This is a genomic window from Limosilactobacillus caccae (assembly GCF_900156885.1).
In the GTDB taxonomy this organism is placed as follows: domain Bacteria; phylum Bacillota; class Bacilli; order Lactobacillales; family Lactobacillaceae; genus Limosilactobacillus; species Limosilactobacillus caccae.
This window is the reverse complement of sequence record NZ_FTOY01000009.1, coordinates 115,344-173,014: the sequence shown is the minus strand read 5'-3', so window position 1 is coordinate 173,014 and position 57,671 is coordinate 115,344. Positions and strand designations below refer to the sequence as shown.

65 protein-coding genes (2 of these 65 cut by a window edge) are annotated in these 57,671 nt (G+C 44.4%); 1 reads left to right on the top strand and 64 read right to left on the bottom strand.

Going from position 1 to position 57,671, the window contains the following annotated elements; all coding sequences use genetic code 11:
• The 57 genes from arsC to rpsL form a co-directional block, all read right to left on the bottom strand.
• Positions 1-223 carry the 5' portion of an arsenate reductase (thioredoxin) gene (arsC, locus tag CZ502_RS03085; RefSeq protein ID WP_076459633.1) on the bottom strand. 194 nt of this gene lie to the left of the window's left edge, so only the first 223 of its 417 coding nucleotides appear in the window; it begins with the start codon at positions 221-223; its stop codon lies off the left edge, out of view.
• A gap of 45 nt (positions 224-268) precedes the next feature.
• Complete coding sequence (locus CZ502_RS03080; protein WP_076459632.1) at positions 269-1,195, bottom strand: peptidoglycan recognition protein family protein; 927 nt, start codon at positions 1,193-1,195, stop codon at positions 269-271.
• A 50-nt stretch (positions 1,196-1,245) separates the two neighbouring features.
• On the bottom strand, positions 1,246-3,393 hold the full coding sequence (locus CZ502_RS03075) for a DEAD/DEAH box helicase family protein (protein ID WP_234982442.1): 2,148 nt from the start codon (positions 3,391-3,393) through the stop codon (positions 1,246-1,248).
• Positions 3,394-3,398: 5 nt separating this feature from the next.
• Entirely contained in the window at positions 3,399-4,022 is a 624-nt protein-coding gene (locus CZ502_RS10860) for a TOTE conflict system archaeo-eukaryotic primase domain-containing protein (RefSeq protein WP_234982441.1), read from the bottom strand.
• A 148-nt stretch (positions 4,023-4,170) separates the two neighbouring features.
• Positions 4,171-4,509 carry a type II toxin-antitoxin system PemK/MazF family toxin gene (locus tag CZ502_RS03070; RefSeq protein WP_234982440.1) on the bottom strand — a complete coding sequence of 113 codons (339 nt, stop codon included), beginning with the start codon at positions 4,507-4,509 and terminating at the stop codon, positions 4,171-4,173.
• Positions 4,506-4,772 (bottom strand): AbrB/MazE/SpoVT family DNA-binding domain-containing protein, encoded by a 267-nt coding sequence (locus CZ502_RS03065; protein WP_076459631.1) that lies wholly within the window; start codon positions 4,770-4,772, stop codon positions 4,506-4,508. The genes CZ502_RS03070 and CZ502_RS03065 overlap by 4 nt, the downstream gene beginning before the upstream one ends.
• Positions 4,773-5,074: 302 nt before the next feature.
• Complete coding sequence (locus CZ502_RS03060; protein ID WP_076459630.1) at positions 5,075-5,314, bottom strand: prevent-host-death family protein; 240 nt, start codon at positions 5,312-5,314, stop codon at positions 5,075-5,077.
• 453 nt (positions 5,315-5,767) lie between these two features.
• Positions 5,768-6,928, bottom strand: coding sequence for a hypothetical protein (locus tag CZ502_RS03055; RefSeq protein ID WP_076459629.1), 1,161 nt, complete (start codon positions 6,926-6,928; stop codon positions 5,768-5,770).
• A gap of 337 nt (positions 6,929-7,265) precedes the next feature.
• Positions 7,266-8,636 (bottom strand): 23S rRNA (uracil(1939)-C(5))-methyltransferase RlmD, encoded by a 1,371-nt coding sequence (rlmD, locus tag CZ502_RS03050; protein ID WP_076459628.1) that lies wholly within the window; start codon positions 8,634-8,636, stop codon positions 7,266-7,268.
• Positions 8,637-8,708: 72 nt separating this feature from the next.
• A complete protein-coding gene (locus tag CZ502_RS03045) occupies positions 8,709-9,722 on the bottom strand; it encodes a diacylglycerol kinase (protein ID WP_076459627.1) in 1,014 nt (337 codons plus the stop codon).
• Positions 9,723-9,737: 15 nt separating this feature from the next.
• Positions 9,738-11,162, bottom strand: coding sequence for an Asp-tRNA(Asn)/Glu-tRNA(Gln) amidotransferase subunit GatB (gene gatB, locus CZ502_RS03040; RefSeq protein ID WP_076459626.1), 1,425 nt, complete (start codon positions 11,160-11,162; stop codon positions 9,738-9,740).
• A gap of 1 nt (position 11,163) precedes the next feature.
• Positions 11,164-12,636, bottom strand: a complete 1,473-nt coding sequence (gene gatA / locus CZ502_RS03035; RefSeq protein ID WP_076459625.1) for an Asp-tRNA(Asn)/Glu-tRNA(Gln) amidotransferase subunit GatA — start codon at positions 12,634-12,636, stop codon at positions 11,164-11,166.
• Positions 12,636-12,953 carry an Asp-tRNA(Asn)/Glu-tRNA(Gln) amidotransferase subunit GatC gene (gatC, locus tag CZ502_RS03030; protein WP_076459624.1) on the bottom strand — a complete coding sequence of 106 codons (318 nt, stop codon included), beginning with the start codon at positions 12,951-12,953 and terminating at the stop codon, positions 12,636-12,638. Before gatC ends, gatA begins: the two co-directional genes overlap by 1 nt.
• Before the next feature lie 150 nt (positions 12,954-13,103).
• Entirely contained in the window at positions 13,104-14,213 is a 1,110-nt protein-coding gene (locus CZ502_RS03025; RefSeq protein ID WP_076459623.1) for a CamS family sex pheromone protein, read from the bottom strand.
• A gap of 3 nt (positions 14,214-14,216) precedes the next feature.
• Positions 14,217-16,259 (bottom strand): NAD-dependent DNA ligase LigA, encoded by a 2,043-nt coding sequence (ligA, locus tag CZ502_RS03020; RefSeq protein WP_076459622.1) that lies wholly within the window; start codon positions 16,257-16,259, stop codon positions 14,217-14,219.
• Between the two features lie 17 nt (positions 16,260-16,276).
• Entirely contained in the window at positions 16,277-18,550 is a 2,274-nt protein-coding gene (gene pcrA / locus CZ502_RS03015; RefSeq protein WP_076459621.1) for a DNA helicase PcrA, read from the bottom strand.
• 137 nt (positions 18,551-18,687) lie between these two features.
• Positions 18,688-19,821: an ATP-grasp domain-containing protein gene (locus CZ502_RS03010; protein ID WP_076459620.1), complete on the bottom strand. Its 1,134-nt coding sequence runs from the start codon at positions 19,819-19,821 to the stop codon at positions 18,688-18,690.
• An 18-nt stretch (positions 19,822-19,839) separates the two neighbouring features.
• Entirely contained in the window at positions 19,840-20,415 is a 576-nt protein-coding gene (locus CZ502_RS03005; protein WP_076459619.1) for a xanthine phosphoribosyltransferase, read from the bottom strand.
• A 22-nt stretch (positions 20,416-20,437) separates the two neighbouring features.
• Entirely contained in the window at positions 20,438-21,064 is a 627-nt protein-coding gene (locus tag CZ502_RS03000) for a glycoside hydrolase family 73 protein (RefSeq protein ID WP_076459618.1), read from the bottom strand.
• Between the two features lie 156 nt (positions 21,065-21,220).
• Entirely contained in the window at positions 21,221-21,622 is a 402-nt protein-coding gene (gene rpsI, locus CZ502_RS02995) for a 30S ribosomal protein S9 (RefSeq protein WP_076459617.1), read from the bottom strand.
• Positions 21,623-21,629: 7 nt separating this feature from the next.
• The gene (gene rplM / locus CZ502_RS02990) at positions 21,630-22,073 is read right to left on the bottom strand and encodes a 50S ribosomal protein L13 (RefSeq protein ID WP_076459616.1); all 444 of its coding nucleotides are present in this window, start codon (positions 22,071-22,073) and stop codon (positions 21,630-21,632) included.
• A 105-nt stretch (positions 22,074-22,178) separates the two neighbouring features.
• Complete coding sequence (gene truA, locus CZ502_RS02985) at positions 22,179-22,949, bottom strand: tRNA pseudouridine(38-40) synthase TruA (protein ID WP_076459615.1); 771 nt, start codon at positions 22,947-22,949, stop codon at positions 22,179-22,181.
• A 15-nt stretch (positions 22,950-22,964) separates the two neighbouring features.
• Positions 22,965-23,768, bottom strand: coding sequence for an energy-coupling factor transporter transmembrane component T family protein (locus CZ502_RS02980; protein WP_076459614.1), 804 nt, complete (start codon positions 23,766-23,768; stop codon positions 22,965-22,967).
• Positions 23,761-24,627, bottom strand: coding sequence for an energy-coupling factor transporter ATPase (locus CZ502_RS02975; RefSeq protein WP_076459613.1), 867 nt, complete (start codon positions 24,625-24,627; stop codon positions 23,761-23,763). The genes CZ502_RS02980 and CZ502_RS02975 overlap by 8 nt, the downstream gene beginning before the upstream one ends.
• Entirely contained in the window at positions 24,603-25,430 is an 828-nt protein-coding gene (locus CZ502_RS02970; RefSeq protein WP_076459612.1) for an energy-coupling factor transporter ATPase, read from the bottom strand. Before CZ502_RS02970 ends, CZ502_RS02975 begins: the two co-directional genes overlap by 25 nt.
• 211 nt (positions 25,431-25,641) lie before the next feature.
• The gene (rplQ, locus tag CZ502_RS02965) at positions 25,642-26,025 is read right to left on the bottom strand and encodes a 50S ribosomal protein L17 (RefSeq protein WP_076459611.1); all 384 of its coding nucleotides are present in this window, start codon (positions 26,023-26,025) and stop codon (positions 25,642-25,644) included.
• 34 nt (positions 26,026-26,059) lie between these two features.
• Positions 26,060-27,004, bottom strand: a complete 945-nt coding sequence (locus CZ502_RS02960) for a DNA-directed RNA polymerase subunit alpha (RefSeq protein ID WP_076459610.1) — start codon at positions 27,002-27,004, stop codon at positions 26,060-26,062.
• Between the two features lie 84 nt (positions 27,005-27,088).
• The gene (rpsK, locus tag CZ502_RS02955; protein ID WP_003664532.1) at positions 27,089-27,478 is read right to left on the bottom strand and encodes a 30S ribosomal protein S11; all 390 of its coding nucleotides are present in this window, start codon (positions 27,476-27,478) and stop codon (positions 27,089-27,091) included.
• A 35-nt stretch (positions 27,479-27,513) separates the two neighbouring features.
• Positions 27,514-27,879 (bottom strand): 30S ribosomal protein S13, encoded by a 366-nt coding sequence (gene rpsM / locus CZ502_RS02950; RefSeq protein ID WP_003668778.1) that lies wholly within the window; start codon positions 27,877-27,879, stop codon positions 27,514-27,516.
• Positions 27,880-27,909: 30 nt separating this feature from the next.
• Positions 27,910-28,029, bottom strand: coding sequence for a 50S ribosomal protein L36 (gene rpmJ, locus CZ502_RS02945; protein WP_003714521.1), 120 nt, complete (start codon positions 28,027-28,029; stop codon positions 27,910-27,912).
• Positions 28,030-28,064: 35 nt separating this feature from the next.
• Positions 28,065-28,283: a translation initiation factor IF-1 gene (infA, locus tag CZ502_RS02940; RefSeq protein WP_003664537.1), complete on the bottom strand. Its 219-nt coding sequence runs from the start codon at positions 28,281-28,283 to the stop codon at positions 28,065-28,067.
• Positions 28,284-28,416: 133 nt separating this feature from the next.
• Positions 28,417-29,070, bottom strand: a complete 654-nt coding sequence (locus tag CZ502_RS02935; RefSeq protein ID WP_303645091.1) for an adenylate kinase — start codon at positions 29,068-29,070, stop codon at positions 28,417-28,419.
• 5 nt (positions 29,071-29,075) lie between these two features.
• Positions 29,076-30,392, bottom strand: a complete 1,317-nt coding sequence (gene secY / locus CZ502_RS02930; RefSeq protein WP_076459608.1) for a preprotein translocase subunit SecY — start codon at positions 30,390-30,392, stop codon at positions 29,076-29,078.
• A gap of 1 nt (position 30,393) precedes the next feature.
• Positions 30,394-30,828: a 50S ribosomal protein L15 gene (gene rplO / locus CZ502_RS02925; protein WP_076459607.1), complete on the bottom strand. Its 435-nt coding sequence runs from the start codon at positions 30,826-30,828 to the stop codon at positions 30,394-30,396.
• Positions 30,829-30,860: 32 nt separating this feature from the next.
• Positions 30,861-31,043 (bottom strand): 50S ribosomal protein L30, encoded by a 183-nt coding sequence (rpmD, locus tag CZ502_RS02920; protein ID WP_003716670.1) that lies wholly within the window; start codon positions 31,041-31,043, stop codon positions 30,861-30,863.
• A gap of 15 nt (positions 31,044-31,058) precedes the next feature.
• Positions 31,059-31,568, bottom strand: a complete 510-nt coding sequence (rpsE, locus tag CZ502_RS02915; protein WP_076459606.1) for a 30S ribosomal protein S5 — start codon at positions 31,566-31,568, stop codon at positions 31,059-31,061.
• Positions 31,569-31,589: 21 nt separating this feature from the next.
• Positions 31,590-31,955, bottom strand: a complete 366-nt coding sequence (gene rplR / locus CZ502_RS02910) for a 50S ribosomal protein L18 (RefSeq protein ID WP_076459605.1) — start codon at positions 31,953-31,955, stop codon at positions 31,590-31,592.
• A gap of 53 nt (positions 31,956-32,008) precedes the next feature.
• Complete coding sequence (rplF, locus tag CZ502_RS02905) at positions 32,009-32,545, bottom strand: 50S ribosomal protein L6 (RefSeq protein WP_076459604.1); 537 nt, start codon at positions 32,543-32,545, stop codon at positions 32,009-32,011.
• A gap of 29 nt (positions 32,546-32,574) precedes the next feature.
• On the bottom strand, positions 32,575-32,973 hold the full coding sequence (rpsH, locus tag CZ502_RS02900) for a 30S ribosomal protein S8 (protein WP_076459603.1): 399 nt from the start codon (positions 32,971-32,973) through the stop codon (positions 32,575-32,577).
• A 32-nt stretch (positions 32,974-33,005) separates the two neighbouring features.
• Entirely contained in the window at positions 33,006-33,191 is a 186-nt protein-coding gene (locus CZ502_RS02895) for a type Z 30S ribosomal protein S14 (protein WP_003664547.1), read from the bottom strand.
• Between the two features lie 15 nt (positions 33,192-33,206).
• Positions 33,207-33,749, bottom strand: coding sequence for a 50S ribosomal protein L5 (gene rplE / locus CZ502_RS02890; RefSeq protein WP_076459602.1), 543 nt, complete (start codon positions 33,747-33,749; stop codon positions 33,207-33,209).
• A gap of 28 nt (positions 33,750-33,777) precedes the next feature.
• Positions 33,778-34,086: a 50S ribosomal protein L24 gene (rplX, locus tag CZ502_RS02885; RefSeq protein WP_076459601.1), complete on the bottom strand. Its 309-nt coding sequence runs from the start codon at positions 34,084-34,086 to the stop codon at positions 33,778-33,780.
• A gap of 33 nt (positions 34,087-34,119) precedes the next feature.
• Complete coding sequence (rplN, locus tag CZ502_RS02880; protein ID WP_076459600.1) at positions 34,120-34,488, bottom strand: 50S ribosomal protein L14; 369 nt, start codon at positions 34,486-34,488, stop codon at positions 34,120-34,122.
• Positions 34,489-34,556: 68 nt separating this feature from the next.
• Positions 34,557-34,823 (bottom strand): 30S ribosomal protein S17, encoded by a 267-nt coding sequence (rpsQ, locus tag CZ502_RS02875; protein WP_076459599.1) that lies wholly within the window; start codon positions 34,821-34,823, stop codon positions 34,557-34,559.
• Positions 34,824-34,847: 24 nt separating this feature from the next.
• The gene (gene rpmC, locus CZ502_RS02870; protein ID WP_057805829.1) at positions 34,848-35,054 is read right to left on the bottom strand and encodes a 50S ribosomal protein L29; all 207 of its coding nucleotides are present in this window, start codon (positions 35,052-35,054) and stop codon (positions 34,848-34,850) included.
• Complete coding sequence (rplP, locus tag CZ502_RS02865) at positions 35,044-35,478, bottom strand: 50S ribosomal protein L16 (protein WP_003664555.1); 435 nt, start codon at positions 35,476-35,478, stop codon at positions 35,044-35,046. The genes rpmC and rplP overlap by 11 nt, the downstream gene beginning before the upstream one ends.
• 3 nt (positions 35,479-35,481) lie before the next feature.
• A complete protein-coding gene (rpsC, locus tag CZ502_RS02860) occupies positions 35,482-36,147 on the bottom strand; it encodes a 30S ribosomal protein S3 (RefSeq protein WP_076459598.1) in 666 nt (221 codons plus the stop codon).
• 12 nt (positions 36,148-36,159) lie between these two features.
• Positions 36,160-36,507: a 50S ribosomal protein L22 gene (rplV, locus tag CZ502_RS02855; RefSeq protein WP_076459597.1), complete on the bottom strand. Its 348-nt coding sequence runs from the start codon at positions 36,505-36,507 to the stop codon at positions 36,160-36,162.
• 17 nt (positions 36,508-36,524) lie between these two features.
• A complete protein-coding gene (gene rpsS / locus CZ502_RS02850; RefSeq protein WP_003714506.1) occupies positions 36,525-36,803 on the bottom strand; it encodes a 30S ribosomal protein S19 in 279 nt (92 codons plus the stop codon).
• A gap of 39 nt (positions 36,804-36,842) precedes the next feature.
• Positions 36,843-37,688: a 50S ribosomal protein L2 gene (rplB, locus tag CZ502_RS02845; protein ID WP_076459596.1), complete on the bottom strand. Its 846-nt coding sequence runs from the start codon at positions 37,686-37,688 to the stop codon at positions 36,843-36,845.
• A gap of 25 nt (positions 37,689-37,713) precedes the next feature.
• Positions 37,714-38,010 carry a 50S ribosomal protein L23 gene (rplW, locus tag CZ502_RS02840; RefSeq protein WP_076459595.1) on the bottom strand — a complete coding sequence of 99 codons (297 nt, stop codon included), beginning with the start codon at positions 38,008-38,010 and terminating at the stop codon, positions 37,714-37,716.
• The gene (rplD, locus tag CZ502_RS02835) at positions 38,010-38,633 is read right to left on the bottom strand and encodes a 50S ribosomal protein L4 (protein ID WP_076459594.1); all 624 of its coding nucleotides are present in this window, start codon (positions 38,631-38,633) and stop codon (positions 38,010-38,012) included. Before rplD ends, rplW begins: the two co-directional genes overlap by 1 nt.
• A 22-nt stretch (positions 38,634-38,655) precedes the next feature.
• Complete coding sequence (rplC, locus tag CZ502_RS02830) at positions 38,656-39,318, bottom strand: 50S ribosomal protein L3 (RefSeq protein WP_076459593.1); 663 nt, start codon at positions 39,316-39,318, stop codon at positions 38,656-38,658.
• Positions 39,319-39,367: 49 nt separating this feature from the next.
• Positions 39,368-39,676, bottom strand: coding sequence for a 30S ribosomal protein S10 (rpsJ, locus tag CZ502_RS02825; protein WP_003664569.1), 309 nt, complete (start codon positions 39,674-39,676; stop codon positions 39,368-39,370).
• A gap of 337 nt (positions 39,677-40,013) precedes the next feature.
• Positions 40,014-42,101, bottom strand: coding sequence for an elongation factor G (fusA, locus tag CZ502_RS02820; protein WP_076459592.1), 2,088 nt, complete (start codon positions 42,099-42,101; stop codon positions 40,014-40,016).
• Between the two features lie 150 nt (positions 42,102-42,251).
• Positions 42,252-42,722, bottom strand: coding sequence for a 30S ribosomal protein S7 (rpsG, locus tag CZ502_RS02815; protein ID WP_003668788.1), 471 nt, complete (start codon positions 42,720-42,722; stop codon positions 42,252-42,254).
• Positions 42,723-42,742: 20 nt separating this feature from the next.
• Positions 42,743-43,162: a 30S ribosomal protein S12 gene (gene rpsL, locus CZ502_RS02810; protein WP_076459591.1), complete on the bottom strand. Its 420-nt coding sequence runs from the start codon at positions 43,160-43,162 to the stop codon at positions 42,743-42,745.
• A 263-nt stretch (positions 43,163-43,425) separates the two neighbouring features.
• On the opposite strand from rpsL, the gene CZ502_RS02805 reads away from it, so the two are divergent.
• Positions 43,426-44,094: a prepilin peptidase gene (locus CZ502_RS02805; protein WP_076459590.1), complete on the top strand. Its 669-nt coding sequence runs from the start codon at positions 43,426-43,428 to the stop codon at positions 44,092-44,094.
• 33 nt (positions 44,095-44,127) lie between these two features.
• On the opposite strand, the gene CZ502_RS02800 is transcribed toward CZ502_RS02805, so the two are convergent.
• From CZ502_RS02800 to adhP, 7 genes are all read right to left on the bottom strand, one after another.
• Positions 44,128-45,303 (bottom strand): DUF998 domain-containing protein, encoded by a 1,176-nt coding sequence (locus CZ502_RS02800; protein ID WP_076459589.1) that lies wholly within the window; start codon positions 45,301-45,303, stop codon positions 44,128-44,130.
• A 70-nt stretch (positions 45,304-45,373) separates the two neighbouring features.
• Positions 45,374-49,009, bottom strand: a complete 3,636-nt coding sequence (gene rpoC / locus CZ502_RS02795) for a DNA-directed RNA polymerase subunit beta' (protein WP_076459588.1) — start codon at positions 49,007-49,009, stop codon at positions 45,374-45,376.
• 41 nt (positions 49,010-49,050) lie between these two features.
• Entirely contained in the window at positions 49,051-52,665 is a 3,615-nt protein-coding gene (gene rpoB / locus CZ502_RS02790) for a DNA-directed RNA polymerase subunit beta (RefSeq protein WP_076459587.1), read from the bottom strand.
• A gap of 216 nt (positions 52,666-52,881) precedes the next feature.
• On the bottom strand, positions 52,882-53,484 hold the full coding sequence (locus tag CZ502_RS02780; RefSeq protein ID WP_076459585.1) for a TetR/AcrR family transcriptional regulator: 603 nt from the start codon (positions 53,482-53,484) through the stop codon (positions 52,882-52,884).
• 291 nt (positions 53,485-53,775) lie between these two features.
• Positions 53,776-56,265, bottom strand: a complete 2,490-nt coding sequence (locus tag CZ502_RS02775) for an ATP-dependent Clp protease ATP-binding subunit (protein WP_076459584.1) — start codon at positions 56,263-56,265, stop codon at positions 53,776-53,778.
• Positions 56,266-56,279: 14 nt separating this feature from the next.
• The gene (locus tag CZ502_RS02770) at positions 56,280-56,747 is read right to left on the bottom strand and encodes a CtsR family transcriptional regulator (protein WP_076459696.1); all 468 of its coding nucleotides are present in this window, start codon (positions 56,745-56,747) and stop codon (positions 56,280-56,282) included.
• 148 nt (positions 56,748-56,895) lie between these two features.
• Positions 56,896-57,671 carry the 3' portion of an alcohol dehydrogenase AdhP gene (adhP, locus tag CZ502_RS02765; protein ID WP_076459583.1) on the bottom strand. Its footprint extends 250 nt past the window's final position, so the window shows 776 of its 1,026 coding nt (coding positions 251-1,026); the start codon falls outside the window, past its right edge; it ends in the stop codon at positions 56,896-56,898.

The following is a 57,671-nucleotide window of genomic DNA, read 5'->3' as shown; positions in this document are numbered from 1 at the left end:
AGTCGGCCGTCGCAAAGTAATCAGGATCGATTAGTTTTGACTGCTGGTGGCTAATGTCAACGCCGTCTTCAGCCATCACCTTGACCGCGCGGGGGTTCAGTCCATGCTGCTCAACCCCTGCACTCTGAATCTCAGCTTTATCATGAAAAAATTTCTTTGCATACCCTTCCGCCATCTGACTACGGCATGAATTACCGGTACAGAGGAAGTAGACTCTTTTCATTGCATATGCTCCTTTGCTGTTTGCTAATCCTAAGCACGATGACTATTACATATGATTATAATAGACCTGCACCAGTTGGATAAAGTCATTTACATCGTAAGTTGTGCCAAAATACTTGTTGGCTGTCTTGTTCCAATAAGCTGTCGGGTCCTGGTGGTCGGTCCCACCCAGGTAACGGGTAACCATGTCATGTGTCCAGACCGTTCCAGTGCCATCCTTGGCCCCCTTGATCACTGGCAAGTTATTCTTTTTCAAAATATAAGCGGTATAGTAGGCAGCATTAGCGACCTGCTTGGCAAAAGCGCCCGCAGAATACTCGTGTGGCATCTCAAACTGAACATAATAGGGGTTCGCTTTTGGGCCGGCACCGTCTGCCATGTACTTAGTGTCCGCAATGTTACGGATCTCCTGGGCATCGATAAAAGTGTGGACGAAGACCTGGTCAGTCTTGTAGTTTTGGGCCATGTAACGCGCTTCGCCACTAAGGGTAGAATATTCAGTCCCCGTGTCATGGATAACCACGCCCTGCGGCATTCCTGTCGAGCTAGCGTATCCCCGCTTGATAAATTTATCATTAATTTGCTGGCTGATCTTCACATGGGGATAGCCAAGTTGCGCAACATATTTATTGACATCATTGTCTAGTGAAATCTGTAGATCCTTTGCGAGCACATAGTAAGTTTTTCCATTGACCTGTACCCGGGCAAAGGTTTGCTGTTGCTTATTAGCTTTAACCAGGTAATACCGATCGACTTTCACCACCGAATTAGCATCAACCTTTGTTCCCCCTAATGATGATAGCGACTTATACAGTTTTGTTGCGGGGGCAATTGTTGCCGTTTCGTTTACCGGATAAGACTGGTTCACCTGGCGGGCAGAACGGTGCATCAGGTAAAAGAGCCCCGCAATGATTAGAAGTAAGAGAATGATTAAGATAATTAGTTTATTTGGTTGGTTCTTATTTTTTCGCATACTTCCATTGTAGTAAATAATTGTGAAAAATGATGGAAGTTAGGGTACGATTAGGGGGTGTTGGGGGAGTACTTTTCTTTTGTTGCCTTAACGAGTGCTTGATTTACTAATCGAATAGCTGACATACCCTGATACACTTTACTGCCAAAATTAATATCTCCATACCATATAATTTGATCATCAAATACCGAAATATTATTTCCTATTTTCTCCTTATTTATTTGTAATTTAATCTTTGAATTCAGTAAATTACTATATTCCTTATTTCTCTTATCAGCATTAATTATTAAGTGGATTTGCTTCCCTAGGTTAGCTAGTTCATTCATCTTCTTTACTTGGCGCAACGTCAAGTGTCTAAGACAAAGGTAGATTGTCGCTGCCTTTGCTAAATCATGCTCCCAAACTAACAAATAATTTTTATCAGTATAGTAAGCTGAAGAGTATGTATTCCACTTTGCTGAACGAACAAACTGATATCCTTGCTGAACATAAACTTTCATTCTTTTTTGATACATCTTTGCAAATACATCATCAGAAATATCAACATAGTCATATACCCGCAATTCATCTTTATTAGCAAGGTTTCTTTCTAACCTTCCCAGGTATTGCTTGGTATTTCCACGCCACGAAAATGGGAGAACTAAAAATAACGTATCTAAGCTTGCAAGGTCAAATCCTTCTCCTACATACTTACTAGTTGAAAGAATTACATACGCTTTACTTTCATCTTTTATACTAAGCTTCGTTTTGCTTTGTCCCGTAATAAAATACACCGGCGCACTCAATCCATCCAATTGCTTTTTTAAAATTTTCAAATGTTCAATTCGTTCGCTTAGTAATAATATATGTCTTTCTTCTTTTAATGCTTGCTTTACATCCGAAACTATCTGTTTATTCCTATCATTACTTTCTACCAATTTTTTAATCTTTTTCGTGTAGCTATTATTCTCCAAATCATTTTGAATCTCTAATGCTCCATTATACCGAGGATAAATATATCGTGGAATTAAATAGTCTGCTTCATTTTCCTCCCCTTGGTAATAAATGTTTCCACAACGATAATACATAAATTTTTCTAAACCATCTTTACGCTCTGGAGTTGCTGTCAATCCGACGATATAACTTACATTTGCTTCAACAAGTACTTTTTCAAAGGTTGTTGCAGATATATGATGGCATTCATCAACAATGATCTGCTCATAATCTTGGTATAATGTCCAACGTTCTTTTGCTGACATCTGAATAAGTTTACGGATATTAATTATATCAACAAGCCTGGAAGGATGGTTTCGTGATCCTGAAATTATCTCAACTTTCTTTTTTCGAACTTTTCGCCCCTTTTTAGTCATTTCAGTGTATGGCTTATCTTGAATATCTAAAAAGCTAAGTCCTGCCTGTTGCCACTGCTGAGCAATATTGGTCGTTGGAACAATAACTAAAGTCTTCGCCTCACGTTCTGCGATTAATGCGCAACCAACAACAGTCTTACCAAAGCCGGTGTGTGCACAGACCATTCCTAATTGGTGTTCCTTCATTCGGGCAATCGCAGTTTTTTGCTCAGAATGTAAGCTCCCTTTAAAGCTAACGGTTAGCGGTAAAGGTGACGTAAATTTTTCAATTAATTGGCAATTGCAATTTTCCTTTAGCATTGGAAGAACACCGCGCGGCAAGCAAATATAGCTTCCTTCAATTCTAGCAGCCGTTAAAACCGATGGAGTGTCCCAAACTGGCATTCTCATTCGTTGCTTTTTAATAAATTCAGGATTACTAAAAGTAGCCAGGCCCAATAATGAAAGCTGTTCTTTGCGCGTTAAGTTTTGCCGCTCGATAAATATTTCACCGGTAATGAAACCATAAATTTTCCGTGGAAAAGCCTTAAAATCATGTAAAGATAAAACGTTATTCTTACCGTTTATTAGCTTCATATCGTTACTGATAATATCTATAAACTTGTTTACTTCACTTTCGGCATATCTCTTTGTATTCGCTAAACAATTAAATAGCTTTTCTGAAGGCAAAGGTTGCAAATTATCATCCGTAAATATAGACTTTTGTTCCTTAACATCACTCCACTTTAGCGGTAAAGCAATGAGGTTGCCAAAGCCTTTCTTAGGTAGCGAGTCCTGGTTAGGGATCATTCGATCAAAACACGATAAATCAATTTCATCACTGCTAATCATTGCTTCAAGGAGAATCAACCTCCCTAAAAACGTACTGTGCTAGCTTTAATTGGTTGACTAAAGAATAACCACAGGTGGTAGCTACTACCAGATGATGAAATTTCAGGAAGACAATCAATTTTATACTTACTACATGTTGCCAAAACTGCTTTCGTGGTTTCATAAGGATCAATTAATGATGCATGTTTATCAAAGTCAAATACTAATAAGTTGGTAGTATCATCATCTAACAAAGGGTAAATACCATAACGATGATACTTATCTGATGACAGGATTTGATCGCGGATTACTTCTTTAGTAAATGGCGCATAATCTTTTTTCAGGTTCTTTTGTGCTTCTTTATCATTTCGAAGCTTATAAAAACTCCACCAATTCTTTAGTGCTGGACTATATCCTTTACCATTACTCCATTTTTGTGCATAAACATCGGTCCGTCCAGAAAAGTATTTTGCATATAATTCTAATTTTTCTTTCGTAGTTCTCTTCTTTTGAACAAGATCGGCTAACTCTTGTTCTCCAATAATCCAGTCATCCCCTGACTGTGAGGTAACCAGGTAGTCCTTCTTTTTACTGCCATAATGCCAAAAGACTTGATTAATCATGATACTGTCGCCATTATTTAATTGGTAATCTTTTCCTAAGTCCATCTACTTGCTCCTTTGTTAACGCTTTCGAGGATAATATATCATCTGTTTATTAAAATAGAAAGATAAATGATAGAACTACGAGTAGAAAAACAACTCAATTTACTTGAAGCAGAACTAAAAAAGTTATCCATTGGCACTGGATAACTTTTTAATCTCTCTTTAGTTGTTGAATGAAGTTGAACAGTCCCAGACGGTCAGTGTCTGTTAACTTTCCAATTGGCTGACGGCTAAATACCCACGTTCTTGTTAAACGATAAAGTTTATGGGTATCAATATACGATTGCTTTTTTAAGCCTGCTTGTTGCCATTCTTTAATAGGATAATATAGCTTTTTAATTTGTGCTGATTTCTTTTGGTACTGGCTAGTTACTTTAAAAACCATTACTTGTTCTTGTTCAATCTTAATCACTAAGGCTGGCCGAAGTTTACTACTGATACCTTCATCAAAGGGAACATTAGCAATGTAAATGTCCATTGGTTTCATCATCCATTAACCATCCAATCGTGAAATTCTGGTGACTTTTTTGGATCATAGTGTCCTTGGCTATCCAGTTGAACATCTTCAACTGGAATTTGTTTTACCAAATCTGCCCAGTCTAATGCTGTTGGTAATTTTTTGATGGTAACTTCATCACCTTTCATTTCAAATGAAACTTCAGTTCCCTTTGTTAATCCCATCGCCTTACGAATTGCGGCTGGAATAACAATTTGACCCTTTTGCGACATTTTACCAGTTATTACATTATCCATAATGCTCCTCCTTCTTACGTAAGACTTCTTACTTTATTTTACCAAACTTTATTCATAACACCAAGATAAGAAAGTCATCATAATAATAGCTAGAAAGACTATTTTAAACATCTTCAAAAATTAAGCATCGGCTTCATTGCCTAGTCGGTGCTTTCCTTTGACCTATTTTGATTAGATAATGATCGATCATTCGACCCAACTGGAATTAACTTATGACGTTCAACATTCTAAATTACCAAGACGTCATCGTTTTAAATCAGCATTAAAAAAGGCAACACGTGGTCTAAATAGTAATCTTACCATTATTTAAATTGATCCCAATAGTCGTCGTCGGATTCAACAATTGGATCATCTAGCAAAACATCCCGTTGAATTAGTTGATCCCGTAAAATCGCATAACCAAGGGCCCCTTCCTTGGCCTGCAAAGCTTTTTCCATCCAATATAGTTTCTCTTGGGAAAGCACAGCTACTGAACAACTATTTGATAGAGCAATGTGGACTATTTCATCATCATTATTTACTTGGTCTAAATACTTTTTAATGTGAGTTTAAAAGTATTTTGTGGGGACATATCAGTCCCATCAATCAAAGCAATGCGTTTATGAGAAACATATTTGGAATTCTCACGCATAACCGATTGGATATGCTGGAATCACCCTTACGAGAATTTTACGGGCAACGGTTGTTTCCTCAAGATGAGGTGATTTCGATGAGCTATTCTTCAAAAAGGATTACAATCCGTGAGCGTTTACCAGGCACTCATGCTAGCGTTAGTATTTGAGACTTTCATTGTTGCATTACAAATATCTTCACATTCTGTGCATAATAAAAAACCGCCCAAAAACTTTGGCGAGTTACAGACGATCCCTTTATTAATATAAAATAGCTAAGCCACCGCCATTAAAGCGGCTCTTTTTTGTTTATAACCATAATTTGCCATTATAGTAGCAAATTATAAAGAGTTGAACTTATTCTGAAGTTAGTTTAGCCAGATACTAACAACTAATTAGGTCAATAGACGGTATCTTTTCAAAACCTTCATTACCTATTTGTAAAATGCTGTCAAAAAATACCATACTCAGTTGACTTAGCTTATTATTATAACTTCTACGATATGACTTCAATTTCCAATTCTCTGCCTTAGCTCTATCACCACGATTATTTAATGTTGTAATAACTGAATTAGCAGCATGTTTTTTTGTTACGTTCGATTTTTGATACCACGCTGCTGCATTATTTACAGACCCATATATTAAATTCCAGATTTGACCTATAGAATATTCTTCAATTAAGTGGTTTATTACTAATCTAGTCTTATCTTGAGGATTAAAATTAAATCTTGCTTCGTTCATTTGCTCAACCAAATATTCTAGGCATTCATATAAAGCAATTTGCCTCCACATACCTAAGCATTCCTCTTTATGGTGTTGGATTATATTAGTTCTGTCAGGATACTCTAAATACCCCATCCCTTCGGAACCCATTTCAACATTAACTAAATAATTTACTTTGAAATAATAATATTCATTTGGAAAATTATCTGCAGAGAAAGCATCTATGGGAGACATAGGATCAATTAAAATTATATTCTTTGATAGTAAATGTTCTAGTATTATCTCGTCAAATTCGTTAGTTGGTGATAACTTATTTTCAATTATTGTTTCTCCTGATATTTTATTAGCTTCTTCATTCAATCCCGCGTGAAGAAGCGCCGACAAAAATATCTTGGATGATGATGACAAATCTTCGTATTTAACTTTATCTATATCTGTAGGATACGTTAAAATAACTAATTCTCTTTTTTGTTCTTGTATTCTCCTTCTTTCTTCTCTGCATCCATCGCAATTGCAGTTGCTATTCAGCTTATGACCACAAGTAGGACATTGAGGTATTCTTGTTGAATATCCAGTCCTACTAGTCAGCTGCTTTACTAAGTTTGAATCATCATATGGACATTTTTCTTCTAAATAGACAAATGGAAATTCTTTAGCTAGATTTCTAACATTGCTACTTATAGAATACTTACTTCTAATTTTGGCAACACTTAAATCACTATTATAATAATCTTCCATAATATTCATTATCTGGGATCTGTCAAATGAGCTTAATTCCCCATTATAGTCATTCCAGTCAAAAGAGAATGATTTTATATTCATTATTTATCACCATCCTGATTCATTTGTTATTTGGTAACAATGCTGTTAAACACATTGTTAATGGTATCTAATGTCAAACAAGCTAAAAATCTTTTTACAACACTTACACCATAAAGACAATCATAAATGACATTGCAAATAAACAATCATTTAATTACATGCAATATATGATTATTTAGGCCGCAGAACAATATCACTCACTAAATAGATGATTCATAAGTGTAGAAATTTCGCTAATCAGGTCCTTGTACACTCTTCACAGTTCGTGTCTTACGAATCGCCCATCACTTTGTTGCTCGTTCTTTGGACACTATTGCATGGAGTTTTCACGCTCCTGTTAGTCGCGTTCCAGCACCGTCACACTCTCCACATGCGTCGTCTGTGGGAACTGATCCACCGGCTGGATTGGCTTGGTTACCTGGTAGCCCTGTTCCGCAAAACGCTGGATATCCCGTACTAACGTGGCTGGGTTGCAGCTGACGTAGATCACCTTTTCCGGTGCCATCTTGCCTGTTGCTTCAATTAAGGATTCCGCAAGGCCCTTCCGTGGTGGGTCGACAATTACTACGTCCGGCTTCAATCCCGCTGCCTGCCACTTGGCAAACTGGTCTTCTGCCTTCCCCACGACGAACTTGGCATTCTTGATTCCATTGCGCTTAGCATTATGCTTGGCATCCTCGATTGCGGCGGGGACGATTTCGACCCCGTAAACCTGCTTAGCGTGCTTGGCCGCCGCTAATGAGATCGTCCCGATTCCACAGTAAGCATCAATCACCGTTTGACTGCCATCGAGGCCGGCATTATCAATGGCGGTCTGGTAAAGCCGTTCTGTCTGCTGAGGATTGACCTGGTAGAAGGACAGTGGCGAAATTGCAAAGTCAATCCCGAGCAACTGGTCATGGATTTCGTCCTTCCCCCAGAGGGTCTTGTTCTTATCGCCGAGCAGGCGGTTAGTCTTCTTGTCATTGATATTTTGCACGATGCTCTTTACCTCGGGCACCCCATCGACAATCCCCGCAACAATTTGCTTTTCCATCGGCAAGCGCTTGGTATTCGTCACGAGGACGACCATTACTTCATGACTGTAGTAGCCCCGGCGCACCATCACCGTCCGGATAACGCCCTTCCCGGTCTGCTCATCGTACGGGGTCACATGAAAGCGCCGCAAGAGGTCACGGACAACGACGATTGCCTGGTCGATTGCCGGATCCTGGATGTAAAAGTCCTCAATTGGCACCAGGTTATGACTGCCCCGCTTGTAAAAACCGGTTTCTAACTGCCCCCGGATTAACTTTACTGGGACCTGGGCCTTATTCCGGTAGTGATAAGGCTTTTCCATCCCCATCGTCGGCAGGACCTTAATATCTTCACGGTGCGCCTTGGCGAGCAATTCTTCAATTTGGTGCTGCTTAAATTTTAACTGGGCATCGTACTTCAAGTGGCCGAGCGGCGCAATCCCAGTTTGAATGTACTTCTTATCCTTAACATCAACCCGGTCAGGACTCTTTGTCTGCCAAGCCATCACCCGGCCCCAGGCAAAGTGACTGGTGACCTTGGTGATCCGGACGGTAACCTTCTCCCCCGGCAACGCGTTGGGAACAAATACCGGAAAGTCGTCAACCTTAACGACCCCGTTGCCTTCGTAAGTCAAGTCGACAACCGTTGCTTGGTATTCCTCATTCTTATGCACTGGTACTTTAACTTTCATCAGTTAACCTCCAAATTAATAATCTTATTTATGTATAAAAGAGCTGCGGCAACCCTGCCACAGCTCTCATTATTAATTAGTGGCGTCCTTATTATCCTTAATGTCGTCAACTTTCTTAACGAAGTCTTTTTCAACTCGCTTAAAGTCCGCTGATTCCGTAATTGCATCATGCGGAATCGCATCAAGGTTGGCAACCACTTCAATATGTTGTCTTAAATCGTGGAACTTCATCGGTGCATCCCCACCGTATTCACCATCGAGGTTGATCATCATCCGATCCTCATCATTAAGCGGGGTCACATCAATATCCGTCGCCTTGGCGTAAATAATCCGCGGATCATCCAGGTGCTTCCCTTGCAGGGCCTTCGTCATCAAGCTAAGCATGTCTAACACGCTACTCTTCTTCACGATGATCATGGTGAACTTTCCATCATCAAGGGCTGCATCCGGAACAATCTGCTCAAAGCCGCCGACCGAGTTAGTTAAGGCAATCAAAATCATTGAGGCCGCGCCACGGTACTCGTTGTCATCGTACTTGATGGAAATATCAACCGGCTTGATCCGGGGCATTAACTCGGCCCCCTTAGCAAAGTAAGCCGCGTAGCCAAAGAGGGACTTCATCTGGGAAGGAACATCATAGGTCAATTCCGTTAACGTTCCCCCGGCAGCGATGTTCATAAAGTAGTTATCGCCGGCCTGGCCAATGTCAATCTTAAACTTCTTGCGCTTGTTTAAGATTAACTTGGCCGCCGCAATCGGATCATCGCGGGGAATCTTTAATGCCCGCGCATAGTCATTGGTTGTCCCGGCAGGAATGATCGCCAACGTTGGCCGGTGCTCTAAGCCGGCGATCCCGTTAACGACCTCATTTAAGGTCCCGTCACCACCGGCCGCCACGATCAAGTCAAAACCATCTTCGGCTGCCCGCTGTGCCTCATTTTTCGCTGAGTCAGGGGCAGGCGTCGTCGCAAATGCGCTGGTCTCGTAGCCGGCCTTTTCGTAAATCGCCAAAATGTCAACCAGGTCACTGCGGAGCGCTTCCCGGCCTGACGTTGGATTATAAATCACACGCGCACGTTTTCGCACGGTCACCCCTCCAAACTATTTCGTCTTTAAGGACTTCATCAACAACTGGGTAACCACTTGTGGGTTAGCCTTCCCGCGGGTTTGCTTCATGATCTGACCCATCAAGTAACCGACAGCCCGGTCTTTCCCGTTCTTAAAGTCTTCGATTGACTGGGCGTTGTTGGCTAAAACATCGTCAACGATCGGTTGCAATTGTGCAGGGTCAGATAATTGAACAAGACCGTGTTCCTTCGCGTAGGCGCTTGGTTCTTCACCATCTAAGATTCCCTTGAAGACCTTCTTAGCCATCTTAGAGGAAATCGTCCCGTCTTCGATCAACTTAACCATCCCGGCAAGGTTAGCTGGGGTCAACTTGGTATCTTGCAGGTCAATGTGTTGGTCGTTCAAGTAGGAGTTAACATCGTTCATCAAGTAGTTGGCAATCCGCTTAGCGTCGCCGCCATCCTTGACCGCTTCTTCAAAGAAGTCTGACATTTCCTTTGTCTGAGTAAGCACCATCGCGTCATAGTCACTCAAGCCAAGATCCTTAACGTAGTGTTCACGACGCTCACCAGGCATCTCTGGCATTTCGCTTTCGATTTCCTTGATCCAGTCATCGCTAACTTCTACTGGTGGCAGGTCTGGTTCAGGGAAGTAACGGTAATCGTCGGCCCCTTCTTTGCTCCGCATCGAAACGGTCATCCCCGTTGGTTCATCATAACGCCGCGTTTCTTGGGCAATGTGACCACCAGCCATTAAGACCTTTTGGTGCCGTTGTTCTTCAAAGGCCAGTGCCTTACGGACATAGTTGAAGGAGTTGATGTTCTTCATTTCCGTCTTCGTCCCGAACTTGTCAGAACCGATTGGGCGGATGGAGATGTTGGTATCAACCCGCATCGACCCTTCTTCCATCTTGACGTCAGAAATCCCAGTAAACTGAATCCGTTGACGCAATGCTTCAAGGTAGGCCACCGCTTCTTCTGGTGACGCGATGTCTGGCTTAGAAACGATTTCAATCAGGGGGGTTCCCTGCCGGTTCAAGTCAACATATGAGTACTTGCTGGTGTGGGTGTTCTTCCCCGCATCTTCTTCGATATGCATTTCCTTGATCCCGATCTTCTTCTTTTTCCCGTCAACTTCAATCTCAATCCAACCGTCATGAGCAATTGGCGTATCTGATTGGGTGATCTGGTAGGCCTTCGGGTTATCTGGGTAGAAGTAGTTCTTCCGGTCAAAGTGCATGTGGTGGGCAATTTGGGCGTGGAGGGCTAACCCGGCCATGATCCCATCACGAACAACGCCCTTGTTAAGGGTTGGCAATACACCAGGGTATCCCCAGTCGATGACGTTGGTATTAGCGTTAGGTTGGTCACCGTATTCAACGGGGGATGGACTGTAAATCTTTGAATTAGTCTTTAATTCAACGTGGACTTCGAGCCCAATAGTTGTTTGAAAGTTCATCTTAGTTTTGACCTCCTAACTGTGGTGTCTTCTTGTGGAAATCAGTCGTCTGTTCAAAGACATAGGCCGTGTTGTAAATTGTTTGTTCGTCAAAGGCCTTCCCAATGATCTGCAGGCCAACTGGCATCCCGTTCTTGGCAGAGAAGCCTGCTGGGACAGACATTGCTGGCAAGCCGGCCATGTTTACTGGCACGGTCAAGACGTCGTTCATGTACATTGTCTTTGGATCGTCAATTTCCGCACCGATCTTGAAGGCGGTCGTAGCACCGGTAGCCCCAAGAATTACGTCGTGGTCCTTAAAGACGTCCGCAAAGTCTTGCGCGATCAAGCGACGAACCTTGGCAGCCTTGTTAAAGTAAGCATCATAGAAACCAGCAGAAAGGGAGAAGGTCCCTAACATGATCCGCCGCTTAACTTCTTCGCCAAAGCCTTCGGAACGAGAACGAACGTAAACGTCTTCCAGGTTCTTTACGTCCTCAGCCCGGTAACCGTAACGAATTCCGTCGAACCGTTGCAAGTTTGATGAAGCTTCAGATGATGCCAGGATGTAGTAAGCAGCAACCCCGTACTTAGTATGTGGCAAACTTACTTCGTCAATGATTGCGCCAAGAGATTCTAAGTGGTCAAGCGCGTTCTTGATAACGTCGTGAACATCGTCGTTTAAGCCATCGAAGTATTCCTTTGGTACCGCAATCCGCAAGCCCTTCACATTGGTGTTTTCATTTAAGTTAGCAGCCCAGTCTGGTACTTCCTTCAATGAGGACGTCGTATCGTGTTCATCTGTGCCGGCAATCATGGCGGTTAGCAAAGCGTTATCCTTAACGTTTTGGGTCAACCAACCAACCTGGTCAAAACTTGAACCGAAGGCGATGATTCCCCAACGAGATACCCGTCCATAAGTAGGCTTCATGCCGACAACCCCGTTAAATGAAGCGGGCATCCGGATTGAACCACCAGTATCCGTCCCCAGCGCACCGAGAACGTCACCGGCAGCAACTGCCGCTGCAGAACCACCTGAGGATCCACCAGGAACGCGGGTAAGGTCCCATGGGTTGTGGGAAGTAAAGAAGGCGGAGTTTTCTGTCGATGAACCCATCGCAAATTCATCCAGGTTGGTCTTACCAACGTTGATGTAGCCGGCCTTATTCAACCGTTCAACAACGGTCGCATCGTAGACCGGGTTGAAGTTTTCTAACATCTTTGAAGCCGCAGTCGTCGTAAGCCCCTTGGTCAAGATGTTGTCCTTTACAGCCAATGGCACCCCGGCGGCTAAGGAATCAGCAGCAATCCCTTGTTGGTCGAGTTCGGCAGCCCGCTTCATGGCGGCTTCTTCGTTTAAGGTGATGAAGGCCTTGACATCGTCTTCAGTTGCCTTGATGTGGTCAAAGGTTTCCTTTGTCAACTCAGTGGCACTGATCTTCTTATTTACTAAGTCATCATGTAATTGACTTAAGCTTGTTTGGTAAAAGTCCATTATTCGCCATCCTCACTTTCGTCAATAATTGCCGGAACCTTGATGTAGCCACCATCAGTCTCTGGCGCGTTCTTAAGCAAGGCATCGACTTCTTCTTTAGAGCTCTTAACTGCCTTGTCTTCACGCATTACATTTACCCGATCGGTTGCTGATGTCATTGGCTCAACACCATCAGTATCAACCGCTTCGAGGTCTTCAAACATATCAATAATGCTTCCTAATTGAGTGGTAAACTTGCTAAGCTCATCTTCTGGGAATTCAAGCTTCGCAAGTTCAGCAACGTGTTGTACTTGTTGCTCAGTGATTTTACTGGCCATTCTCTCTACCTCTTTTCCAGTAATTTAAATCTACATATACATTTTACAATTTTAGCACAGAACGGGCACGATTTTCACCCATAACCGCCTAAACAACTAAGAGACTCCGGAAAATAAAAATTCCCGCAGTCTCTTAGTTAACCTTAAATATTAGTATGAATCAAAAATATGGGACTGGAAGTTGTCAGAACCAGAATTCCGGAAGACAACCGCCTGAATCTCGGAATCCGATTGAATCTTAATATCAATTGGAATCCCACTAGGTAAGTAGCGCTTAGCCGCCCGGGTAATGTACTGGGTAAAGCTCGTTATCTCAGACTGACTGTAGAATTGCGTCGTTACCGTAATGTGCATCCCCGATAAAGTACCATTTTGGTACTGGGCCTGGGCCGTAACCCCGCTCAGATTAGGGAAGAAACTCTGGATTTGGCTCTTAAAGTTAGAGAAGCTGTCGTTATCATTCTCTGATGGGCTATCCTTCGCTGATGCACTAGCCTTTGGCAAGACCTCATTCTTGTAGTCCAGCTTTGTCCAGTTGCCAACGGTATCACCGTTGTTCTTGCTGTAGGCAAAGAATGTCCCACCGACGAGACTGTCATCCGGTGCCTGCTTATATAGGGCAATCACAATCGGCACGTTCTTTAACGCCGGCTTCTTCCGTAGTCGCGTCAAGATCTTTTGGGCAGCGATTTCCCCTTGCCGCTGAACTTCGCTATCACTAATCTTCTTAGTAAAGCTTGGGCCACCGGTCTTCTTTTGATAATTGTACTCGGAGTTAATCCCAATCCCGATGGTAACCCCCTTTAACTTCATCGAGTTACCACTTTCCTGCATGTAATCCTGCTCTTCAATTTGCTGGATATACTCTGGGTTAGGGTTGCTCTTCTTCCCTTCTGCAGGGTTTAACCCGTGCGGATTATTTTTCGTCTTCCTGCCAAGCCAGCTCTCAACCGTGCTGGTATTGATATATTGCCCTTCTTGGAAAATATAATTCTTGGTTGAGAAAACTTTTTTAGAAACCTGGGTTAAGCCGCTTTCAAAACTCTTAAGGTTATAGCGGTTGTCATTTTGAGAAACATTGACGCCCCGGGCCTTGCTTGTCCGGTAACGGCCATCCTTAATTACCCCTTGGTAAGAGCCATTCCCCGACCCGGTCGTGGAATAGTTCTTCGAAGAGGATTTGCTCCCACATGATGCTAACAATACCGTGGTCATTAGGATTGCCGCACTGAGGGCGATTTTTTTAATCTTTAGCTTCACGATTTATTGTTCCTCCTTCATCGCCTGGCTAAATTGCTGTTCGTCCCACACCGTAATTCCCAAGTCCTGGGCCTTGGTGAGTTTGCTTCCAGCGTCTTCGCCGGCAATGACAATATCTGTTTTCTTTGAAACGCTCCCGGTCACTTTGGCACCATGGTTTTCAAGCCACTCCTTTGCTGCATTCCGGGTCATCGCAACTAGTTTCCCAGTTAACACTACCCGCCGGTTGTTCCATTCGCTAGCGGGGTTGACTGGTGTTTGCGTTCCTTGATAAGCAAAGTTTACCCCGGCATCACGGAGTTCGTCAATCAATTCCGTCACTTGTTGGTTGCTAAAGTAGGTGACAATACTTTCACCAATCGTTGGGCCGATGCCGTCAATTGCTGAAATCTCATCAGCTTCCGCGTGCATCAAGGTATCCAGGTCGCCAAAGTGTTCCATGACAATGCGGGCAGCCTTGGCACCCACGTGGCGAATGCCGAGGCCAAATAATAAGCGCTCGACAGAATTATTACGACTATTATCGATCGATGTCAATAGGTTCGCCGTCGATTTCTCACCAAATTTATCTAAAGTTAATAATTGGTCATGGGTTAGCTGGTATAAGCCGGCAACGTCGTGAATTAATTCCTTATCCCACAGCTGTTTAATGATTTTGGGGCCAAGGCCATCGATGTTCATCGCGTTTCGCGAAGCAAAGTGGGCCAAGCCTTCCTTGATCTGGGCTGGGCACATCGGGTTGATGCACCGCAACGCAACTTCATCATCAAGGTGCACCAGCGTTGATCCACAGACCGGACACGCGGTTGGAATTTCATATTTAACCGCCGTGGCCGGCCGCTTCTTTAAGTCGACCGTTGAAATCTCCGGAATAATATCCCCTGCCTTATGGAGGTAGACCGTATCACCAAGGCGGATGTCTTTTTCCTGCAGGTAATCTGGGTTGTGGAGGGATGCCCGACTAACGGTCGTCCCCGCTAGCTGAACGGGGTCCATAACCGCCGTTGGGGTAACATTCCCCGTCCGGCCCACCGTCCATTCAATCTCGCGGACAATCGTCGCCTGTTCTTCTGGCGGGAACTTGTAAGCAATCTCCCAGCGGGGAACCTTGACAGTATTACCAAGGGCGGTTTCCGTAGCAAGGTCATTTACCTTTTCAACAATCCCGTCAATCCCGTAGGTTAGCTTATCCCGCTGGCCAGTGTATTCAGCAATGTATTGCTCAATCTCTTCCCGGCTGTGGACCACCCGGTTGTGGGGGTTAACGTTAAAGCCGAGTTCCCGCATCCGGTCAAGCGCCGCTGCCTGGGTCTTAACACCGAGCTTCTCATACTCTGGCACGTAGTACATGAAGGTATCAAGCTCCCGCTGTGCGGTTACCTGCGGATCAAGCTGCCGTAAGCTCCCCGCCGCCGCATTACGTGGGTTAGCAAAGACCGGCAACCCCTCGGCCTCGCGCTTAGCATTTAGCTTGGCAAAGGCTTCCTTTGGCATGTAACACTCGCCCCGAAATTCTAACGATAGTGGTTCCGGCAAGGTCTGCGGCACCGACTTAATCGTCCGCACGTTGGCCGTCACGTCTTCACCAATCGTCCCGTTGCCCCGGGTTGAGCCCTGAACAAGCTTACCATTTTCGTATACCAGGGATAGTGAAAGACCGTCAATTTTTAACTCCAGGTTATATTCCGGTTCAACAGTCACATCACGATTATCCTGCTGCCGCTGGTTGAAGTCCATTAACTCATCAATGGAAAAGACATCCCCCATCGACAACATCGGAATCTCATGGCGGACCTTGGTCAATTGACTCTCGGCCGCGCCACCGACCCGCTGCGTTGGGGAATCAGCCGTCTTTAACGCGGGAAAACGGTCTTCTAAAGCAACTAACCGTTGGTAAGCACGGTCATAGACGTAATCCTCAACACTAGGATTATCTTGTTCATAATATTCCTGCCCCCACTTCGTCAGCTGGGTACGCAATGGTTCAATCTCTGCCCTAGCCTGTTCTAAGCTGAGCTTGTCTACTGGAGTTTGCTGTTCGCTCATTTTCTCCGCCTCGCTTTTTATTTAGTAACCTTGGTAATTGGGGCAAAACTGGCAAGGAGCCGCTTAACCCCCTGGCTAGGAAAGGCAATGTCTAATTCCATATCATTTCCGGTTCCGTTAACCTTAACGACTGTTCCTTGGCCCCACTTCTTGTGTTCAACCTTATCACCAGTCTTCCAGCCAACCTTATCGGCACCGGTACCGGTGTTAGTAACCGGCTTAACCCGTTTACCGGCATTGCGGTAAGAATGCTGTTTTTGTTCGCGGTAAGTCGTTGCCGTGGCAGACGTCTTGCCAAATGGCAACTTCTTCTCACTGATGGAATTACCTGAAGGGTCGTTTTCAAACTGTAACAGGTCGCTATCAATTTCTTCGACAAAGCGGGACGGCTGGTTACGTTGAATCCGCCCGTACAGCAAACGGGAGAAGGCATTGGTCAAGTACAGCTTCTTCTTCGCCCGGGTGATCCCCACATAGGCAAGCCGCCGCTCTTCTTCCAGCTCGTCGTCTTCCATTGCTGCCTGGGAAAGTGGGAAGATTCCTTCTTCCATCCCGACTAAAAAGACGACCGGGAATTCCAACCCCTTCGCAGCATGGAGCGTCATCAGGGTAACTGCCGGTGCTTGTTCATCAACATCGTCTTGGTCAGAAACAAGGGCCAAATCCGCTAAGAAATTGGTGATTTTCTGGCGGTTGTCACCATCGTCGTCCTTATGCTGGTCATCGTATTCCTTCGTTACCGACTTGAATTCGTCGAGGTTTTCCCGCCGCGCTTGTGCTTCAAGGCTCTTATCGTCCTGGAGCATCTTATTATAGCCACTTAATTCCAGGATCTGCTCAGTCAGGTCAGTCAGGTTAAGGTAGTCCGCCTGCTTAGTCAGCTTATCCATCAACTGACCAAACTCGTCAATCTTATTCCGTGTCCGGGCAGTGATTTCATTAGCAGTATCAACATTTTGAGCGGCCTGAAGGAGGGACCAGCCATTGTCGTTGGCAAAGTCGCGCAGGTGTTCAACACTGGTCATCCCGATCCCCCGTTTTGGCGTATTAACAACCCGCTCAAAGCTCATTGAATCTGCCGGGTTAACGATTAACGTCAGGTAGGCAAGGATGTCCCGAATTTCACGTCGGTCGTAGAACTTGTGTCCACCGACCATGGTGTACGGAACACTACTCTTGAGAAAGGTTTCTTCGATCATCCGTGACTGGGCATTGGTCCGGTAAAGGACAGCAAAGTCATTGTAATGGTAACCATGCTTGTCGTGTTCTTCCTTGATTTTGGCAACGATGAACTGGGCTTCATCGTGTTCGTTTTGTGCCCGGTAGTAAGAAATCTTCTCCCCCTGGCCGTTTTCGGTCCAGAGGTTCTTCTTCTTCCGGTAAACGTTATTTGCAATCACTTCGTTCGCCGCATTAAGGATTGTCTGGGTTGACCGGTAATTTTGTTCCAGCATGACGGTCTTGGCCTGGGGATAGTCGTGCTCAAAGTTAAGGATATTATTCATGTTCGCGCCCCGCCAGCCGTAAATACTCTGGTCAGCATCCCCGACAACACAGAGGTTCTGGTACTTCTGTGCTAGCAGGTTGACCAAGCGATACTGGGCATCGTTGGTATCCTGGTACTCGTCAACGTGGATGTAGTGGAACTTATCCTGGTAAAACTCCAGGGTCTCTTGGTCGCTTTCTAAGAGCTCAATCGTCTTCATGATTAAGTCATCGAAGTCTAAAGCCTGGTTGGCCTCTAATTCGCGCTGGTAGAGCTCGTAAGCGCGGGCAACCATCTTTTCAAACATTCCCCCGGCTTCCTTCTGGTAGTCGTCAGGAGTCTGGAGGGCGTTTTTCGCATTAGAGATTGCACTGAGAATGCTGCGCGGGTCGAACTTTTTCGTGTCGATATTAAGCTCGGCACAGATCCGCTTCATCAGCGTTCGCTGTTCACTAGTATCAGCGATCGTAAAGGCGCGGTTGTAACCAATCTTTTCAATATCCCGCCGTAAGATACGCACACACAGAGCGTGGAAGGTGGATACCCAGATATCACGGGCACTCTCCCCAAGCAACTTTCCGACCCGCTCCTTCATTTCACGCGCCGCCTTGTTGGTAAAAGTAATCGCTAGAATATTCCACGGCAAGACGCCCTTTTCTTCGATGAGGTAGGCCACCCGGTGCGTCAATACCCGCGTCTTTCCGGAACCTGCCCCAGCCATAACCAGGAGTGGTCCTTCGGTAGTTAAAACTGCCTCAGTTTGCTTATCGTTCATTCCTTCTAATAATGCTTGACCGTTGTTCACGCTGTTCCATCCTCTCTAAAATTTCAATCGGCTAATATTATACCAAATTAAATAGCCAAATGGTGATTTAGCGAACATATGTTACCTAAAAATAATGAGACCAGAAAATAACTTCCTGATCTCACATTAATCACAGTTTATGCTTGGTCTTTCCAAACCTCGGTATCATCAACCTGGTTCTTTAAGGCCGCCAAGTTTTCACTTCCTGTTACCCAGGCAAAGCCGAGGATGGCCTGTTCATCATCCCCAATATCATTGAAGAAACGGAACTGCCAGTTGTTTTTCAGCAACCACTGCCGTTGGATTGCCCGTGACTGATAATTGCGGATCACCATCAGCAAACCGGCTTGCAATGGTTGGACCAGGTGCAACGGCATCCCAACGACACAACGTAATTGTTCCTCGTACTGGTTGACGTTGGCTGTCTTATCGTAAATATTAGCGATTGAGGTCAACCCCGGTTCGATGTTTTTAACGTACAAGGTCCCCGTCGATGTCACGTAAAAGTTGATGGAGAAGACCCCCTTGTATTCAAGGGAGGTTGCAACGCTCTTCACAATCCGTTGGATCTCTTTAAGCATATCCCCCTGGACACTTGCTGGGCTAGCGACCGAAATCAGTTGCCGGCTCTTGTTGTATTGCAGCTGGGCAAGAGGGAAAATTTCGGTATCCTGACCATCAGTTGCAGCCGTCATCGTGTATTCATGCGTGTGGTCAATCCACGACTCCAGCAAGTAGGTCCCTGTATCAATAAAGTCAGCAGCCCGGGTGATGTCGGACTGCCGCTCAATCAGCATCGAGTGTTCACCAATTCCCCGTTGAATTGGTTTTAACAATGCGGGGTAGCCAATTGAGTCAATCGACTGGTAGACATCGTCAAGGCTGACGACAGTCACATAGGGAGCGATATTAATATTAACTTGGTCTAAAAATGCCCGTTCCATCAACCGGTCCTGGACAATTTCCAAGGCGTTGATCCCCTGCGGAATAACGGCATACTGACTAAGAAAATGAAGCACTCGTGAGTCAACATTTGGCGTTTGGTAAATAATTGCGTCACAAGCCTCACCAAACTGGGTTAGCTTTGCCCGGTCATTGAAGGCCCCCACAATTGTAAAATCAGCCATCTTAGTTACTGACGGTTGCGAACGATCAACATAAACACCAACATTAAACCCTGCTTTTTTCGCTGTTGAAATGAGGGCAGCACCATTGCGATTTACACCAATAATTCCTAACGTGCTCCCTGGGTAAATAGCATTTCTGCTCATCTAATCACTCCCCTTATGTTAGTCCTCAACAAAGGTTACTTTGTTATCAGCTAAAGACTTAATTCGTGCTAATGATTCAACACGAATCCCCCGCTCTTTCAACTCCCCAGCACCAGGCTGGAAGCTCTTTTCAATGACAATTCCGGCACCAGCAACCTCAACTCCTGCCTGGTCAGCAATCTCCAGCATCCCTTCAACCGCTTGACCGTTCGCAAGGAAGTCGTCGATCATCAAGACCTTATCAGTTGGTGCGACGTACTTCTTTGAAATTGAAATCCGGTTAGTCGTCTTTTTGGTATACGAGTATACATCCGCCGTATACATATCGTTTTTTAGTGTCAAACTCTTGTGCTTCCGGGCAAAGATTACCGGAACCTTCATCGCTAACCCCGTCATTACTGCCGGTGCAATTCCTGATGACTCCACGGTCCACACCTTCGTAATTCCTTCGTTAGCAAATAACTTGGCAAACTCCTGACCGACATGCAACATCAATTCAGGGTCAACCTGGTGGTTCAAAAAGGCATCGACCTTAAGAACATTTCCTGGCAAAACGGTCCCGTACTGCTTAATTTTTTCTTCTAATTCCTTCATCACTTAGCGCTCCTTAGTTTGACTACTTATCATAATTATATAACTTATAGGTCTTAATTACATTGATTAGCTTATCCGCATAATCTGGGTCGGTCGCATAACCACAATCTTGCAGTGCTCGGGCCGCCTCTTCGTAATTTTTCGCATTGACAACCCGCTCGTAATTTTGGTGGTTAGTGTCGGTCCCATTAAGCATTAACCGGGTATGATCCTTGATCGAATCACTCCAACTGTCGTACACCCGGAAACGGCCCTTAATAACCACCCAGTGCCCATCAACGTGTTCCTTGGTCGTCATAAGCTTGGAATTACTACCAGTCCCCTTAATTCCAAATAGGTTATGGTATTCTGAAGCTAACTGACTCCGCCCCCACTGCGATTCAAGTATTGCTTGGGCAATCGTAATTGAGGCATACACGTGATAAGTATTTTGCATCGCCTGCGCTTCTGGAGCAACTTGCTGGATAAAGAGCTCCTTTGCTCGCCGCTCATTTTCAATCCGTTCTTGCTCGATCCGCTGTTGGTTCCAAATGCGGTAAAAGTGGTGGCCGGCATAGACCCCTAAAAAGATAACAATAACTGCTAAAATGCCAATAATCCAATTTCTGACAGTATGACGCTTTTGACTTCTCCGCTTCCGCTTTGCCACAGGCACATCCTCCTTTGTTCTACTAATTAACCATTTTAGCAAACTCCAACAGTTTTTGGTTAATTTATCGTTAGATTTTTTATTTCGCCAGCAAAATTTAAAAATAAAAAAAGTACCAGCAAAAACTGATACTTTTCTGGAAGCGATAATCGAATATTAACGCTTACTAAATTGAGCAGCCTTACGAGCTTTCTTAAGACCTGGCTTACGACGTTCCTTCATACGAGGGTCACGAGTTAAGAGGCCAGCCTTCTTCAAAGCGTCACGGAAGTCTGGATCAACGGCGAGAAGTGCACGGGCGATACCGTGACGAACTGCACCGGCTTGACCAGAGAATCCACCACCATTAACGTTAGCTAAAACATCGTATTGACCGTCAGTCTTAGTAACGTTAAATGGTTGGTTAACGATGGCACGTAAGTTGGCAAATGGAATGTAGTCTTCAATTGCCTTGCCGTTCATTGTAACTTTACCTGAACCTGGTACTAAGCGAACACGTGCGGTTGCATCCTTACGCCGACCAGTACCACTGTATTGTACTTGTTGAGCCAATTCCATTCCCTCCTTAGATTAAGTTAGTAATGTCTAAAACTTCTGGGTTTTGTGCTGCATGCTTGTGGTCTGCTCCAGCGTAAACATGTAACTTCAAACCTTGCTTGCGACCAAGGGAGTTGTGTGGAAGCATACCCTTAATAGCTGTTTCCAATAACTTCTCTGGTTCCTTTGCACGGAAGTCACCGGCAGTCCGTTGCTTCAAACCACCAGGGTAGTTTGAGTGACGGTAGTACATCTTTTGTGATGCCTTCTTACCAGTTAACTTAACTTGCGCAGCGTTGATAACGATAACGTAGTCACCAGTATCAACGTGTGGAGTAAATGTAGGCTTGTTCTTACCACGCAAAATTGATGCGACAGCAGATGCAAGACGACCCATTGGGACATCCTTAGCATCTACAACGTACCACTTGCGATCAACTTCACCAGGTTTTGCGATGTATGTCGTTCTCACGATTAAGTCCTCCAATTTTGTTTTTCTTTTACATATAATAGTGTACCGAGTTATTAGATGGAAAAGAAATACCATTGGCTAGTATACCTTCTTCTTGCCTCGGCGTCAATCCTTTTCATCATTTGTTCCATAATCAACACTAACTAAATATAAGCCACTTGCTGGAGCCGTCATCCGCGCAAGGGTCCGGTCCTTTGCCGCAAGCACCCGCGAAACGTCGTCTACCGGCCGTTGCCCACTCCCAATTTCCAGCAAAAAGGCAACCATTATCCGAACCTGGTTGTACAAAAAACCATTCCCGGTAAAATCAAAGACAACCTCATTGCGAAGCTCATCCCGGTTAATCGAAATTTTTTCGACAGTCCGGACGTTGCTTTTTGCCTGACTTCCCGAAGCAACAAAACTTGTAAAGTCATGGGTCCCTTCGATGTCTTTTGCTGCCTGTCGCATTTTTGCCAAGTCAAGCGGATATTTGAAGTGGGAAGTATAGTTGCGCTTGAAGGGGTCGACAAACTCTCCCTGGTCAACCCGGTAGCGATAGGTCTTCCGATGGGCGCTATAACGAGCATGAAAGGAGTCATCAACTAACTCTGCCTTCTTGATTAAAATATCCAATGGCAGGATACTGTTTAACGCTTTTCGCATCGATTCATTGCTGAGATGGTAGGGAATATCAAAATGCGCCACCTGGTTTAATGCATGAACCCCGGCATCCGTCCTTCCAGATCCGATGACCGGAATCGCTGGGGTCGGGTGCTTAGCGATTTTATTCACTGCATTTTTGAGGGTTTGCTCAACCGTCCGCTTGTGGGGCTGAATTTGAAAACCGGAAAAATTAGTCCCATCGTAAGCAAATGTTATTTTATAACGATACACCAAAGTTCGTCCTTTCTAGAAAAAAATTCTGAGAATAAATAAAATCACAACGACTAAGCTGGACCAAACTGCCGCCCAGTTGTCAACCTGATGCCAGATTAGCTGCCGGTAGTGGGTACGGGGAGCATTCGGGTCATAGCCCCGTGCTTCCATCGCAGTTGCCAATTCCTCTGCCCGCTTAAATGAGTTTACAAATAAGGGGATCAGGATCGGCACAAGGTGGTGAACCCGGGTGATGATATTCCCCTGGTTAAAGTTCATCCCCCGTGCCCGCTGTGCCTTCATAATTTTCCCAGTCTCGTCCATTATCGTCGGCACAAAGCGAAGAGCAATCGACAACATCAAGGTAATCTGGTTAACCGGGACCTTGATTAAGGCTAATGGTTTCATCATCCATGATAGCCCATCAGCAATCTGAATCGTCTGGGTAGTAACCGTCAACACCGTCGAAGCGACAATGATTACCACAAAGCGATAAAGGATGATCAATGAATTAATCAGGCCGTCATGGGTGACCGACATGATCCCCCACCGCCAATAAACGGTCCCACCACTACTGAAAAAGATCTGAAAGACCACTGTAATTAAAATGATCCAAAATAGTGGTTTTAAGCCTTGCCAGTACAACTTTACGCTGACCTTACTTAACTTAATAGCTAGCAGTAATGAAAGCGCCAGCCACGCCCCGGTGATTAGGTTGTTAACGAAGAAAACAAGGACGACAAAGCCGATACACATCATTAACTTCATTCGTGGATCTAACCGGTGCAGAACCGAATTTGTTGGAATGTAACTACCAAATACAATCTTATTATTCATCCGTCTTACCCCTCATTGCCATTGCTAGCTGGTCAGCCAGGGCTGCCATCGTCAAGGGCTCATTGTCCTGCAAGTGAATGCCATCGTGCTTGAGCGAGTGCGCCACTGCGACTGGGATAGGCAGCGACAAGGAAAAGGCTGCTAACTGCTCACCATTATTGAATAATTTTTTCGGCGTCGTATTAGCAATAATTTTCCCGTGGTCCATTACCAGCACCCGACCAGCATGTTCAGCAACCTGTTCCATCTGGTGCGTTACCATGATGACCGTTGTCCCTTGCTGATTTACCTGGTCAACTAGTTTCAATAAGTCGTTGGTCGCCTGGTTATCGAGCCCGGCCGTTGGCTCATCAAGGATTAAAATTGCGGGCTTGGTTGCAAGTACCCCAGCGATCGCAACCCGCCGCATCTGCCCACCAGATAAGGCAAACGGTGAATGAGTCTTAAACTCTTGCGGTAGGTTGACTAGTTGCAATGCCTCATCAACACTTGCCGTAATCTTTTCTTCTGACCAGCCAAGATTCCGCGGCCCAAAGGCAATATCATCGGCAACAGTTTCCGCGAAGAGTTGCTGCTCCGGAAACTGAAAGACAAAGCCGACATGGTGATGAATCGAGCTTAACTGGGCCTGCTTAGTTGTCGGCGTGATCTCTACACCGGTAACATTAAGGCGACCGGCCGTTGGCTGTAGGAGGCCATCAATCAGCGAAACCAGGGTCGATTTCCCACTGCCTGTCTTCCCAATGACCGCGACAAACTCCCCCTGATTGATCGTTAAATTAGCGTCAATCAAAGCTTCTTTTTTAGTATTAGGATAATGGTAATGTAAGCCATCTATTGTAATTGCTGGGTCAGCCACTGCTTTATCTCCTCTAAGCTAAAATAATTATCAGGGACATTGATGCCCCGTTGCGCTAAAAGTTGCTTTAATTGTTGGCCAGCTGGTAAGCCGACACCAATTTTATCTAAAAGCGCCCCGTCCTTAAGTACTTCCTTAGTTGGGCCCTGCTTTGCTACCCGTGCTTCGTCAAGGATAATCGTCTCATCAGCAAGCTCTATCTCATTGATATCGTGAGTAATTGAAATGATTGAAATATTTTGCTTACTCCTTAATTCGGTTAGTAAGCTTAAAATTTCCTGCCGTGCTAAGGGGTCCAGCATACTGGTCGCCTCATCAAGGATGATCACCTGCGGCATTAACGATAGTACTCCTGCTAAGGCCACCCGCTGCTTCTGTCCACCGGAAAGGTTAACCGGTTCGGCATCCTGGTAGTCCAGCATGCCGACCATTTCTAGGGAGTGGTGAATTCGCTTCTTCATCTCTGCTGGTGGCACTCGCCGGTTTTCCAGTCCAAATGCGACGTCATCAGCAACCGTTGCGCCAACAAATTGGTTTTCTGGATTTTGAAAGACAAACCCAATCTGCTGGTGGATTAACCCCAGGGAGTTTTCATCCACATTAATGCCGTTAACCTCAATGGTTCCTTTATCAGGGATCAACAGGCCATCGATTAACCGTACCAAGGTACTCTTCCCACTCCCGTTATGGCCAATAATTGCTGTCCATGAAGCAGGCGCGATATCAATATTGATATCCTTTAGCACCGGTCTTTCCTGATTAGGATAGGTGAATGTTAAGTTGTTAACTCTTATGCCAGCCAATATGAACCCTCTCTTTTATTCTTAATATGTATATTTTAGCAAAGTATCAGGAATAATGTGGGAATTTAAAATAAAAAATCACTTACCACTGCAGCGCGTGAGGGTTTCTCACATTCGAGCTAGACTAGGGATATACCCACCATCGTAACGCTCTATACTATCAATGATAGTGATTCTTTATTACGTATTTAAATATGTTTGAACACTTAAATTAGTCCACTAATTCAAGAATAACCATTGGTGCGCCGTCACCACGACGAGGCATGGTCTTCAAGATGCGTGTGTAACCACCGTTACGATCTGCATACTTTGGTGCAAGTTCTTCAAAGAGGTTTTGAAGAGCAGATTGTACACGAATGTTGTCGCCATCTTCCTTAACATCAGCAACAACATTGCGCATAAAGGCAGCAGCCTTACGACGAGAAGCTAAGTCACCATGCTTAGCAAGAGTAATCATCTTGTCAGCAGTCTTGCGAACTTCTTTTGCGCGTGCTTCAGTGGTAGTAATCCGACCATTAACGATTAAATCAGTAGTTAAATCACGTAATAAAGCCTTACGTTGTGAACTTGTACGTCCTAATTTACGGTAACTCATAAAGTGGTTCCCTCCTTTGCAATTGGTATATCAATTAGTCGTCTTGGCGAAATGAAACACCAAGATCATTCAACTTAAGTTTAATTTCTTCTAACGACTTTTGTCCTAAGTTGCGAACTTTCATCATATCAGACACTGTTCTGTCTGTTAATTCCTTAACAGTGTTAATGCCAGCCCGCTTCAAACAGTTGTAAGAACGAACAGAAAGATCAAGCTCTTCGATAGTCATCTCAAGCATCTTTTCCTTGTGCGTTTCTTCCTTTTCAACCATTACTTGCGCATTTTGTGCTGTTTCTGTTAAGTCAACAAACATTGCCAAGTGTTCAGTTAAAATCTTCGCACCCAGACTAACTGCTTCAGTTGGTGTTAATGAACCATCAGTCCAAACATCCAGCGTCAACTTATCATAGTCATTACGCTGACCAACCCGGGCGTTTTCAACAGTGTAATTTACACGTTCGATTGGGGTATAGATGGAATCAATCGGCAAAACACCAATTGCAAGATCATCCATCCGGGCCTTATTATCGTTAGCAGAAAGGTAACCGCGACCCTTATCAGCAGTTAACTTGATGTGTAATTCTGCCCCATCAGCAACAGTTGCAATATGCAGATCAGGGTTTAAGATAGCTACTTCGTTGTCACCCTGGATATCACTTGCAGTTACATCTGCAGGTCCCTTAACATCTAATTCGAGGTCCTTTTGATCTTCAGAATCAATCTTTAAGGAAACCTTCTTTAGATTTAAGATAATCTGCGTAACATCCTCAGTTACACCTTCAACAGTGCTAAACTCATGTAAAACACCATCAATTTGCATACTAGTAATTGCCGCACCAGGTAATGAAGCAATTAGTACACGTCTTAACGAGTTACCGAGAGTGGTTCCGTAACCGCGCTCAAGTGGTTCTACGACAAACTTGCCGTAGTTATCTGTCTCTTCAACTTTGTGAATGTTTGGCTTTTCAAATTCGATCATTCTATCCTTGTACCCCTTTCAAAACGTGGTTCGTATTTGAGACGAAAAGGCAATTGATGGAAATGTTGTCTCCAGCAATGTCAATTAAACACGACGACGCTTTGGAGGACGAGAACCATTGTGAGGAACAGGTGTTACATCACGAATAGCAGTAACTTCCAAACCAGTTGCTTGAAGTGCACGGATAGCAGCTTCACGACCTGAACCTGGACCCTTAACTTCAACTTCAACAGTCTTCATACCATGTTCCATAGCTTGCTTAGCAGCAGCTTCAGATGCCATTTGAGCAGCAAATGGAGTGGACTTCCGACTTCCCTTAAAGCCTAAAACACCAGCTGATGACCATGCGACAGCGTTACCTTGAACGTCGGTAATCATGATCAAAGTGTTGTTAAATGTTGAGTGAATGTGCGCAACACCAGTTTCAACATTCTTTTTTGCACGACGCTTACGCGTACCCTTTTTGGTTGCCATATCTAGTACTAACCTCCTTTTTTATTAAAGTATAATTACTTCTTCTTGTTTGCGATCGCTACGGCTTTACCCTTCCGCGTACGAGCGTTGTTCTTGGTATGTTGACCACGAACAGGTAAACCACGACGGTGACGCATTCCACGGTATGAACCAATTTCTTGGAGCCGCTTGATGTTCATTGAAACTTCACGACGCAAGTCACCTTCCACTTGGATTTGGTCAACTTGTGCACGAATCTTTTCTTCTTGGTCCGGAGTTAAATCACGAACACGAATGTCTTCTGATACACCGGCATTTTCAAGAATCTTCTTAGCAGTAGAATCACCAATACCGAAAATATATGTTAAGCCGATTACGATTCGCTTGTCACGAGGTAAATCGACACCTGCAATACGAGCCATGGGCTACACCTCCATTCTTATTTATTTTTATTACTTACCTTGGCGTTGCTTGTGCTTAGGGTTAGCAGAGCAAATAACCATAACACGTCCGTGACGCTTAACGATCTTGCAGTGCTCGCACATCCGCTTTACAGATGGTCTTACTTTCATTGTATAAATCCTCCTAAAGAGTAATTGATCAATAACTACTTAAACCGGAAAGTAATCCGACCCTTTGTAAGGTCGTATGGTGACATCTCAACCTTAACACGGTCACCAGGTAAGATCTTAATGTAGTGCATCCGGATCTTACCGGAGACATGTGCTAAAATCTCCGCGCCATTTTCCAATTCAACTTTAAACATTGCGTTAGGTAAAGTTTCAGTAACCTTACCTTCGACTTCGATAACATCGGCTTTTGCCACGAAATAGTACCTCCTCGCCTAATCAAGAATTACGTAAAAATGGTGGAAAGTATAGTACTTCCCACTACTTCAGATAGATAAACCTTGCATAGTTTAGCATAAGATCAAAAACTTCGCAAGCTTTAAATACCATCTAGTTTAGGCTAGTCAATACTTTCTTGACATCGTCATAAACCTTGGCGATATCTTGTTCACCATTAATTTCGTGCAATACGCCTTGCTTTTGGTAATAGTCTACCAGTGGGGTGTTCAACTTAATATTAACATCTAGACGATTCTTAACCGTTTCAGGCTTGTCATCATCACGTTGATAAAATTCATGGTGACCACAAACATCACATGTGCCTTCCACCTTAGGGGCATTGTAAATCTTGTGATACGTTGCTCCACAGTTACGGCAAATAAAACGTCCACTTAAACGCTCTACCAATACGTCCGGTTTAACATGAATATTGATCACAGCATCAAGCTGCCGATCACTCTCAGCTAACATCTTATCCAAAGCAGCTGCTTGGTTAAGATTACGAGGGAAACCATCAAGCATAAAGCCATTCTTGGTATCATCTTGAGCTAACCGTTCTTTAACGATACCATTAGTAACTTCATCAGGAACAAGTTCACCTTTATCAATATATTTCTTAGCTTCTACTCCCATTGGCGTCTCATTTTTCATGGCCGCCCGGAAGATATCCCCAGTTGAAATGTGAGGAATTGCAAAGTCTTCAACGATCTTTTGAGCTTGAGTCCCTTTACCGGCACCTGGCAAACCCATTAATACAAGGTTCATACTCATTAGTCTTGTCCTCCTTTTGGTTCACGAATAAATCCAATATATTCACGCTTCATTGTTAGTCCATTTAATTGCCGAACAACGTCTAATGCAATTTGAACAATGATCAGCAAGCTAGTACCACCTAACCCAATTGATTGGCTTAAGTTCCAGACATTACTTGCAATTAACGGAATCAGAGAAATCAACCCTAAGAAGAGTGAACCAACAGTACTTAACCGCATTAACAATGAAGAAACATAGTCTTGTGTGCCCTTCCCAGGACGAACACCGGAAATATAGGAGCCTTGCTTTTGTAAATTCTCAGCAAGCTTTTCCGGGTTAACCTGAACGAAGGCATAGAAAAAGGTAAATACAACAATCAAAAATACATACAGTGCGATTCCTGGACCAGATTGCATGTTAAAGATGGTCGTCATGATTTGATACCAACTATCCCCACCATGGTTTTGTTGAAAGGCCATTAAAATCGTCTGCGGTGTTGAAATAAATGAACCCGCGAAGATAACAGGGATAACACCTGATACGTTAATCTTCAGGGGAAGATAACTACTTGCTGGTGAAGTGGTTGTCCGCCGCGTGTACTGGATTTGCAACCGCCGTTCGGCCTGTTGAACCCATGTAACAAACGCAACGATAATCAAAATTGCAATTACCACAACTGCAACAAAACCAATTCCAGTCCATAATGCTGAACCGGCTTCACCGGCGATTTGGTCGTCCCATAATTGACGAATACCACCTGGCATCTGCGCAACAATCCCGGCAAAGATTAACATGGAAACACCATTACCCAGACCACGCTCGGTAATCATATCCCCCATCCAGGTAGCAAACATTGTACCTGCTGTTAAAATCAACCCAATTGTTAAGTAGGTTTGAACACCAGGATGGTTAACCAAACGAATTGTACTTAATGCATTAAACCCGGCGGTAATACCGATTGACTGGATAAAGCCAAGAACAATCGTTAACCATCGGGTCGCTTGATTAAGTTTTCGCCGTCCTACTTCCCCTTGCTTACTCCATTCAACAAAACGCGGGACAATGTCCATTTGTAATAGTTGAACAACAATTTGGGCAGTAATATATGGAGAAACACCCATTGCAAACAATGAATAGTTCTCCAGTCCACCACCACTAAAGGTATTGAGGATCGATGCTAAACCGGTCGAGGAGATCTCCTGCAAAGCAGCAGCGTTAACTCCAGGAACGGTGATCGCTGCCCCAATCCGATAGACAATCAATACAAACAATGTAAAGAAAATCTTTTTACGGATATCTTTTACTTTGAATGCATTTTTGACGGCTGTGAACAAACTACATCACCTCAGTTTTACCACCGGCAGCTTCAATTGCAGAAACTGCAGAAGCAGAAAACTTATTAGCCTTAACAGTTAACTTCTTCTCGAGCTTACCGCTACCAAGAACCTTGATACCACTCTTCATGTTCTTTACTAAGCCGCTTTCAACCAATAATTGTGGAGTAACTTCAGTACCATCATCAAACTTGTTCAATGCAGTCAAGTTAACGATAGCGTATTCCTTACGGTTGATGTTAGTAAATCCACGCTTTGGAATTTGACGGTAAAGTGGCATTTGGCCCCCTTCAAATCCTAAACGGGTCTTTCCATGAGCCTTTTGACCCTTGGTACCACGTCCTGATGTAAAACCATGACCAGATGAAAGGCCACGACCCTTACGAAGACGCTTTGAACGAGAACCAGCAGCTGGCTTCATTTCGTTTAACTTCATTTGGTAGGCACCTCCTTATTATTTAATTTTAATTACTTAACTTCTTCGATTGAAACTAAGTGAGCAATCTTAAAAATTTGACCACGTGTTGCCGCGTTATCTGGAAGGATAACTGAGCTATTGATCTTACCTAAGCCCAATGCCTTAACAGTACGACGTTGAGTAGGTTGACGGTGGGCAACACTGTGAATTAAGGTAACTTTTACTTGAGCCATAATTTAGTGCCCTCCTTATTCTGCCAAGTGGTCTACTGAAACACCACGTAACTTAGCAACTTCTTCAGCGTTCTTCAACTTCTTCAAACCTTCGAATGTTGCACGAACAACATTAACAGGCGTGTTTGAACCAAGACGTTTTGAAGTAACATCGGCAATACCGGCAAGATCCATAACGTTACGTACCGCACCACCGGCAGCAACCCCAGAACCTTCAACAGCAGGCTTTAACATGATCTTTCCACCGCCGTATACACCAATAACTTCGTGTGGAATAGTAGTCCCAACGATTGGAACAGTGATCAGGTTCTTTTCAGCAGCAGCTTGTGCCTTCCGGATAGCTTCTGGAACTTCTTGAGCCTTACCAGTACCAAAGCCAACATGACCCTTACGGTCACCAACAATTACTAAAGCGGCAAAACGCATCCGACGTCCACCCTTTACAACCTTAGTAATCCGGTTGATGGCTACAACTTGATCGTCTAAATCCAACTTTGCTGGATCAATGAATTCTGATGATGCCATTGCAGGTTATTCCTCCTTTTTTTAGAATTTAAGTCCGTTTTCACGAGCAGCTTCAGCCAAAGCTTGAACACGTCCATGGTAAAGGTATCCACCACGGTCGAAAACAACATTAGTAATGTTCTTTTCACTAGCACGCTTAGCAATTAAAGCACCAACGCCACTAGCTTGTTCAGTCTTCGTCTTACCACTAACTTCACTGTCATTTGTGGAGGCACTTGCGAGCGTCACACCCTTTACGTCATCAATTAATTGAGCGTAAATGTTTTTGTTTGAACGGTAAACACTTAAGCGTGGGCGCTCCGCAGTACCAGAAATCTTGCCGCGAACGCGCATATGACGACGTTGACGGATCTTGTTCTTATCTGGTTTTGAAATCACAACAGTCACCTCTTATTATTTTTATAGTTATTGTTTTAAGAATGCTAAATAATCTTATTAGATTACTTACCAGTCTTACCTTCCTTACGGATAATGTGTTCGTTTTCGTAACGGATACCCTTACCCTTGTATGGTTCAGGTGAACGAACGGCACGAACTTCAGCAGCAAAATTACCAAGGTGTTCCTTGTTAATTGAGCTTAATTCGATTGTAGTGTTGTCTGGAACATTGATATCAACATCTTCAGGCTTGTCCATTTCAACTGGGTTTGAGTAACCAACAGTTAAGATCAACTTGTTGCCCTTGAATTGAGCACGGTAACCAACACCGACAAGCTTAAGAACCTTCTTGTAACCATTAACAACACCTTCAACCATGTTGTTAACATTAGCACGGGTAGTTCCGTGGATCATCTTTAACTTGTTAGAATCGTCATCGCGATCGAACTTTACAACATTACCATCAACAGTCATCTTGATCAATGGTGAGATTTCACGAGATAAAGTACCTTTAGGACCTTTAACAGTAACAACATTACCATCTTGAGAAATTTCTACACCACTTGGTAAATCAATTTCCTTGTAACCAATACGACTCATGCTTGCACCTCCTATCTAATTATTAATAATTACCAAACGTAGGCGATAACTTCGCCACCAATTTTCTTGGCGCGAGCAACCTTGTCAGTTACAACACCTTCAGATGTTGAAATAATAGCAATACCTAATCCATTAAGAACCTTTGGCACAGCGTCAGCCTTAACGTAAGTCCGTAAACCAGGCTTAGAAATCCGCTTCAAGCCGGAAATAACCCGTTGACCGTCTTTGCCGTACTTCAAGAACACACGGATGATGCCTTGCTTGTTATCATCAACATATTCAACATCGCGAATGAAACCTTCGTTCTTTAAGATTTCAGCGATGTCCTTCTTCATCTTTGATGCAGGTGCTTCAACTGATTCGTGTTGAGCCATATTAGCGTTACGAATACGAGTTAAGAAATCTGCAATTGGATCACTCATAGACATCGATGTTTTCCTCCTTTTGTCGGTTTATTTGTTTACCAGCTAGCCTTCTTCAAACCAGGAATTTGTCCCTTGTGGGCAAGTTCTCGTAAGCAAATCCGGCATAGGTGGAATTTACGGTAAACTGAGTGCGGACGTCCACAACGTGCACAACGCGTGTATTCACGACTTGAGAACTTAGCTGGACGGTTGCACTTAGCAATCATTGATTTTTTAGCCAATTTGTGGAACCTCCTTTATTTAGCAAACGGCATACCGAGTTGCGCAAGTAATTCATGTGATTCTTCATCAGTTTGAGCAGTTGTAACAATAACAACATCCAAACCACGAACCCGGTTAACTTTATCATAATCAATTTCAGGGAAAATTAATTGTTCATGGATACCAAGAGTGTAGTTACCACGACCATCAAAAGCCTTGTTGCTTACACCATGGAAGTCACGAACCCGTGGCAATGCCACGTTAACTAACTTATCCAAGAAATCATACATACGTTCACCACGTAAGGTTACCTTAGCACCAATTGACATACCTTCACGAAGACGGAAGCCGGCAATTGACTTCTTAGCCTTAGTAATCAAAGGCTTTTGACCAGAAATCAAACCAAGTTCTTCAACGGCTTCATCAAGATTCTTGGAGTTAGTAGTAGCATCACCAACACCCATGTTTAAGACGATCTTGTCAATCTTTGGTGCTTGCATAACAGAAGAGTAGTTGAACTTTTCAATTAATGCTGGACGAATTTCACTTTCGTATTTAGCTTTCAAACGGTTTTCCATTAGAAGTTATTCCTCCTTCCCTTAAAAATTAGTCAAGTGTCTTGCCTGACTTCTTGGCAACACGAACCTTCTTACCATCAACGAACTTGTAACCGACACGGGTTGGTTCATTTGTTGAAGGATCAATCAGCATTACGTTTGAAGCATCAATGGCTGCTTCAGTATCAATAACGCCACCATTAGGGTTTGAGTTGCTTGGCTTTTGGTGTTTCTTAACCATATTTACGCCTTCAACGATAACACGGTTCTTGGCAGCAAGGATACTCTTAACAGTACCTTCTTTGCCCTTGTCCTTACCCGCGATAACGCGAACTTTATCACCTGTTTTAATGAACATGTTGATTGTGCACCTCCTTATTTTCGGTTAATCTTACAGAACTTCTGGAGCTAATGAAACGATCTTCATGAAGTCGTCTCCACGAAGCTCACGAGCGATTGGGCCAAAAATACGGGTACCCTTAGGGCTCTTGTCGTTGTTAATCAAAACAGCGGCGTTTTCATCAAACTTAATGTATGAACCATCCTTACGGTGAATACCTTGCTTAGTCCGTACAACAACGGCCTTAACAACGTCACCCTTTTTGACAACGCCACCTGGTGTTGCCTGTTTTACAGTAGCAACAATGATGTCACCAATATTACCTGTCTTAACTCGGGAACCACCTAAGATCTTAATAACTAAGATTTCACGTGCACCGGAGTTATCAGCGACCTTCAACCGACTTTCTTGTTGAATCACGGTTAATGTCCTCCTTCCATCTACAAATAAGAATTAGAATACGAATATTTTTAAGAGTTATCTGCTAATTAAAGGGTAGCAGCCTTTTCGACAATCTTTACAAGACGGAAACGCTTCTTGGCTGACAATGGCCGTGTTTCCATAATTTGTACAATGTCGCCGGTCTTAGCCTCGTTGTTTTCATCGTGTGCGTAGAACTTCTTTGAGTACTTAACACGCTTACCGTAGATAGGAGCACTCTTGTAAGTATCAATTACAACAGTGATGGTCTTATCCATCTTGTCAGAAGCAACACGGCCTTGGTAAACCTTACGTGCATTACGTTCTTCACTCATGCGCTAATCCTCCTTTTCGTATTCTTATTTGTTTAATTGTTGTTGACGAAGAACTGTCTTAACCCGTGCAATATCCTTGCGTACTTGCTTAAGGCTTGCAGTATTTTCCAACTGGCCGGTTGCTAATTGGAAACGTAAGTTAAACAATTGTTCCTTCAGTTCCTTCTCACGGTCAAGTAGCTTATCAGTGGTTAATCCATTCAGTTCTTGTACATAATCTTTACTTTTCATTAGATTGTCCACCTACTTCCTCACGTTGTACGATCTTAGTGCGAACTGGCAACTTGTGACCGGCAAGACGTAAAGCTTCACGAGCGACTTCTTCAGAAACGCCCCCTACTTCAAACATTACCTTGCCGCGCTTAACTGGGGCAACCCATCCTTCAGGAGCACCTTTACCGTTACCCATCCGGACCCCAACACCTTTACTGGTGTATGAGAGTTGAGGGAAGATCTTGATCCAAACCTTCCCACCACGCTTCATGTAACGCGTCATCGCGATACGAGCAGCTTCGATTTGGCGGTTGCTAATCCAATGTGAATCAAGAGCTTGTAAACCAAATTCACCAAAAGTAACAGTCTTACCACCCTTGGCTTCACCGCGCATGTGGCCACGTTGAACCTTACGGTGCTTTACACGTTTTGGTACTAACATGTGTTACTTCCCTCCTTGTTCATCATCGTTTGAATTCTTCTTGGTAGGAAGAACTTCACCACGGTAGATCCAGGTCTTAACACCGAGAACACCGTAAGTAGTGTTAGCTTCGTCCCAAGAGTAGTCGATATCAGCACGGAGTGTGTGCAAAGGAACAGTACCATCAGAGTATGATTCAACCCGTGACATATCTGCACCATTCAAACGACCGGCAACTTGAGTCTTAATACCCTTGGCACCGGCACGCATAGCACGTTGCATAGCTCCACGCATAGCACGACGGAAAGCAATACGAGCTTCCAATTGACGTGCAATACTTTCACCAACAAGGTGAGCATCTAAGTCTGGCTTCTTGATTTCCACAATGTTAATGTGAACACGCTTGCCAGTTAACTTGTTTAATTCCTTACGAAGTGCTTCAACTTCTGAACCACCCTTACCAATAACCATTCCTGGCTTGGCAGTGTGAATTGATACGTTTACGCGGTTAGCGGCACGTTCAATTTCAACGGTTGATACAGAGGCATCAGCAAGTCGCTTTTCAATATACTTACGGATCCGAAGGTCTTCGTTAAGGTATTCAGCAAAGTTCTTATCTGCGTACCACTTTGCAGTCCAATCACGAATGACCCCAACACGAAAACCATTAGGATTGATCTTTTGACCCACTATTCATTCCTCCTATCGTTCTGTAACAACCACTGTAATGTGACTAGTCCGCTTGTTGATTGGTGAAGCAGAACCCTTTGCACGTGGACGGAACCGCTTAAGGGTTGGTCCTTCGTTAGCAAATGCTTCGCTTACAACCAATGAAGCACGGTCTAAGTCGAAATTGTTTTCAGCGTTTGCAACAGCAGATTTTAATACTTTTTCAACATCTGAAGCGGCACCACGAGGGGTGAACTTCAAAATAGCAAATGCTTCGGCAACGCTCTTACCACGAATTGCGTCTAAAACAAGACGAACCTTACGAGCTGAAACCCGCACCATCTTGGCAGTTGCCTTAGCTGACGTAATGCTTTCAGCCATGTGTTATTTCACCCTCCTTACTTACCTGTCTTCTTGTCATCAGTAGCGTGACCATGGAAAGTCCGTGTAGGAACGAATTCACCTAACTTGTGGCCAACCATATCTTCTTGTACATAAACTGGTACGTGCTTCCGACCATCGTAAACAGCAAATGTGTAACCAATAAAACTTGGGAAAATGGTAGAACGACGTGACCATGTCTTGATGACAGTCTTCTTTTCAGAACCTTCTTGCTCCTTAACCTTCTTCAGTAATGAAGCATCGGCGAAAGGTCCCTTCTTCAAACTACGACCCATTTGTGTACCTCCTCTCGGTAATTAGAACGTATATATATATTAACGAGTATGTGGACCGCGCTTCCGACCACGAACAATGAACTTGTTTGAACGAGCCTTGTGTGAACGGGTCTTCTTACCAACAGTCTTCTTACCCCATGGAGAAAGAGGAGATGGTAAACCAACTGGTTGCTTACCTTCACCACCACCATGTGGGTGATCGTTAGGGTTCATTACAGAACCACGAACATGTGGACGTTGACCAGCGTAACGTGAACGACCAGCCTTACCCTTGATAATCAATGCATGTTCGTCGTTACCTACAGTACCAACAGTAGCACGGCAAGTAGCAAGAACCATACGAACTTCACCAGAAGAAAGACGTACTAAGACGTATTTTTCTTCCTTACCAAGTAATTGAGCAGAAGCACCTGCTGAACGGGCGAGTTGACCACCCTTGCCTGGCTTTAATTCAATGTTGTGAATAACAGTACCAACTGGAATGTTCTTTAATGGAAGAGCATTACCAACCTTGATATCAGCATCCGCACCAGATTGAACAGTCATGCCAACCTTTAAGCCCTTAGGAGCCAAGATGTATGACTTAGTACCGTCAGCGTAAACGATTAATGCAATGTTAGCAGTACGGTTAGGATCGTATTCGATTGCCTTAACAGTTGCTGGAACATCATCTTTAATCCGCTTGAAGTCAATAATCCGGTATTGACGCTTAGTACCACCACCACGGTGACGAACAGTAATGTGACCATAACTGTTACGACCAGCGGTGTGCTTTAACGGAGCCAATAATGACTTTTCGGGAGTAGTCTTCGTGATTTCAGCGAAGTCATAACCGTTCATATTACGGCGACCGTTAGTGGTTGCTTTGTATTTACGAATTCCCACTGTTTTTTCCTCCTTTATCTAATGATTAGTTTTCGCTGTTGTCGTTGAACAGCTTAATTTCATTTGAATCGGCAGATAAAGTAACAATTGCCTTACGACGGCGCTTAGTGTAGCCAACGTAACGACCTTGACGCTTTAACTTACCCTTAACATTCATGATGTTTACTTTAACAACCTTAACATCGAAGATTTCTTCGACAGCATTCTTAACTTGAGTCTTAGTTGCTCGTAAATCAACATCAAAAGTGTAACGCTTATTGTCCATCCCGGCCATTGAAGCTTCGGTAATAACTGGACGTAAAATAATGTCACGTGCTTCCATTATGCGAGCACCTCCTCTACTTGAGAAAGAGCTGACTTAGTGATAACGATCTTTTGGTTATCAACAACGTTTAAGATGTTAACACCTGCAGGAGTAACAACTGTAGCATTTGCTAAGTTACGTGCAGATAAAGCAGCGTTCTTGTCATCATCGGTAACAACAACTAATGCCTTTTCAGCAACGTTTAAGTTACTCATAACACCAGCAAATTCCTTGGTCTTTGGTGCATCAAAGTTTAATGCATCAACTACTACTAAGTTGTCATCAAGAACCTTTTGTGAAAGGGCAGACTTGATTGCAAGTTGACGAACCTTACGAGGAAGGCTGTACTTGTAAGAACGTGGAGCAGGTCCAAAGACAATCCCACCACCACGGAATTGTGGGGCACGAATTGACCCTTGACGAGCACGACCAGTACCCTTTTGACGCCATGGCTTCTTACCACCACCGCGAACAGCTGAACGGTTCTTAACGGCGTGAGTACCTTGACGTAATGAGGCACGTTGACGCAAAATAGCATCAAATTCAACGTTTTGGTTTGGTTCAACACCAAAGATTGCGGCGTTTAATTCAACAGTACCGTTTTGGCTACCATCTTGCTTGTACAAATTAACGCTAGTCATTATTTAACTTCCTCCTTTCTTATTAATTGTTGTGTTGCTTGCTAAGGCTCTTCTTAGTGTTTGCCTTAACAGAGTTCTTAATAGTAACGTATGACTTGTTAGCACCTGGAACGTTACCCTTGATTAAGAGAACGTTGTTGTCAAGGTCAACCTTAACAACTTGTAGGTGTTGCATGGTAACAGTCTTGCCACCCATGCGACCTGGGAGCTTCATACCCTTGAAGACCCGGTTAATAATTGCACCTAATGAACCTGGACGACGGTGGTAACGAGAACCGTGTGCCATAGGTCCACGAGCTTGGTTATCCTTGTGGATGTTACCTTGGTAACCATGACCCTTGGTAGTACCCGTAACGTCGACAGTTTCACCTTCAGTGAAGACGTCAGCCTTAACTTCGTCTCCTACCTTGATGTCATCCCCTAATTCAGCGTCACGGATTTCACCGATGAAGCGCTTAGGGGTCGTATTTGCTTTTGCTGCATGACCTTGTTCAGGCTTGTTGCTCAAGATTTCGCGCTTGTCATCGAAACCAAGTTGTACAGCGTTGTAACCATCATTTTCAACGGTCTTGATTTGCATAACAACGTTTGGTGTTACGTCGATAACAGTAACTGGAACTAATTCACCGTTGTCAGTGAATACTTGAGTCATTCCAACCTTTTTACCTAAGATTCCTTTGGCCATGAGTACACCTCCAATTTTTTGTTTTATGTATTTCTTCTATATTTAGTAATTAAAGCTTGATTTCAATGTCAACACCACTTGGCAGATCGAGCTTCATTAATGAATCAACGGTCTTTGGTGTTGGGTCAACAATGTCGATTAAACGCTTGTGAGTGCGCATTTCGAATTGCTCCCGAGACTTCTTGAACTTGTGTGGTGAACGGATAACAGTGTAGATAGTCCGTTCAGTAGGTAACGGGATAGGACCTGAAATTTGAGCACCTGTCCGCTTAGCGGTTTCAACAATCTTATCAGCAGATTGGTCTAAGATACGGTGTTCATATGCCTTTAACCGAATACGAATCTTTTGTTTTGCCATTATGTTCCCTCCTTCGTCAGATTTGAAATTTGACTAGCTCCGCGGAAATTACCGCCACATCCTGTGGCAAAGCGGCCGGGTGTGTCGCAACCTTCCGCATCATCGCTTCGCTGCTTAAACATACTAGGGGGTAAGGCAAATCTACCTCCTTTGCTCAAGCACCTATCCATAATACTAAAGAATCCCGCTCATATCAAGGGGTTAATTCAAATAAATTAGATTGAAATATTTTTGTAAAGTTTTTTAACTTATTTTCATACAATAAAAAAAGGACTGTGAACTAAATTAATAGTCACAATCCTTTCGATGGATTTGAGATCGTTGGTATCAACAAATATTAGTTGTTGCCACCGTTCTTCTTAATAATTTCTTCTTGAACTGACTTAGGAACAGCTGAGTAGTGGTCGAATGTCATTGTGAATGTACCACGACCCTGGGTAGCTGAACGTAAGGCAGTAGCGTAACCAAACATTTCTGACAGTGGAACGAATGAGTGGATAAGTTGAGCGTTACCACGTTCTTCCATCCCATCAATCGTACCACGACGAGCAGTTACTTGACCCATAACGTCACCCATGTTGTCTTGTGGAACAACGATGTCAACCTTCATGATTGGTTCAAGGATAACTGGATCAGCCTTCTTTGCAGCATTCTTAAGAGCTAATGATGCAGCAACCTTGAAGGCAGCTTCACTTGAGTCGACTTCGTGGTAACTACCATCGTAGAGCTTAGCGTGCATGTCAACAAGTGGGTAACCAGCAAGAACACCGTTTTGCATAGCTTCCTTCAACCCTTGTTCAACAGCAGGGATGAATTCACGAGGAACAACACCACCGACAATGGCGTCTTCAAATTCGAAGCCTTCCCCTTCCTTAAGTGGGGTAAATTCGATCCATACATCACCGTATTGACCCTTACCACCAGACTGACGAACGAACTTACCTTGTGCGCTAGCAGTCTTCGTAAATGCTTCACGGTATGAAACTTGTGGCTTACCAACAGTAACTTCCGCGTGGAATTCACGACGAAGACGTTCAACAATGATGTCCAAGTGAAGTTCACCCATCCCGGCGATCAAAGTTTCACCAGTTTCAGGGTTAGTTTCAGCCTTGAATGTTGGGTCTTCTTCAGCAAGCTTTTGCAGACCCTTGTCCATCTTGTCTTGGTCAGCCTTAGACTTAGGTTCAACAGAAACTTGGATAACTGGTTCTGGGAAGTCCATTGATTCAAGTTGAAGTGGGTGATCTGGATCGGTTAATGAGTCACCAGTAGTGGTGTTCTTCAAACCGATTGCAGCAGCGATATCACCTGAGAATACTTCTGGAATTTCTTGTTGTTGGTTTGAGTGCATTTGGAGCAAACGACCAATCCGTTCACGCTTTTCCTTAGTAGCGTTAAGAACGTATGAACCTGATTGAAGTGAACCAGTGTAAACACGTAAGAAAGTCAACCGACCAACGAATGGGTCCGTGGCAATCTTGAAGGCTAAGGCAGCGAATGGCTTGTCGTCACCGGCAGTCAATTCGATTTCGTTACCTTCTTCGTCATGAGCAACGAATGGCTTAACATCAACTGGTGATGGTAAGTAGTCGATAACCGCATCAAGCATCATTTGGATACCCTTATCCTTGTAAGCTGAACCAGCTAATACAGGGAAGAGCTTTTCTTCCAAAGTACCCTTACGGATAGCAGCCTTGATTTCGTCAACGGAAATTTCGTCACCTTCAAGGTACTTTTCCATAATGCCATCATCGATATCTGCCAATGTTTCGATCATTGCATCGTGACGAGCTTGGGCATCGTCCTTCATGTCAGCAGGAATATCAACAGTATCCCAGTTAGTACCTAACTTATCTTCATCGTAAACATAAGCAACCATCTTAACCAGGTCAACAACCCCGGCAAATGAGTCTTCGGCACCAATTGGCATTTGAATTGGTAGTGGGGTAACGTTCAGACGGTCCTTGATCGTTTGAACAGAGTAATCAAAGTTAGCTCCAACCTTGTCCATCTTGTTAGCAAAAACAATCCGTGGAACGTTGAATTGGTCAGCTTGACGCCAAACAGTTTCGGTTTGTGGTTCAACACCGGCTTGGGCATCAAGAACAGTTACGGCACCATCAAGCACCCGCAATGCACGTTCAACTTCGACAGTGAAGTCCACGTGTCCTGGGGTATCGATGATGTTAATCCGGTGATCCTTCCAAACGGCAGTAGTGGCAGCGGAAGTGATAGTGATACCACGTTCCTTTTCTTCGTCCATCCAGTCCATTTGTGAAGCACCATCATGGGTTTCACCAATCTTATGAATCTTACCAGTGTAGTAAAGAATCCGCTCAGTTGCAGTCGTCTTACCGGCATCGATGTGTGCCATGATCCCGATGTTACGAGTCTTAGCAAGTGGGTATTCACGTTTATTAGCCATCTTAAAAGAGAATCTCCTTCCAAAATATGGTTATAGTTACAGTAGTTATTATTTTATCATTATTTTCAAAAAGGGGTGACGTCTAAGCATTAATTACGTCACCCCCTCACTGAAACTAGTCAGATAACTAGCATCAAGCGGCAGTAATTATTACCAGCGGTAGTGTGCAAATGCACGGTTGGCTTCTGCCATACGATGAGTATCTTCACGCTTCTTAACAGAAGCACCAGTGTTGTTAGAAGCATCAATGATTTCACGTGCAAGACGTTCAACCATTGTGTGTTCCCCACGCAAACGTGCGTATTGAACAATCCAACGAAGGCCTAATGTAGTACGACGGTCTGGACGAACTTCAATCGGAACTTGGTAGTTAGAACCACCAACACGACGAGCCTTAACTTCCAAGACAGGCATAACGTTTTCCATTGCTTGTTGGAATACTTCTACTGGATCGTTACCAGTTTCGTTCTTAATTTCATCAAAAGCTGCGTATAAAATCTTAGTAGCAGTTCCGCGCTTACCGTCGATCATCAAGTGGTCGATCAAGCTTGTAACCAACTTTGAGTTGTACATTGGATCTGGTAAAATTTCACGCTTTTGTACATGTCCTTTACGTGGCATTACTTAACTCCTCCTTAAAATTACTTCTTTTCCTTAGGCTTCTTAGCACCGTACTTAGAACGTGATTGCATACGGCCTTCAACACCAGCAGTATCCAGAGTACCACGGATAATGTGGTAACGAACCCCAGGTAAATCCTTAACACGACCACCACGGATCAAGACAACGGAGTGTTCTTGAAGGTTGTGACCAATACCAGGAATGTAAGCAGTAACTTCGATCAAGTTTGAAAGACGTACACGGGCGTACTTCCGTAAAGCTGAGTTTGGCTTCTTAGGAGTCATTGTCCCGACACGGGTAGCAACCCCACGCTTTTGTGGTGATGGAGTCTTAACTTCTTCCTTCTTGAAAGTGTTGTAAACATAACCAAGAGCTGGTGACTTTGACTTGCCCTTGTGGCTCTTACGGCCCTTACGTACCAATTGGTTAATGGTTGGCATTATTTTTTCCCCTTCCTTAATTTAAGTCCACACATCCAGGTGGTTCTTTTTTACGAATAAAAAAAGGATCTGAATGTATTATGAAATTAATGTGCCTTCGTTGACGCATAAGTCTGCCCAACGACAGACACTCGTTGCTAAAAAAAGCACCTTCAATAGATTATCATGCTAGCAATTGAATGTCAACGAACCGTGGCTTTTTATTTTAAATCCTTTCGTGCAAATTTGAAATTATTACGTATTTATTATATAGGAGGTGCACTATGTTAATTATCTTATTCATCACCGGTGCCAGTTTAGCGTCATTTATTACCCTTTGTGCCCAGCGATTAGCCACGCACGAGCTCCCCTGGCTTCCCCGCCATTCATATTGCAATGCCTGTCAGCAACAGCTTGCTTGGTGGCAGCTTATTCCAATTGTAGGTTACTGCCTGCAAGCTGGTCGTTGTCATTATTGCCACCAACGGATCACTTGCTATTTTCCCCTTGTCGAACTCCTCACCGCAGTTGCTTTCAGTTCCCTATTTTGCCTCTCCCCACTCCACGATTTGGTGATTGCAATTGCCATCTTAACCCTCGTCTTCATCTCGACGACCGACATGGTTGCCCAATTCGTTTACCCGCTTGCTTATTGTGGCCTATTCCCCCTTGCCCTTATCACCAATCCTTCCTTAGTAGGAGCGGTTGAAGCAGCAGTCCTTGCCATTTGTTTGCACTGCTTTGCAACCCGCACAAGGGCACTCGGGAGTGGGGACGTCGAACTGCTCGTCCTTTTATGGATCATTTTCGGCGGAATAACTAGCTTGATTATTATCCAGATAAGCTCTGTCATTATGCTCGCCTGCTTTGCATTGAGCAAGCAAAAGCGTCTTCCGTTCATCCCCGCCATTTCCTTAGCAGTCTACCTCATCCTCTTTTACCAACAGTACTAAAAAATGGGACCGAAATAATCAGTCCCATCTTGCTCATTTTTCTACTTCTTCAACCGGCTTCAACTTAATTACAAATAAGTTTTGCCCAAACTGAGCGAGGTTTTCAATGTTTTGGAGTAACAATAACAGCCACGAAAAGGCCAACGCAAATTCTAACAGCTCAAAGGCGGTCAGCGACAAGTAATCAGTCAGCTTAAAAATAATATACTCAATCCCCATCAATGCACCAATCGTATATGATATCCGTAAAAACTGTTTCGTAACCTCAGGCAGGATCCAGCGGATGGCCACAATCAGGATCAGCATAATATAGACGAGCCACATTGCGATCCGATCATGGAGAACATGGAATTGGGGATCGTTAGGGAAAAGGCCGATTGCGGCAATACAAGCTGATAACATATACAAGAGCCACCGCAAAATCTGGATATTCTTCCCCCGGTAACGCCGTTGCAAGTTGACAAATAGGTAATCAATTAATGCAACCATCAAGAGGCCGGTAAAAATCAAGGTAACGTTAAATTGCAAACTGGTTGAATTTTTTGCCGTCCCGAGAAAGCTAAAATTATGCCGCCACCAGTCCCGTGATGAGTTAGTCAGCATTGAAAAGAGCATCCCCCCAATGATCATAATCGTAAGCAAGTTGGTAATCACACTGGAAGATAATGTCATTGCCAGGTTAATCATGATGTAATTAACCATCGCTAAGATCACAAGGATAAAGGCCGTAGCAGTATAAATGTCAAAACGCGCATCCGTAAATAGTTGCCCGAATAGCCAAAACATTGCAGAGAATGAAAAGGCAATAATTAGTCCACAAGCAATCGCAATTGTCGGCAGACTTCGCCAGTAAAAGTCCTTACTTGGGCCAGTCGCCCGGATCTTCGTCACGATAAACGCCGTCACAAAGGTCACCACCCCGCTGGTCAACCCCAAGATCAAGGCCCCGTTAGCGATTGAATAGTCATCACCATTGATCGGGATCGTCCCCACATTTTGCATGGAGAAGAAAACCAGAAAGACCGCTGTTAAGATCAACGCTGGAATCATGTACCACCACATATTAATCCGGGGGAGCTGGTCAATCACCCGTACTGGGCGAATATTTATTTGCTTATGGTTAACACTCAGCGACAGCTCATCATCACTCGAAAAATCGGTTTGTTCAAACGCGGACTCCGGTATCTCTATTTGATATTTTTTTGCCAAACAAACACCCCTTATTCAATAAAAAAGCAATGGCGCCTTACGGTTACCATTGCCTTTTTTGTTTATTAACTTAGTTTTGCTTGTCTTCTTCCTTCATCTTGGCCTCTAAGTCCTTGATGGAGTATGCAGCAACACTAACTTCCTTTGGCTTGATATTCCGGTAAGCACTCATACCAGTACCTGCAGGGATAATCTTACCAATAATAACATTTTCTTTCAAACCAACTAATGGGTCATTCTTACCGCGAATAGCAGCGTCCGTCAATACCCGGGTAGTTTCCTGGAATGAAGCAGCAGACAAGAAACTGTTAGTCTCAAGAGCGGCCTTCGTAATCCCCAGGATAACTGGACGAGCAGTTGCTGGAATGTTACCAGCAATTAAGGTGTCCTTGTTTGCGTCACGGAATTGACTAATATCCATCAATTGACCTGGCAGTAAGTCAGTGTCACCTGGATCCATGACCCGCACTTTACGCATCATTTGGCGAATCATGATTTCAACGTGCTTATCGAGCAAGTCAATCCCTTGCATCCGGTAAACACCCTGAACTTGGGCCAACAGGTAGGTTTCAGTTGAGAGAACGTCCCGAACTTGGATCAATTCCTTTGGATCGATTGAACCTTCATTCAAGGCTGCACCACGGTGGATAAAGTCACCTTCCGCAACCTTCATCCGGGCAGTGATTGGCAAGGTGTAAGTCCGGGTATCGGTTTCACCCTTCACGGTAACATCCTTCGTCCGTTCTGCTGGGTTTTCTTCAACAGACACAACTTCACCAGTAACCTCAGTAATTGTTGCACGACCCTTTGGATTACGTGCTTCAACAATTTCTTGGATACGTGGAAGACCTTGGGTAATATCGTCGTTACCGGCAACACCACCAGTGTGGAAGTTCCGAAGAGTTAACTGGGTACCTGGTTCACCAATTGATTGCGCGGCAACTGTACCGACAGCTTCACCAGCTTCAACCCGGTCACCGGTAGCAGCGTTCCGACCGTAACAACGTTCACAAACACCGTGTTCAGTGTTGCAAGTAAATGCTGAACGGATCGTAACCTTCTTAACACCTGCATCAACAATCTTTTGTGCCATGTCCTCGTCAACCAAGACGTTCTTACCAACGATCTTTTCACCAGTTTGTGGGTCAAAGACTGACTTCATTGTGTAACGACCCATAATCCGGTCGTAAAGTGGTTCGATCATTTCGTTACCGTTGGTAATTGCAGTAACTTCAAGGCCACGGTCAGTACCACAGTCCTTTTCACGAACAACAACATCCTGGGCAACATCAACCAGCCGCCGCGTTAAGTAACCTGAGTTGGCAGTCTTCAAGGCGGTATCAGTCATCCCCTTACGAGCACCGTGAGAGGAAAGGAACATTTCCAGAACTGAAAGACCTTCATAGAAGTTTGACAGAACTGGTAATTCCATAATCTTACCGTTTGGTGATGCCATCAAGCCCCGCATCCCGGCAAGCTGCGTAAAGTTAGAAATGTTACCACGAGCACCAGAGTCAGACATCATGTTGATTGGGTTGTGGATGTCCATGTGCTCAATCAGTCTGTTTTGTACTTCATCCTTCGCATCGTTCCACACACCGATTACCCGTTCATACCGTTCATCATCAGTGATTAACCCGCGCCGGAATTGCTTTGTAATCAACGCAACTTGCTTCCGGGCATCCTTGATAATACCTGGCTTTTCAGGCAAGTCGTGAATATCTGAGATGGCAGTCGTCAAACCAGAAATTGTTGATTCGTAGTAACCAAGGTCCTTGATCCGGTCCAAGAATTGGGAAGTCTTCGTCACCTTGTATTGCTTGTATACTTCCGCAATCAAGTCAGACAAGAAGCCCTTCTTGAATGGTGGAACTAATGGTGCATTTTCAAGGTATTCATTGATATCTTCACCTGGTTCAAGGAAGAAGCGGTCATCAACACCATTATGGATGTTAGCATCCGTTGGTTCGTTGATGTAAGCAAAGTCTTTTGGCATGATCCGGTTGAAGAGCAACTTCCCAACAGAAGTTATCATGATCTTGTTCCGCTGGTCATCAGTAAATGGCTTGTCAGGGAAGGAAGCTACTTGAACACCGACACGCGTTTGCAATGAAACATAGTTGTTCTTGTAAGCAATCTCTGCTTCATCGGTGTCCTTGAAGATCATTCCTTCACCTTCACGGCCCTTATCTTCAGTGGTCATGTAGTAGTTACCGATAACCATATCCTGTGATGGTGAAACAATTGGTTCTCCGTCACGAGGACTCAAGATGTGGTGAGCAGCAAGCATTAAGAGACGCGCTTCAGCTTGTGCTTCATCTGATAATGGAACGTGGATGGCCATCTGGTCCCCATCGAAGTCGGCGTTGTAAGCCGTACATACCAATGGGTGCAGCCGCATTGACTTCCCAGAAACCAAGATTGGTTCGAAGGCCTGAATCCCTAACCGGTGCAAAGTAGGTGCCCGGTTAAGCAGTACTGGGTGTTCCTTGATTACATCTTCAAGTACGTCAAATACATCATCATCACGCCGGTCAATCTTCCGCTTAGCAGCCTTAACGTTAGCAGAGAGTCCCCGCTTAACAAGTTCATGCATGATGAATGGCTTGAATAATTCAAGGGCCATTGGAACCGGCAGTCCCATTTGGTTCATCCGTAATGATGGACCAACATCAATAACTGAACGACCAGAGTAGTCAACCCGCTTACCAAGCAAGTTTTGCCGGAACCGTCCTTGCTTACCCTTAAGCAAGTGCGAAAGGGACTTCAGTGGACGGTTACCAGGACCAGCCACCGGACGACCCCGCCGACCATTATCAATCAATGCGTCAACGGCTTCTTGAAGCATCCGTTTTTCGTTTTGCACAATGATTCCGGGAGCTTGTAACTTCAATAACCGCTTCAAACGGTTATTCCGGTTAATCACCCGCCGGTACAAGTCGTTCAAGTCAGAAGTGGCAAACCGGCCACCTTCAAGTTGAACCATTGGCCGCAAGTCAGGTGGCATAACTGGAATTACATCCAAGACCATCCATTCCGGCTTGTTGCCAGACTTAATGAAGGCTTCCAGAATATCAAGGCGCCGGATTGCACGGGTCCGCTTTTGACCAGTAGCTTCCTTTAATTCTTCCTTTAATTCAACGGCTTCTTTATTTAAATCAACGTCTGCTAACAACTTTTGGATTGCAGCCGCACCCATTTCAGCCGTGAAACGGTCACCAAATTCTGCCTTCTTGTCACGATATTCTGCTTCACTCAGTAATTGCTTCTTTTCCAGTGGTGTGTCACCTGGATCTAAAACAACGTAAGAAGCGAAGTAGATAACTTCTTCAAGTGAACGCGGACTCATGTCCAAGACAAGTCCCATCCGACTTGGGATACCCTTAAAGTACCAAATGTGCGATACCGGAGCGGCCAGTTCAATGTGCCCCATCCGTTCACGCCGAACCTTGGCGCTCGTAACTTCAACCCCACAACGGTCACAGACGCGACCCTTGTAACGGATACGCTTGTACTTTCCACAAGCACACTCGTAGTCCTTGGTTGGGCCAAAGATTCGTTCGTCAAACAGACCCTGCTTTTCTGGCTTTAAGGTCCGGTAGTTGATGGTCTCCGGCTTTTTCACCTCACCGTATGACCAACTACGGATCTTATCTGGAGATGCCAGACCGATCTGCATACTTTCAAATTTATTGACATCAATCAAAGGATGTTCCTCCTTATTTCAGTAAACCGTAGCAACCTTAATTAGTTTTGATTAGTCTTATCATCGGTAGTCGTTGATGATGCGGCTTCAGACTTCTTTTCGTCCTTCTTGTCATCAACCTTGTGCTGTTCAGCATACTTAGCCAAAGCATCAACGCTAACAACTTCATCATCATCTTCATCCATGTTCTTCAATTGAATTTCCTTGCTGTTGCCATCAAGAACCTTCATATCAAGACCTAATGCTTGTAATTCCTTAACAAGAACACGGAATGATTCTGGAACACCAGGCTTTGGAATTGGTTCACCATTGATAATGGCATCGTATGTCCGCACACGACCAACGGTATCATCTGACTTGTAAGTAAGGATTTCTTGAAGGGTGTAAGCAGCACCGTATGCTTCAAGAGCCCAAACTTCCATTTCACCGAAACGCTGTCCACCAAATTGAGCCTTACCACCTAATGGTTGTTGCGTAACAAGTGAGTAAGGACCAGTAGAACGTGCGTGGATCTTGTCGTCAACCATGTGGGCTAACTTCAGGTAGTGCATTGAACCAACAGCAATCCGGTTTTCAAATGGTTCACCTGTCCGACCATCGTAAAGGATTGTCTTACCGTCTTCAGGGAAACCAGATTCTCTAACGGCATTCCAAACATCCTTATCTGAAGCACCATCGAATACTGGGGTTGCCATGTGAATACCAAGACGACGTGCCGCCATTCCCAAGTGCAATTCAAGAAGCTGACCAATGTTCATCCGGCTTGGCACACCCATTGGGCTAAGCATGATGTCGATTGGCGTACCATCAGGCATGTATGGCATATCTTCTTCTGGAACAACGATTGAAACAGTCCCCTTGTTACCGTGACGACCAGACATCTTATCACCAACTTGGATCTTCCGCTTTTGAGCGATGTAAACCCGGACCATGGTGTTAACACCTGGAGACAATTCATCACCATTTTCCCGGGTAAAGATCTTAACATCCTGGATAATACCGCCACCACCGTGTGGTACCCGGAGTGATGTATCACGAACTTCACGAGACTTTTCACCGAAGATTGCGTGAAGCAACCGTTCTTCGGCTGATAACTCGGTCATTCCCTTTGGTGTAACCTTACCAACTAAGATGTCACCATCATGAACTTCGGCCCCGACACGGACAATCCCGTCTTCATCAAGGTCCTTCAATGCGTCGTCACCGACGTTAGGAATTTCACGGGTCATTTCTTCAGGTCCGAGCTTTGTTTCCCGGGCTTCTGATTCGTATGATTCAATGTGGATTGATGTGTAAACATCGTCCTTAACTAACCGTTCGTTGATTGCGATGGCATCTTCGAAGTTATAACCTTGCCAAGTCATGAAGGCAATCAGTGGGTTTTGCCCAAGGGCTAGTTCCCCTTGTTCCATTGATGGACCATCGGCTAAGATGTCGTCAGCATCAACGTGTTCACCGACCTTAACAATTGGCCGTTGGTTGTAGTTCTTACCACCGTTTGACCGACGGAACTTCATTAACTTGTAAGTGTCAAGGCTACCATCTTCTTCACGAACCCGTACTTCACGCGCATCAACATATTCAACTGTCCCTGACTTCTTCGCAATCATTGCGACACCAGAGTCGTGGGCAGCCTTGTAGTCGATCCCGGTACTTACCAGTGGTGCGTGAGGGTTAATCAGTGGAACAGCTTGCCGCTGCATGTTGGCCCCCATCAAGGCACGGTTGGAGTCATCGTTTTCAAGGAATGGGATACATGCTGAAGCAACGGAAACAACCTGCTTAGGAGAAACATCCATGTAGTCGACGTTTTCAACACTTGTTTCAACATAGTCATCCTTATCACGAGCCATAACTTCATCATCAACAAATGAACCATCGTCATTTAATGGTGAGTTGGCCTGGGCGATCACGAAGTTATCTTCTTCGTCAGCAGTCAAGTAGTCGATCTTGTCAGTAACCTTGTGGGTCTTCCATGACACACGACGGTATGGGGTTTCAATGAAACCATACTTGTTAACGCGGGCGTAAGAAGAAAGACTGTTGATCAACCCAATGTTAGGACCTTCGGGAGTTTCAATTGGGCACATCCGACCATAGTGGGTATAGTGCACGTCACGAACTTCATAACCGGCCCGGTCACGGGTCAAACCACCAGGACCAAGGGCTGAAAGACGACGCTTGTGGGTCAATTCACCCAGTGGGTTGGTCTGGTCCATGAACTGGGAAAGTTGTGAAGAACCAAAGAATTCCTTAATGGAAGCAACTACTGGACGAATGTTGATTAATTGTTGTGGGGTAACAGTGTCAGGATCTTGAATTGACATCCGTTCACGAACAACCCGTTCCATCCGGGCAAGCCCAATCCGGAATTGGTTTTGTAATAATTCACCAACTGAACGAATCCGCCGGTTACCCAAGTGGTCGATATCATCAGTGCTACCGATTCCTTCTTGCAAGTTAAAGAAGTAGTTTAATGATGCAAGAATGTCAGCTGGTTCAATGTGCTTGTATTCCAATGGAATGTGACCATTACCGATAATTGGCACAACACGTTCTGGATCCTTCTTGGAGTAAACCAAGATCTTTTGGAGCTTAACTGGTTCCGTAACAACGGCTTCATCTGATGGCGTGTAGGTAATCGTCTTGAAGTCATCACGATCTAGGTATGGTTCTAATGACTTGAGGAGTTCCTTAGTCACCGTGTCACCCTTTTGGGCTAACACTTCACCAGTATCAGGATCAGCTAATGTTTCTGCTAATGTCTCACCGAGCAAGCGGTACTTGAGCATTAACTTCTTGTTAGTCTTGTAACGACCAACTGGCGCCATGTCGTAACGCTTTGGATCAAAGAAACGGGCCGTCAAAAGGCTCCGTGCTGAGTCAGCAGTCTTTGGTTCACCTGGACGAAGACGTTCATAAATATCCTTTAATGACTCTTCAACACGGGAGTCTTCGGCGTTCTTATGAACATCCTTATCAAGGGTCAGTGATAATGTCTCACTATCGCCACCGAACATATCAATGATTTCGTCATCTGAACCAAAGCCTAATGCCCGGATCAATTCAGTCATTGGTAGCTTCCGCGTCCGGTCAATCCGTACGTATGAAACATTCTTCGCGTCTGTTTCGTATTCAAGCCATGCACCACGGTTTGGAATAAAAGTAGCGCCGTAGTTTGGCCGACCATTCTTATCAGTCTCTTCGCTATAGTAGACACCAGGTGACCGTACTAATTGTGAAACGATAACCCGTTCTGCCCCGTTAATAATGAAGGTCCCTTGGTCAGTCATGAGTGGGAAGTCACCAAAGAACACGTCTTGGGACTTAATTTCACCCGTTTCATGGTTTGTTAACCGTAAAGTTACGTGAAGTGGTGCTGAGTAGTTAGCATCGTGTTCACGAGCTTCATCAACAGTATACTTAGGTTCTAAAAGTTGATAGTCAACGAATTCCAAAGAAAGCTTCCCTTGGAAATCATCAATTGGCATAATGTCATCAAACATTTCCCGTAAACCTTTGTCCATAAACCAATTATAAGAATCGGTTTGGATTTCAATCAGGTTTGGCAACTCAAGAACTTCTTTAATCCGTGAGTAGCTACGACGGGTACGGTGCTTACCGTATTTAACTAAATGTCCAGCCAAACTGTTCACCTCTCTAGTTTATTCCGCGAGTCCATTTAAATGTTACATTTTCATTACATTTTGTCCCAAAACCGGTTTTTGGGCAAAAAAAATCCAAAAACAGTCTCTCGACTGTCTTTGGTTTTTATGCAGAACCCGATGGACAATAGATCACCAGGCTCAAATGAACTCACAATTACATACTCTTATATAATACAAGTCCGATTTAGTTTTGTCAATAAATAATTATCCTTTTCCACCCCAGTTTGACAGGCCATTGATAATGCAGTCCAAAATCAATTGGTCACGTTGTTCAGGAGTGATTGAGTGACCCCCAATTAGCTGGGAAGTACCAAAGATTGGTGTCAACCCAGCAATAAATAATTCCGCAGCTTCCTTAGGTAAAATATCTGGCCGCAGCTCAACTTCCGGTTGACGGAAGAAGGCAGCGATGGGTTCCAGATAATCCATCGTAAAAATCATGTTCAACTTTTGCTGAGCACTCTTAGACAAGAGGCGCATCGCCTGGTTGTATTGGTCATAGATGCTCAACGGGTGGTGCTTCTTCAGCACTTTTGTGATTTGCCACAACTGTTCGTTAGGCGTAATATCATGCTTCCGCATCACCTTATTGATGTCTTGACGAACCTTCCCACAAAGGTTGGTCATCACGTCCAAGTACAAAACCTCTTTATCGCTGAAGTGGTGGTATAAAGCTGGCTGGGTAATCCCAATCTGCTTTGCGATATCCCGCGTTGAGGTCTCACCAAAGCCCTTTTGCAAGAAAAGCTTAGTGGCAGTCTTTAAAATCGCTTGCCGTGTTTTCTCTAACTGCTCCGCACGTTTCATATTTGATACACTTCCCATTTTCATTATTAATTATCTGATAAACATATTATAAAACTATTGCTTATCTTTTGACAACCGTTTTTTAAAAATAAATATAAAACATGATAAATGAAATTTTACAGGAATATTTCAAAGTCACCAGACTAGTGAACAGGCAAGGAAATGGCGTCCATTAAGGCCATGAATTGCAACAAAAAGATAGTTAAAATCTATTCGAAATTCATTTACTTATGCTGGGCGAACGAAAAAGAGTTTGCCCTATCAACAGATATGACAAACTCTAATTATTAACTACTTACTGACGTTTAGTTGGACTGCTTTAGGCGCATCTGGTTTCTTAACTTTAAAGGTAATCTTTCCTTGGTGGGCACCGACGGTAACATCATCTCCGACCGTAATTTGGCCATCTAGCAAACCAGTGCTCAAGTCGTCTTCAATGTTATCCTGGATTGCCCGCCGCAGTGGCCGTGCCCCATAAGCTGGATTGTAGCCAAGCTTAGCAATAACGTCAATCGCCGCTGGCGTCACTTTCAGGTTAATCCCTTGTTCTCCTACCCGCTTATTAAGACCGGCAACCATCAGTTTTACAATCTGGTGTAACTCGTTCTTTTGCAAGGAGTGGAAGATAATCGTCTCATCGATCCGGTTTAAGAATTCTGGCCGGAAGTAGAGCTTCATCTGCTGCTTAATGGCTGCTGACATTGCGTCATAGTCAGCTGAAAGATCCTTCGCGCCAAAGCCGACTTCCTTTTCGTCTTGCAACTGGGTAGCCCCCAGGTTCGACGTCATGATAATAATCGTGTTTCGGAAGTCAACTTTCCGGCCCTTAGCATCGGTCAAGTAACCGTCATCTAATACCTGAAGCAGGAGGTTGAAGACGTCTGGGTGGGCCTTTTCAGCTTCATCAAGTAAGACAACCGAGTATGGGTGCTGGCGAACCTTTTCCGTTAACTGGCCACCTTCATCATAGCCGACATAGCCAGGAGCCGCCCCAATCAACCGACTGGTACTGTATTTCTCCATATATTCAGACATGTCAATTCTTATCATGTTGTCTTCGGAGCCAAACATTGCAGCAGCTAAGGCCTTGGCTAATTCTGTCTTTCCGACCCCAGTTGGCCCGAGGAACATGAAGGAGCCGATTGGTCGCTGTGGGTCTTTTAGGCCGCTGCGGGCACGCCGGATGGCCTTGGCAACAACTGATACAGCTTCGTCTTGACCAATCACTCGCTGGTGGAGAACTTTTTCAAGGTTAACCAGCCGTTCACTCTCGGTCTTTTTCAACTGCGTCAGCGGAATCCCGGTCCATTCAGCCACAACCTGAGCGATGTTTTCTCCCGTCACCTTTAGCTTATAGTCCTTGGCGGGTGCTTTTTGTGCACGTTCTTCTCGTTTGTCAACCTTTTCCTTCAGGGTTAACTCTTGCTGGCGAAGACGGGCAGCTTGGTCAAAGTCTTGGTTTTCAATTGCCTCTTCTTTTGCTGACCGCAAATCAGCGAGTTGTTGCTTTAATGATGGTTTATTGTTTTTCTTGTCTTCTGCATCGATTCGCACCATCGCTGCTGACTCATCAACCAGGTCGATCGCCTTATCTGGTAAGAAACGGTCAGTAATGTAGCGGTCAGATAACTTCACCGCCTGTTCTAACGCTTTTTCTGTAATCTTGGCATGGTGGTGTTGTTCATACTTTGGACGAAGGCCTCGTAAGATTTGCAGTGTCTGATCAGTTGTCGGCTCATCGACCTGAACTGTCGCAAACCGCCGCTCTAATGCTGCATCTGATTCAATGTACTTCTGATATTCGTCAAGGGTGGTTGCCCCGATTGTTTGTAATTCTCCACGGGCTAAAGCAGGCTTTAAGATGTTGGATGCATCAATCGCCCCTTCAGCACCACCAGCGCCGATCAGGGTGTGAAGTTCATCAATAAAGAGGATTACGTGCCCGTCGTTTTGAATTTCATCAATCACTTTCTTCAAGCGGTCCTCAAATTCACCACGGTACTTTGTCCCCGCAACTAATGACCCCATATCAAGCATCATCAACCGCTTATCGGCTAGCTCAGACGGAACCTCACCGTTTACCATTCGTTGGGCAAGTCCTTCCGCAATCGCGGTCTTACCAACACCAGGTTCACCAATTAACACCGGGTTGTTCTTTGTCCGCCGACTCAAGATCTGCTCAACCCGCTTTACTTCCTTTTCCCGACCGATTACGGGATCTAAGCGGCCATTTCTTGCTAAGGCGGTCATATCACGAGCCAGCTTATCTAAAGTTGGCGTCCCTTTCGGTGAACGCCGCGCTCCCGTTTGCCGAGAGTTGGGCCGTTGCTGGACATCAGCGATCCCCAGCCGCCGTAAAGTAACCTTCCGCATCTGCCGGGGCACAATGTCTAAACTATATAAGATCCGTGAAGAAAGGACACTCTCATCTGCAATCAACGCCAGTAACAAGTGTTCTGTGCCAATCTTTAGTGCATGCATCCGTTGCGCTTCCCGGCCAGCTAGTGAAAGCACCTGCTTGGCCTTTGGCGAATATGGCAGATAATCAGTGGCCCCAAGGTCTTCCATCGTCCCGTAACCAATTAATCGTTCGATCTCTTCCCGAATATCATCGCTAGTAACAGAAAACTGCTCAAAAATCTTATTAGCAATCCCGTCCTTATCCATTGAAAGGGCAAGGAGTAGGTGTTCGGTTCCAACAGCTTGGTGTTTAAAATATTTTGCCTGTTCTTGGGCTAGTGCTAATACATTCTTAGCACTTGGTGTAAACATGTTATCCATGTACAATCCCCCTCTTAACTCTCATAACGTAGTCGGTTTAAAAATGATATCAGCACACGGGCACGAAGCTGGTCTTCGACTTTGCCATCACCAACTGCAAGTGTCTGCTTCGACAGTGCAACCAGCATTAGGTCACCCTCACGGCGTGTAATCACTTTTTCTTCATATAAAGTCTGAATTATGTCAAAGGCATCACGTTCACGAATTGAACTGCCAATTGCTTGGATAAGTGAGTCTAACACATTAACATCATCAAGTAAATTGACCCGCTCAATCCGGATGTAGCCACCGCCACCACGCTTACTCTGCACTAAGTAACCATTTTGAATGGTAAAGCGCGTCTTAATAACGTAATTAATCTGGGATGGCACAACATCGAACTGATTAGCAATCTCAGATCGGCGAATCTCAATCTGGGCTGAGTTGCCGAGAATTTCTTTCAAATATGCTTCAATAATGTCTGAAATACTCTTATTTTCCACTTTATCACCCCGGCTTTCCTGACTAATCTTGACCATCATTTTACCATATTTTGCCCGGTCACGCTCCTGATAAGCCTTCCCGATAAAAAACTGCGGTAAGCAAGCAGCCTACCGCAGTAATTAAGAGAATTAAAATGAGTTATTTGGATTAGTCCTTGTTGTGAACAAAGTCAACGACGTTCCGGCCAACAACCTTGTTGTCCTTTAATTCTTGAATCATGTCGTTGATTTCTGAAAGCTTACGAGTCTTAACGATTGGGTGAACCTTGCCTTCAGCACCAAATTGGAAACATTCAGCCAAGTCTTGACGAGTACCAACTAATGAACCAGCAACGATAATTCCATCAAGAACCGTCTTGGCAATGTTAAGCTTCATGTCACCTTGTGGAAGGGCAACAGCAACTAACTTACCGTCTGGACGAAGGGAGTTAACCGCTTGGTCAAAGGCAGCAGTAGTAACAGCAGTAACAACTGCAGCGTGCACACCGCCAACCTTTTCTTGGATTTGTTCGTCAACATTAGCGTCGTGACGGTTGATGCAAATTTCCGCACCGTTTTCCTTGGCAGCTTCAAGCTTTTCAGGGTTACCATCAACAGCGATAACGTGCGCACCGAAGACATTGTGGGCAAATTGGATCCCCAAGTTACCTAAACCACCGGCACCAACGATTGATACCCATTGACCTGGCTTGATGTCAGCAACCTTCAAAGCCTTGTACATCGTAACACCGGCACAAGTCAATGAAGTAGCTTCAACAGGGTCTAAGCCTTCTGGAACCTTAACAGCGTAATCAGCAGGAACGATACATTGTTCAGCCATTGCACCATCAGCAGTGTAACCAGCGTTTAAAACGTTGCGGCAAAGCGTCTCACGACCAGTGAGGCAGTATTCACAGTGGCCACAGCCCTTGAAGAACCAAGCAA

Bases quoted from the DNA above. Each gene is read 5' to 3' on its own strand.
- CZ502_RS03080 (WP_076459632.1), bottom strand. From the start codon at position 1,195: ATGCGAAAAAATAAGAACCAACCAAATAAACTAATTATCTTAATCATT.
- CZ502_RS10860 (WP_234982441.1), bottom strand. From the start codon at position 4,022: ATGGACTTAGGAAAAGATTACCAATTAAATAATGGCGACAGTATCATG.
- CZ502_RS03070 (WP_234982440.1), bottom strand. From the start codon at position 4,509: ATGATGAAACCAATGGACATTTACATTGCTAATGTTCCCTTTGATGAA.
- CZ502_RS03065 (WP_076459631.1), bottom strand. From the start codon at position 4,772: ATGGATAATGTAATAACTGGTAAAATGTCGCAAAAGGGTCAAATTGTT.
- CZ502_RS03055 (WP_076459629.1), bottom strand. From the start codon at position 6,928: ATGAATATAAAATCATTCTCTTTTGACTGGAATGACTATAATGGGGAA.
- rlmD (WP_076459628.1), bottom strand. From the start codon at position 8,636: ATGAAAGTTAAAGTACCAGTGCATAAGAATGAGGAATACCAAGCAACG.
- gatB (WP_076459626.1), bottom strand. From the start codon at position 11,162: ATGAACTTTCAAACAACTATTGGGCTCGAAGTCCACGTTGAATTAAAG.
- gatA (WP_076459625.1), bottom strand. From the start codon at position 12,636: ATGGACTTTTACCAAACAAGCTTAAGTCAATTACATGATGACTTAGTA.
- gatC (WP_076459624.1), bottom strand. From the start codon at position 12,953: ATGGCCAGTAAAATCACTGAGCAACAAGTACAACACGTTGCTGAACTT.
- ligA (WP_076459622.1), bottom strand. From the start codon at position 16,259: ATGAGCGAACAGCAAACTCCAGTAGACAAGCTCAGCTTAGAACAGGCT.
- CZ502_RS03010 (WP_076459620.1), bottom strand. From the start codon at position 19,821: ATGAGCAGAAATGCTATTTACCCAGGGAGCACGTTAGGAATTATTGGT.
- CZ502_RS03005 (WP_076459619.1), bottom strand. From the start codon at position 20,415: ATGAAGGAATTAGAAGAAAAAATTAAGCAGTACGGGACCGTTTTGCCA.
- rpsI (WP_076459617.1), bottom strand. From the start codon at position 21,622: ATGGAATTGGCTCAACAAGTACAATACAGTGGTACTGGTCGGCGTAAG.
- CZ502_RS02980 (WP_076459614.1), bottom strand. From the start codon at position 23,768: ATGAATAATAAGATTGTATTTGGTAGTTACATTCCAACAAATTCGGTT.
- rplQ (WP_076459611.1), bottom strand. From the start codon at position 26,025: ATGAGTTACCGTAAATTAGGACGTACAAGTTCACAACGTAAGGCTTTA.
- CZ502_RS02960 (WP_076459610.1), bottom strand. From the start codon at position 27,004: ATGATCGAATTTGAAAAGCCAAACATTCACAAAGTTGAAGAGACAGAT.
- rpsK (WP_003664532.1), bottom strand. From the start codon at position 27,478: ATGGCAACCAAAAAGGGTACGCGTAAGCGTCGTGCAAAAAAGAATGTT.
- rpsM (WP_003668778.1), bottom strand. From the start codon at position 27,879: ATGGCTCGTATTGCAGGTGTCGATTTACCTCGTGACAAGCGAATCGTA.
- rpmJ (WP_003714521.1), bottom strand. From the start codon at position 28,029: ATGAAAGTAAGACCATCTGTAAAGCGGATGTGCGAGCACTGCAAGATC.
- CZ502_RS02935 (WP_303645091.1), bottom strand. From the start codon at position 29,070: ATGAACCTTGTATTAATGGGTTTGCCAGGTGCCGGTAAAGGGACTCAA.
- rplO (WP_076459607.1), bottom strand. From the start codon at position 30,828: ATGAAGTTAAACGAAATGAAGCCAGCTGCTGGTTCTCGTTCAAAGCGT.
- rpmD (WP_003716670.1), bottom strand. From the start codon at position 31,043: ATGGCTCAAGTAAAAGTTACCTTAATTCACAGTGTTGCCCACCGTCAA.
- rpsE (WP_076459606.1), bottom strand. From the start codon at position 31,568: ATGGCATCATCAGAATTCATTGATCCAGCAAAGTTGGATTTAGACGAT.
- rplF (WP_076459604.1), bottom strand. From the start codon at position 32,545: ATGAGTCGTATTGGTTACAAGGAAATTGATTTACCAAGTGGTGTAGAA.
- rpsH (WP_076459603.1), bottom strand. From the start codon at position 32,973: ATGTCTATGAGTGATCCAATTGCAGATTTCTTAACTCGTATTCGTAAC.
- rplE (WP_076459602.1), bottom strand. From the start codon at position 33,749: ATGGAAAACCGTTTGAAAGCTAAATACGAAAGTGAAATTCGTCCAGCA.
- rplX (WP_076459601.1), bottom strand. From the start codon at position 34,086: ATGTTCATTAAAACAGGTGATAAAGTTCGCGTTATCGCGGGTAAGGAC.
- rpsQ (WP_076459599.1), bottom strand. From the start codon at position 34,823: ATGAGTGAAGAACGTAATGCACGTAAGGTTTACCAAGGCCGTGTTGCT.
- rpmC (WP_057805829.1), bottom strand. From the start codon at position 35,054: ATGAAAAGTAAAGATTATGTACAAGAACTGAATGGATTAACCACTGAT.
- rplP (WP_003664555.1), bottom strand. From the start codon at position 35,478: ATGTTAGTACCAAAACGTGTAAAGCACCGTAAGGTTCAACGTGGCCAC.
- rplV (WP_076459597.1), bottom strand. From the start codon at position 36,507: ATGGCTGAAAGCATTACGTCAGCTAAGGCAACTGCCAAGATGGTGCGG.
- rpsS (WP_003714506.1), bottom strand. From the start codon at position 36,803: ATGGGTCGTAGTTTGAAGAAGGGACCTTTCGCCGATGCTTCATTACTG.
- rplW (WP_076459595.1), bottom strand. From the start codon at position 38,010: ATGGAAGCACGTGACATTATTTTACGTCCAGTTATTACCGAAGCTTCA.
- rplD (WP_076459594.1), bottom strand. From the start codon at position 38,633: ATGACTAGCGTTAATTTGTACAAGCAAGATGGTAGCCAAAACGGTACT.
- rplC (WP_076459593.1), bottom strand. From the start codon at position 39,318: ATGGCCAAAGGAATCTTAGGTAAAAAGGTTGGAATGACTCAAGTATTC.
- rpsJ (WP_003664569.1), bottom strand. From the start codon at position 39,676: ATGGCAAAACAAAAGATTCGTATTCGGTTAAAGGCATATGAACACCGT.
- fusA (WP_076459592.1), bottom strand. From the start codon at position 42,101: ATGGCTAATAAACGTGAATACCCACTTGCTAAGACTCGTAACATCGGG.
- rpsG (WP_003668788.1), bottom strand. From the start codon at position 42,722: ATGCCACGTAAAGGACATGTACAAAAGCGTGAAATTTTACCAGATCCA.
- rpsL (WP_076459591.1), bottom strand. From the start codon at position 43,162: ATGCCAACCATTAACCAATTGGTACGTAAGGGCCGTAAGAGCCACAAG.
- CZ502_RS02805 (WP_076459590.1), top strand. From the start codon at position 43,426: ATGTTAATTATCTTATTCATCACCGGTGCCAGTTTAGCGTCATTTATT.
- CZ502_RS02780 (WP_076459585.1), bottom strand. From the start codon at position 53,484: ATGAAACGTGCGGAGCAGTTAGAGAAAACACGGCAAGCGATTTTAAAG.
- CZ502_RS02775 (WP_076459584.1), bottom strand. From the start codon at position 56,265: ATGGATAACATGTTTACACCAAGTGCTAAGAATGTATTAGCACTAGCC.